The sequence below is a fragment of the Pseudomonas sp. TSO6 genome (assembly GCF_056098905.1).
The window spans coordinates 1-45,111 of sequence record NZ_JBLZWV010000009.1 but is presented as its reverse complement, the minus strand read 5'-3'; the positions used below and the strand labels follow the sequence as shown (position 1 = coordinate 45,111).

Below are 45,111 nucleotides of genomic sequence, written 5' to 3'. Positions count from 1 at the left end.
GGTTGGCGCCGTCCGCAAGAGCAACACTTTCCTGTGGGAGCGGGCAAGCCCGCGAAGGAGCGCACAGCGGCCCCAAGTCTCAATGGAATGCAAATGTCCCAACTCTCTGCCGACTGGCGCCACCGCCCTACCCACCACAAGGTCTGGGCGCTGGCTGCGCCGATGATCCTGTCCAACATCTCCGTGCCGCTGGTGGCGCTGGTCGACAGCACGGTCATCGGCCACCTCCCCCACGCCCATCAATTGGGTGCCGTGGCCGTGGGCGCCACGTTGTTCACCTTCATGGTCGGCCTGATGGGCTTCCTGCGCATGGGCTCCACCGGTTTCGCCGCCCAGGCCGCCGGCCGTGGCGATGGCGCGGCGTTGCGCCAGGTGCTGGTGCAAGGGCTGTTGCTGGCGGTCGCCTTCGCGGTGTTGATCGGCCTGCTGGCCCTGCCGTTCAGCCAGCTTGCACTTCATGCCATGCAACCCAGCGCAGCCTTGCAGCAGTCCACCGAAGACTTCTTCCACACCCGCCTGCTGGGTCTGCCCGCAGCACTGGCCAGCTACGCGCTGGTGGGCTGGTTTCTGGGCACCCAGAACGCTCGGGCACCGTTGGCCATCCTGCTGACCACCAACCTGTTGAACATCGTCCTGAACCTGTGGTTCGTCCTGGGGCTGGATTGGGGTGTACTGGGTTCGGCGCGGGCATCGGTGATCGCCGAGTGGAGTGCAGCCCTGCTGGGCCTGGCCCTGACCCGCCCGGCCCTGCGGGCCTACCCGGGGCAAGTGGCGTGGGCGGCGCTCAAACGCTGGCAGGCCTGGCGCCCGCTGCTGGCGGTAAACCGCGACATCTTCCTGCGTAGCCTGGCGCTGCAACTGGTGTTCCTGCTGATTACCGTGCAGGGCGCGCGCCTGGGTGAGGCCACCGTGGCGGCCAACGCCCTGCTGCTGAACGGCCTGCTGTTGACCGCCTATGCCCTCGACGGGCTGGCGCACGCGGTGGAAGCACTGTGCGGCCATGCCATTGGCGCCCGTGATCGCGACACCCTGCGCCGCTCGCTGGTGGTGGCCTGCGGCTGGTCGCTGATCACCAGCCTGGGCTTTGCCGGCTTGTTCCTGCTGGGTGGGCACTTGTTCATCGACTTGCAGACCGACATCGACAGTGTGCGGGCGGCGGCCTATCCGTATTTGCCCTACCTGGCGGTGCTGCCGTTGATTGCAGTGTGGAGTTACCTGCTGGACGGCCTGTTCATTGGCGCGACCCGGGCGCGGGAGATGCGCAATGCGATGTTGCTGTCGGTACTGATTGCACTGCCGGTGGCGGTGGCCATGAGCGGGTTCGGCAACCATGGATTGTGGTTGGCGTTTCTCGGGTTCATGGGGTTGCGGGCGGTGACGCTGGGGTGGGTGGGGTGGCGGTTGCAGCAGAAGGGTGAGTGGATTCAGTGATGTTGGGGCCGCTTTGCGGCCCATCGCGACACAAGGCCGCTCCCACAAAAGGCCTGCATACGCCGGTCAATGTGGGAGCGGCCTTGTGTCGCGAAATGAGGGCGAAGCCCTCACCTGCGGGTTCACAACCACACACAATCCCAATGCGGATACTCGCCCGCACGCCGGACAAGGCCAGCCCGAATGGGATTGGCGATGATGTAACGGGCAACCGCCCGGACATCCTCCTCACGTCTCAGAGCCCGGTCATGAAAGCTGGTCTGCCAGATATGTCGCCTGTCAGCGCCCACCTTGTACAAAGCACAACTGCTTCTGGACTTGAACCCACACATCAGCGTCCCCAGGCTCGTCGGGCCAAGCTCGATAAGCCAGTGAAGATGATCCGGCATCAAAACCCAGGCCAGAGATCGACAAGCCTTGCTCTCTTCACTGAACCGCAATTGCTGGACCACGGCCCTGGCGAATCGGAAATCCTTGAACAACGGCGTTCGGTTACGAGTGGTTGTGGTGAGCAGATAAAGGCGCCCGGATTCAGACACTCGACCGCCACGTAAACGATGGGAGCCTGGACGTTGCATGTCGTCCTCCTTTGAACATTGCATTCAAAGGTAGCGGCATTGGTGCGATGGACCAGGGCCGGATATTTACCGGTTGTGACGCTGGTGAGGGCTTTGCCCTCATATCGCGACGCAAGGCCGCTCCCACAAAAGGCAGCACAGGCTTTTGCAGGAGCGGCCCCGGCAATTACGACGACAGGTACGAAGACCGGGTCAGCCCAAGGCGCAATGCATCCAGGTACTGCGTGCGCTCGCGCGCAGTGATCTTGGCGCTGGCTACCTTGTCGCGGTAGTGGGTCATCAACTCCTCCGGCGACAGGTGCACGTAGCGCAGCATGTCTTCGATGGTGTCGTGGGTCTCGATGCCGGCGTGGTACACGCTGCCGTCGGCGTTCTGGTAGATGTTCACCGAGTCGGTGTCACCGAACAGGTTGTGCATGTCACCCAGGATTTCCTGGTAGGCACCGACCAGGAACACGCCCAGCAGATAGTCCTCGCCGTCCTTCAGCGCATGCACCGGCATGCTGGTTTCGATGCTCTGCTCGTCAACGTACTGGTTGATCTTGCCGTCCGAGTCGCAGGTCAGGTCCTGCAGTACGGCGCGGCGCAGCGGCTCTTCGTCCAGGCGGTGCAGCGGGATGATCGGCAGCACCTGGCCAATGGCCCAGGTGTCCGGCAGGCTCTGGAACACCGAGAAGTTGCAGATGTACTTGTCGGCCAGCTTGTCGTTCAGCTCGTCCAGCACCTGGCGGTGCGAGCGCTGGCGGGCTTTCAGCGAGTTATGCAGGCGGCGGCACACGGCAAAGTAGCACTGCTCGGCCAAGGCCTTCTCGCTCAGGCTGATCTTGCCATCGGCGTACTGCGCGGCCACGTCACCCATGTAGTGGGTGGCGCGCCAGTAAGTCTCGGTCACCATCTCGATGTCGGTCGGGCCAAGCAGGTCGGCCAGCCACTGCACGGTCTCGGGCAGGGCTTCCTTGTTCTCGATGGTCGGCACGTCGTCGTTGTGCTTCTCGACGTCGGTGACCTGGATCACCAGCATGGCGTGGTGCGCGGTCAGCGAGCGGCCACTCTCGGAGAAGATGTGCGGGTGCGGCAGGCCCTGCGCGTCGCAGAACTCCTTGAGCATGCCCACCACCACGCCGGCGTAGTCATCCATGTCGTAGTTGATCGAGCTGGCATTGCGCGAGTGGGTGCCGTCGTAGTCCACGCCCAGGCCACCGCCAACGTCGATGTGGTCGACCGGCAGGCCCAGCGCACGCAGTTCGCCGTAGTAACGGATGGCTTCCTTGAAACCGTGCTGGTAGTCGGCCAGGTTGGCGATCTGCGAGCCCATGTGGAAGTGCAGCAGGCGGATGCCCTGGTCCAGGCCGGCATCGCGAAAGCGCTGCACCACCGAGATCAGCTGGGCAGCAGACAACCCGAACTTGGACTTCTCACCACCGGTGTCGGCCCATTTGCTGGAGGCCAGCGACGACAGGCGCACGCGCAGGCCGACCTGCGGTTTTACCTTGAGCTCGGCGGCCTCGTCGATCACCAGAGCCACTTCCGACTCTTTCTCGATGACGATGAACACGTTGTGGCCAAGCTTCTGGCCCATCAGCGCCAGGCGAATGAACTCACGGTCCTTGTAGCCGTTGCAGACGATGGTCCCGCCCTTCGGCGCCAGCGCCAGCACGGCCAGCAGCTCGGGCTTGGAGCCGGCTTCAAGGCCGATGGAAACGTTTTGCGTGGCGATGATGTTTTCCACCACCGCTTCCTGCTGGTTGACCTTGATCGGGTACAGCGCGGTGTACTGGCTCTGGTACTCCAGGCGCGCGATATTGGCATCGAACGCACCGGTCAGCTGGCGTACGCGGTCCTGCAGAATGTCGGGGAAGCGCACCAGCAAGGGCAGCGACAGGCCGCTCTGACGCAATTCGTCAACCTGCTCGTACAGGTCGATCGGCGCGCTGTCGGGCCCGTTGGGGCGCACTTCGACGCGCCCGGCTTCATTGATGGCGAAATAACCAGCGCCCCAATGGCGGATGCCATAAACACTGCGGCTGTCGGCCACGGTCCACTGGCTACCATCGTCTTTGCGTGTGCGTCGTACGGACATTCAAGTCCCCTATAGATAAGTCGAAGACACTGCCCCGCAGGCAGCGGAGCGAGTGTAAAAGCTGTAAATGACGATTCATCCGTGCTCAGGCATAGACCCTGACCACAGGAACGAGTTTAGAAAGCGCTGGGCAAAAAATTGTGCGATGGCCTCAGCCGCCGGACTTTTTCGCCTTGAAACCCTGTTTGGTCAGCTCGCCGATCAACAGCTCGACATGGTCGCCCTGGATCTCGATAACCCCGTCCTTCAGGGCGCCGCCAGTACCGCAGCGGCGCTTGAGCGTGGTCGCCAGGTCTTTGAGCTGGTCGGGCGGCAGGGGCACCCCGGTGACGGTAGTCACGGTCTTGCCACCACGGCCTTTGCTCTCACGGCGCACACGGGCAATGCCGTCGCCCTCGGGGATGATTTGCTGCTTGCAGCTGCAGGCATCCACCGGCTGGCCACAGTCGGGGCAGTGCCGACCAGCGTCGGTGGAGTAAACGAGACCGCCAAGGGCGGAAAAGGAAGAAGCTTTCTTGGCCACTTTTGTTCCTCTGTGCTGAGGACAAAAACTGGTCGTGCCTTGGGGTTGAGGCCGACCGCGAAGCCCCACTCTGGCAGGGGCGGCGCTACTGCCGCAAGATCCTGCGACAGCCCGAAAAGGGCGCGCAGTGTAACGATAAATCCGGCTGTTGCTAAGTACAGGATTGCGGCATTTTACGAATGTTTTGCGACTACTCGCGGGCACGCCCGCTCCCACAGGTACAGCGCAGCTCTCGAACACCTCACAATCCATGTGGGAGCGGGCGTGCCCGCGAAAGGGCCAGCATTGAAAACAACTATCCCTGGCTGACTTTATATCGCTGCAACGCCGCCAATGAGTCCGGGCAATACGGTTTGCTCAGGCTCTCTTGCTCAGCCTGCTCCAAGCCAATGAACCGCGCCTCGATCACCTCTTCCGGCTGCAAGCGCAACGGCGCATCGGACACCGCTGAATACACCGCACACCACAACCGGTTGTCGGGCTGGTCGAAATAGAACCGTTCGTGAAAGCGTAACTCAACCCCTTCAATTCCCAGTTCCTCGGCCAGCTCACGCGCAGCCGAGTCAGCGTAACCCTCCCCGGCCGTCACCATGCCACCCGCCGCCACATCCCAGTACCCCGGGTACAGCGCCTTGCTCAGGGTACGCCGGTGCACACACAACTCACCGGCACTGTTGAACAGCAGAATGAAGGTGCAACGGCCGATCAGGCCACGCTCGCGCAACTCTGCGCGGGGCAATGCCCCCAGTACCTGATCGGCCTCGTCCACCCAGCTGACCAGTTCGCGGTCGGAGGCCGCCCGGTGGGCGGCCTCGTTCGGGCTGATGGCCATTCTCAACCCTGCGACAGCAACTGACGCAGGTCGATCACGGCAGCGTTGGCCCGCGAAATGTAGTTGGCCATGACCAGCGAATGGTTGGCCCACATGCCGAAGCCACTGCCGTTGAGCACCATCGGGCTCCACAGCGGCTCTTGCGAGGCCTCCAGTTCACGGATGATCTGGCGCACGCTGACCGTGGCGTTCTTCTTCGCCAGCACGTCGGCGAAGTCCACCTCGATGGCGCGCAGCAGGTGCGACAACGCCCAGGCCTGGCCGCGGGCTTCGTAGAACACGTTGTCGATCTGCAGCCATGGAGTTTCCACCAGCTCCTCGTCCACCTGCGGCGCCTGCCCGGCAACGACCGACTCGGTCTTCAGCGTGGTGTTGAGCTTGACCCGGCCAACGCTGGCCGACAGGCGCTGCGACAGCGAGCCCAGGCGAGTGGCCACGTCACCCAGCCAGTTGTTCAGGTTGTCGGCACGGGTGTAGAAAATCGCGCCCTTGTCGCCGGCAGCCAGACGGGTCTGGTAACGGCTCAGCGACTTGATGCCCTCTTCGAACTCCGACTCGCTCGACGGCAGGATCCAGCTCTTGTTGTCGAAGTTGAAGCGCGGCTCGGCCTTGGCCAGGTCGGCGTCTTCGGTGGACTGCGACTGCGAGCGGGCGAAGTCCTTGCGCAAGGCGCGGGACAGGTCGCGTACCTGGACCAGCACGCCGTATTCCCAGCTCGGCATGTTGTCCATCCACAGCCCTGGCGGGAAGCGGTCGTTGGAAATGTAGCCACCCGGCTTGTTCAGCAAGGTACCGGCCACGGTCTTGAGGGTTTCGATGGTGGTGTAGCCCACCACCATCTGCTGGCCACCGCGCTCAGCGGCAGACTGGGCATTCTGCTGTACCGGGAACAGTTCCGGCTCCTGGCTCCAGTACCAGCCCAGGCCGATGCACACCAGCAGGTACAACCCGATCAGGGTCCCCAGGGCACGGCTCCACAGGCCGCCAAGGTAGCTACGGGCGGCAGCGCCGCGGCCGTCGACACGCTCACGGGGCTCGGCTTTGGCCTCGCGGTTTTTCCAGTCCAGCATGGCTTTGTCCTTAATCAGTCACGACGGTTCTAGGGCTTTGACCACAGGCCTGCGCCAGGGTGCCACGGCAAGCCCGCATGGCAGCACTATAAAGCAGACACCACCGTACGCATAAGCGACCAATCAGTCAGCAACTGAATATTCGTTCTGGCCGCTTTGTTGATACAGGGCAGTCACGTATTTGCAAAGAGCTGCTAGCATAGAGCCATCATTGCCCCTGCACATCCCAACCTATAAGTAGCCAGGACATGAGCCAAGCAGTTGAGCCGAGCCCGCAGTGCCCCACCCAACAGGTGACGCGTAGCGGCCTGCGCAAGGACGACCCGCTCGACCCGCTGCTGCTGCCCCTGCGCAAGCCGGTGTACATCCTGCTGCAGGACCATGAGCGTGCCCAGCGCCTGGCCCAGCAACTGGAGTTCTTTGGCCTGGTGGTGCAAGCGCTGCCCAGCGCTGCGGCGTTTCTCGCCTCGATCAACGAATACCCGCCTTCGGCCATCATCATGGATGTCGACTTCACCGGTGCCGGCCAAGGCCTGCTGCTGGCCGCCAAGGTACAGCAGGGGCTGGCGCTACCTGTTCCGCTGCTGTTCTTCAGCCACCACGAAGCCGACACCCCGACCCGCCTTGCCGCCGTGCGCGCGGGTGGCCAGGACTTTCTCACCGGCAGCCTCGAGGCTTCCAGCCTGCTGGAAAAGGTCGAACTGCTGACCAACGCCACCCCGCACGACCCGCTGCGCGTGCTGATCATCGACGACTCGCGCACCCAGGCGCTGCACACCGAGCGCGTGCTGGCCACCGCCGGCATGGTCACCCGCAGCCTGACCGACCCCATCCGCACCATGGCCGAGCTTGCCGACTTCCAGCCCGACCTGATCATCCTCGACCTGTACATGCCTGCCTGCACCGGCCCGGAACTGGCCAAGGTGATCCGCCACAGCGACCGCTATGTGAGCGTGCCGATCATCTACCTGTCTGCCGAAGACGACCTGGACAAGCAGCTGGATGCGATGAGCGAAGGCGGTGATGATTTTTTGACCAAGCCGTTTCGCTCTCGCCACCTGATCACCACCGTGCGCAACCGCGCCGCCCGCGCCCGGCACCTGAAGGCGCGCATGGTGCGCGACAGCCTGACCGGGCTTTACAACCACACCCACATCCTGCAACTGCTGGAAGACTGCAGCTTCCGCGCCCGCCGCGAACAGCAGCCGTTGAGCTTTGCCATGCTCGACATCGACCATTTCAAGAAGATCAACGACCGCCACGGCCACCCCATGGGCGACCGGGTGATCAAGAGCCTTGCGCTGTTCCTCAAGCAACGCTTGCGCAAGACTGATTTCATTGGCCGTTATGGGGGTGAAGAGTTCGCCATCGTCATGCCCAATACCGCGCTGGACGCAGCGCACAAGGTGCTGGACGAAATTCGCCGGCGCTTTGCAGAAATTCTCTACCCGGCGCAGCCGCGGGATTTGCAGTGCACTTTCAGTGCCGGGGTGGTGCAGCTGGATGAGGTGCTGGATGCGCTGACCATGGCCAGTGCGGCGGACGAGGCGCTGTACCGTGCCAAGCATGCGGGGCGTAATTGCGTAGTTCGTGTGGAACCTTGAGTTATTTATAGGCTGTACCGGCTTCTTCGCAGCACAAGGCTGCTCCTACAGGGAGCACGCTGTAGGAGCAGCCTTGTGCTGCGAAGAGGCCAGAGCAGGCCACACCGATAGAGGCACTGTGCCACTTTTTTTCTGGCACCCAGCCCCTGTCGTCATCACCCGGTCACAAAATCGCAATAACTTCAGGCGCCTACCTCTCCCCTGCGCAGGAAGTTCGCGGCTATGCGCCTGAAGTGGCTGACCAATTTCAATACCCTGTTGCTGGTAACGGTGTGTCTCGCCCTGGGCGTCACCCTGTGGTGGTCGCAGCGTGCCCTGGAACGCCCCTACCAGATGATGGAGCGCTACCTGGGCCTGTCCCAGCAGTTCCAGAACCAGGCAGCACGTAATATCCAGGCTTACCTGGGCAGCGGCGATGCCCTGCGCCATGCCGCCGCCATGGAGGCCAACCAGCAATTGCAGGCCAGCCTGAGCGAGTGGCCCGCAGAACTGGCCGGCAAGCTGCGCCCCAGCCTCGACAACCTGCAGGCCTTCACTGCCAACGAACTGCTGGCCGCCGGTAAACTGGCTGGCGATCCGCAAGCCCTGCTGCTGCAGGCCGAGCGGGAAATGGGGGCCAACTTCGAACAACTGGCCGGCTACGCCCGCGACAGCGGCAGCGCCGATGCCAACCGCTACCTGTTGCCGTTGCTCGATGCCAGCGTGCACCTCGGTCGCCTGTCGCTGGCAAGGGACAAACTGATCAGCAGCGGCCGCCCGGAGCTGGCCGACGAAGTGGAGCGTGAACTGCAACTGATCCGCACCCAGGCGCAGGCCATCGACAGTTTGCCGTTGCTGGGCGTGACCCGCGCAGCCGAATCCGGTGCCGACGACTTCGCCGCCATGATGGGCCTGGAAACCCAAGCCAGCGCCCAGCAGGAAGACATTGCGGTGGGCCTGAAGCGTGAACTGCAAAGCCTGCTAAGCCGCTACCCGGCCGAACTGCAACGCACCCGCGAACAGATCGAACGCCGCGTCGCCCTTGCCGCCAGCACCCATCAGCGCCTGGAGGCGGTGCAGCAGGCCATCGCCGCGCTGGAACCCGAAGTACGCGGCGAGCATGCAAAGATCGCAGCTGAGGTGCGCATTATCCAGGGCCTGATGATCGGCTTGATACTGCTCATCGCCCTGCTGATCGACACCTTGCAGCGGCGCCTGACCCGCACCCTCACCAGCCTTGCCCCAGCCTTGTCACGTTGGGCCGAGGGCGACTTTGCCCAGGCCATCTCCCTGGGCAAGACCAACCGCGAACTGCACGACATCCAGGAGTCGCTCAACCGCCTGCGCCAGTACCTGGTGGAGCTGGTAGGCACCATCCGCCACAACGCCGAGCAGGTGGCTGGCAGCAGCCACGCCCTGGCCGGCATGAGCGCCGCCCTACACGACGGCGCCGAGCGCCAGGCCGGCGATACCGGCCAGATCCGCGATGCCTTGGGCGAGCTGGAAGCGACCATTCAGCAAGTGGCGGGCGATGCCAGCGCCGCTGCCGATGCCAGCCGCGATGCCGGGCGCGCAGTGGAACAGGGCCAGGCGGTCATTGGCCAGAGCTTGTCGGGCTTGCGCGAGCTGGTCGATGAAGTGCAAGGCAACGCCCGCATGATCGAGCAATTGGCGGAAGAATCGGCGACCATCGGCGGGGTGCTGACGGTGATCCGCTCGATTGCCGAACAGACCAACTTGCTGGCGCTGAATGCCGCGATCGAAGCCGCCCGTGCGGGTGAAATGGGCCGTGGCTTTGCCGTGGTGGCCGATGAAGTGCGCTCGCTGGCGCAGCGCACCACGGGGGCTACCGGCGAGATTCAGGCACTGATCGATCGCCTGCAGCAAGCCGCGAAAAGTTCGGTGGCGGGCATGCGTGCGCAGCTTGAGCATGCCGAGGCCACGGCCAGCCAGGCTCAGGCCGCGGATGGCGCGCTGGACGAGATTGTCTGTGCCATCCGCACCATTGCCGACACAGCGGTGCGCATTGCCGATGTCACGGCGCAGCAGAGTGGTGCGGTGAGTGAAATTCGTGACCACAGCGAGCGGATTCACGCGCTGGGCGAAGATAACCTGCAGCGCATAGGTGAAGGGCGCGAGCAAGGCGAGCAGTTGCTGAGCCTGGGCGGTGAGCTGAACCGGGCGGTGCGAGCGTTCAGAGTCTGAACGGGCAGCGCAGTCTCTGTAGGAGCGGCCTTGCGTCGCGAAAGGGCCGCAACGCGGCCCCGGCAATATCAGCTGTGATGCATAAACCTGGGGGCGCTTCGCACCCCTTTCGCGACACAAGGCCGCTCCCACAGGTACGGTGCATGCCTTGAAGATATCGCAGGCCATGTGTCGCCCCCACTGCCTGCATGGCCCCAACCCGCACCAACTCCGCTATCATGCCCGGCACGTTCCACCTCGCGAGTCCGCCATGCGCCGCCTGTTTTTCCTGCTGTTCCTGCTGCTGGCCAGCCCTGCGTTCGCCACGGGCCTGCTCGACAACCGCCCCAGCGCCACCCTCGGCGCCGCTTCGCTCGCCAACAACGCCGACTTCCTGCCGGTACACGAAGCCTTCAAGCTCAGCCTGGTCCAGGCCGATGCGCAAACCGTCAAGCTGCGCTTCGTTGCCACCGAGGGCTACTACCTCTACCGCCACCGCTTCCAGTTCCGCACCGAGCCGGCCGACATTGCCCTGGGCACCCCGAACATCCCCAAAGGCGAGGCCAAGCACGATGAATTCTTCGGCGACGTCGAGGTGTACCACGGCGTGCTCGACATCGAACTGCCGCGCACCGACCCGCGAGCCTTCACCCTGCTGGTGGGCTACCAGGGCTGTGCCGACAAAGGCCTGTGCTACCCACCGGAAACCGCTCGCCTGAGCATCGATGGCGAAGGCGGCGCCACCGCCCCCGCAACCGCCGAACACGGCTGGAACTGGAAATCGCTGCTGTTGTTCTTCCTCGCCGGGGTCGGCCTGACCTTTACCCCGTGCGTACTGCCGATGCTGCCGATCCTGTCTGGCGTAGTGCTGCGCGGCCAGGTCGGTGGCCTGCGCGGGCTGTCGCTGTCGCTGGCCTACGTGCTGCCGATGGCGGCCAGCTTCGCGGCGCTCGGCGCGCTGATGGGCCTGTTCGGCGCCGGCCTGAACCTGCAGTCGCGCCTGCAGTCGGCCTGGGTACTGGTGCCTTTCGCGCTGTTTTTCGTGCTGTTCGCCCTGGCCATGTTCGGCCTGTTCGAGCTGAAGCTGCCCCAGGCACTGAGCAACCGCCTGAACAACGTCGCCAACCATACCCGGGGTGGCTCGCTGCTGGGCGCGGCAGTGCTGGGCGTGCTCTCCAGCCTGCTGGTTTCGCCTTGTGTGTCAGCCCCCCTGGCTGGCGCCTTGCTGTATATCAGTGCCAGTGGCGATGCCCTGGGCGGCGCACTCAAGCTGTTCGCCCTGGGCCTGGGCATGGGTGCCCCCTTGTTGCTGGTGGCCACCGGTGGCGCAGCATGGCTGCCGAAAAGCGGCCCGTGGATGAACACGGTGAAAAACGCCATCGGCGTACTGCTGCTGGGCCTGGCCATCGGCTTGCTCATCCGCGTGCTGCCGGGGCCGGTGACATTGCTGCTGGTCGGTTTCCTCGCCGCTGGCGTGGCCCTGTTCCTCGGCGCCCTGGAGTTCGTGGTCAAGACCGCTCGCCAACGCCTGGCCCAATTGCTTGGCCTGGCCTTGCTGGTATACGCCCTGGCCTGCTGGTACGGCGCCCTCAGCGGCCAGGGCGACCCGCTTCGCCCGCTGCCCGTTGCAACACTGGCGGCCACCGGCAGCAGCCAGGCGGCACAGGCAAATGCCTGGCAGACCATCACCACCCCCAGCGCACTGGACGCCGCACTTGCCCAGGCCAAGGCGGCCGGCCAGCCAGTGCTGCTGGACTGGTACGCCGACTGGTGCATCAGTTGCAAGGTGATCGAGCATGAAGTGCTCAATGCGCCGCTGGTGCAAACGCAGCTGGCCGGCTTCAAGCTGCTGCGTTTCGACATCACCGAGAGCAGTGCCGAGCAACGCAAGCTGCTCGACCGCTACCAGCTGTTCGGCCCACCCGCCCTGCTGTTCTTTGCCGCGAACGGCGGCGAAATTACCGCTGATCGGGTGATTGGCGAGATAAACGCCGGTGATTTTGCGCAAATTCTGACACGCGTGCGCGGCAAAGTCGGTCTATAACTTCCCGCGTGCCGGGAAAATTCCTGTAATAGGTGACCAGATTTAATTATTTGGTCACATACTTCGCGCGAATCTCGGACATCGTGCTGGCTATTGCCGGGAACTGGACACTTGCCGTCGCTTTACGGCACACTCGCCGCGCTGTGTCGAATTGCCCTACAAATCCAAGGAATCCGCAGATGGCAACGCTACTGGTGCTCCACGGCCCAAACCTCAACCTGCTCGGTACTCGCGAGCCTGGCCATTACGGCGCCGTGACCCTGGCCCAGATCAACCAGGACCTGGAGCAACGTGCCCGCGCCGCGGGCCACCATCTGCAGTACCTGCAGAGCAATGCCGAATACGAACTGATCGACCGTATTCACGCCGCACGCAACGAGGGTGTGGACTTCATCCTGATCAATCCGGCTGCTTTCACCCACACAAGCGTCGCATTACGTGACGCATTGCTTGCGGTGAGCATCCCATTCATCGAAGTGCACCTGTCCAACGTGCACAAACGCGAACCGTTCCGTCACCACTCCTACTTCTCCGATGTTGCCGTAGGGGTGATCTGCGGCCTGGGCGCCAGCGGTTATCGCCTGGCCCTGGAGTCCGCGCTGGAACAACTGGCTGCCAACGCACAGCCCAAATGATGAAAACCCTGGCCTAAGTGGGCCGGGGTTCGAGAGAAACGTTTCCGATACGTTTTTTTGTATTTCGCCCCCTGACCGAACCTTTGGGAGTTGATGATTAATGGATATCCGTAAAGTCAAGAAACTGATCGAGCTGCTGGAAGAGTCTGGCATCGACGAACTGGAGATCAAGGAAGGCGAAGAGTCGGTCCGTATCAGCCGTCACAGCAAGACTCCAGCTGCCCAGCAGTTCTACGCACCAGCACCGATGGCCGCTGCCCCTGCTGCTGCCCCGGTTGCCGCTGCTGCTCCAGTCGCCGAAGCCGCTGCCGCTGCCCCGGCCCTGAAAGGCACCGTGATCCGCTCGCCAATGGTAGGTACCTTCTACCGCAAGCCTTCGCCGACCTCGCCGAACTTCGCTGAAGTGGGCCAGTCCGTGAAGAAAGGCGACACCCTGTGCATCGTTGAAGCCATGAAGATGATGAACCACATCGAAGCCGATGTTGGCGGTGTCATCGACGCCATTCTGGTAGAAGACGGCCAGCCGGTTGAGTTCGACCAGCCGCTGTTCACCGTCGTTTGATTCGCGGAGAGCCAACGATGTCTGGGAAGCTGGAAAAAGTCCTGATCGCCAACCGCGGGGAAATTGCCCTGCGGATCCTGCGTGCCTGCAAAGAGCTGGGCATCAAGACCGTCGCCGTGCACTCCACGGCCGACCGCGAACTGATGCACCTGGGCCTGGCAGACGAGTCGGTCTGCATTGGTCCTGCTTCGTCCAAAGATTCCTACCTGCACATCCCGGCGATCATCGCTGCGGCCGAAGTGACAGGCGCTACCGCCATTCACCCGGGTTACGGGTTCCTGGCGGAAAACGCCGACTTCGCCGAGCAGGTGGAAAAGTCCGGCTTTGCCTTCATCGGCCCGAAAGCCGACACCATTCGCCTGATGGGTGACAAGGTTTCGGCCAAGGACGCGATGATCAAGTCGGGCGTACCGACCGTACCGGGCTCCGATGGCCCGCTGCCGGAAGACGAAGAAGTCGCCCTGGCGATTGCCCGTGACGTCGGCTACCCGGTGATCATCAAGGCCGCCGGTGGCGGTGGTGGTCGCGGCATGCGCGTGGTGCACAAGGAAGAGGACCTGATTTCCTCGGCCAAACTCACCCGTACCGAAGCCGGTGCTGCCTTCGGCAACCCGATGGTCTACCTGGAGAAGTTCCTGACCAACCCACGCCACGTGGAAGTGCAGGTACTGTCCGACGGCCAGGGCAACGCCATCCACCTGGGCGACCGCGACTGCTCGCTGCAGCGCCGTCACCAGAAGGTCCTGGAAGAAGCACCAGCCCCGGGTATCGATGAGAAAGCCCGTCAGGAAGTGTTCAAGCGTTGCGTCGATGCGTGCATCGAGATCGGCTACCGTGGTGCCGGTACTTTCGAGTTCCTGTACGAGAACGGCAGCTTCTACTTCATCGAGATGAACACCCGCGTGCAGGTTGAGCACCCGGTGTCGGAGATGGTTACCGGTATCGACATCGTCAAGGAGATGCTGAGCATCGCCGCTGGCAACAAGCTGTCGTACCGCCAGGAAGACGTGGTTATCCGTGGCCACTCGCTGGAGTGCCGGATCAACGCCGAAGACCCGAAGAAATTCATCCCGAGCCCAGGCAAGGTCAAGCACTTCCACGCCCCAGGCGGCAACGGCGTTCGCGTCGATTCGCACCTGTACAGCGGTTATTCGGTTCCGCCGAACTACGACTCGCTGATCGGCAAGCTGATCACCTACGGCAAGGACCGCGACGAAGCCATGGCGCGCATGCGCAATGCCCTGGACGAGATCGTCGTCGACGGCATCAAGACCAACATCCCGCTGCACCGCGACCTGGTGCGTGATGAAGGGTTCTGCAAAGGCGGCGTCAACATTCACTACCTCGAACACAAGCTGGCAAACGAGCATTGATCGAATAGTGTGATGTACCAGAACCCCGGACTTGTTCCGGGGTTTTTTATTGCCTGTCGGGGCCTCATCGCCGGCAAGCCAGCTCCCACAGGTACTGCACATGGCTTGAGGCCGATGTGGTCGGGGTGGGAGCATTGATCGAATAGTGCGATGAACCAGAACCCCGGACTTGTTCCGGGGTTTTTTATTGCCTGCCAGGGCCTCATCGCCGGCAAGCCAGCTCCCACAGGTACTGCACATGGCTTGAGGCCGATGTGGTCGGGGTGGGAGCATTGATCGAATAGTGTGATGTACCAGAACCCCGGACTTGTTCCGGGGTTTTTTATTGCCTGTCGGGGCCTCATCGCCGGCAAGCCAGCTCCCACAGGTACTGCACATGGCTTGAGGCCGATGCGATCGGGGTGGGAGCTGGCTTGCCGGCGATTGGGCTGCGGCGCAGCCCCAGGCCCCTACCCCTTCATCCGCGGCATCTCGATGCGGTGCTCGTGCACACGCCGATACAAGGTAGCCCGCGAAATACCCAACGCCCGCGCCGCATCGGCCGGCTTCCAGCGATGGCGGATCAGTGCATCCAGCAACAACTGCCGGGCCGGGCAGGACACGCCGCTTTCAGCCGAAACAACCGCATCACCGCGCACCTCTTGCGGCAAATCCTGCAACTGCACCTGCCCGCCTTCACTCACCGCACAGGCATAACGCAACACCTGCCGCAGTTGGCGCAGGTTGCCCGGCCAGCGGTAAAGCAGCAGCGACTGCAACGCAGCATCCGCCAACACCACCTCGACCGCGCACGCTTGCGCCTCCTCGGCCAGCAGTTGGTGAATCAGCCCCAAGCGATCCTCGCGCTCACGCAGCGGCGGCAGCTCGAACCGGGCATTGGCCAGACGGAAGTACAGGTCCTCGCGAAAACGGCCCTCCGCCACCATCTTCGCCAAGTCGCGGTGGGTGGCGCAGATCACCTGGATATCCACCCGCTCGCGCCGTGCTGCACCCAGCGGCGCCACTTCGCCTTCGGCCAGCACACGCAGCAGGCGGGTTTGCAGGTTCAGCGGCATGTCGCCGATTTCGTCAAGGAACAGGGTACCGCCATCGGCCTGCTGCAACAGCCCCTGCATACCTTTGCTGGAAGCCCCGGTAAAGGCCCCGGCTACATAGCCAAACAGTTCGCTCTCGATCAGGTTTTCCGGGATGGCGGCGCAGTTAAGGATGACGAATGGCCCGTCGCGGCGCTGGCTTTGCTGGTGCAGCTGGCGGGCAAACACTTCTTTGCCGGCCCCGGTTTCGCCTTGTACCAGCACCGCCAGGTTGCAGTCCTTGACCCGCGTGGCCAGCCGTAGATGCTGCTCGATGCGGGCGTCCTGCGCCTGCTGCAAGGGCTGCGCGCGCTGGCGTTGCTGCGGGGCGCTGACCCGGCCATACAGCCCGCCCAGGCCCGGCAGGCGCTGGGGGGACGATGTGTTGACGCGCCGTAGCTGGCCCATGTCGAACAGTTCGCCAATGTGCTCGGGCAAGCGCCCCAGGTGCTGCACCAGCCGTTGCCGCGCCAGGCTGTTGATGGCCTGCAAGCGGCCGTCGGCATCCCAGGCCAGCAGGTAGTCGGGCTGGCTTTCGACGTAACCCGGGGTGCCGTGGGCGCGCATTACCCAGTGGCCTTGGGCACTGTGCATGAAGAAGGCGTTTTCGATTTCACGGGCAGTCTGCTCGACCAACTGGCGGATCAGGTGCTGGCTGCGGCGGTCGTCGGGTGACTGCAAGGCCGAGACATCCACCACCCCCAGCAACTCGCCCTGCGGGTCGAACACCGGCGCCGCGGTGCAGGTCAGGCCGATGAAGGCTGCGCGGAAGTGATCGCGCTTGTGCACCGTGACCGGGGCCTTGCTGGTCAGCACCGCCGCCACACCGCAGGTGCCCTCCTCGCCCTCCGACCAGCAGGTGCCCAGGTACAGCCCGGCCTTGCGGCAGTCATTGCGGATGGCCGATTCGACCCGGTAATCGATGGTGCGCCCCTGGGCATCGGTCAGCAGCACGCAGTAGTCGGCGCCGCGCACCCGCTCGTGCAGGCGTGCCACGGCATCGCTGGCGATGCGCAGAAACAGCTCGGCGCGTTCGCGGCATTCGTTGAGCAGGCTTTGGGACAGGATGCGCGGCCCCTGCTGGGACCCGGGGTCGAGGCGGTACAGCTCCATGGAACGGCGCCATGAATCGAGGATCAGCGCTGGCACCGGCGCCTGTGGCAGGCGGTCGGCGTTCTTCAGCACCCGGCTGACGCAGTCGACATGGGCTCGGGAGTTCGCGGCAAGCATTCAGGCCCTCCGGTTCTCGTTGCTGTTTTTATCGTTGTCCGGCCATTAAGCGCTTCCACGCATGCCCCGACAAGCACTGTGTGATTACCGGCCGGCTTGAGACGCTGCGTCTCAGCGTCTCGCCAACCCAGGCCCAGCGCTGGCACCCGGCGTCTCGCCAGCAGCGCAATGAGCATCTGCCTGAGCGCAACAAAACCGCTCTGGCGCGGCCATTTCAGCCACGCCACGAAAAGCTGGCACCGCGCTTGCTCCTGCCCTTGCAAACAAAAATACGAGGTGCGCCATGCCGCTACCCGCCCCGACCGTCGGGATCATTGCCAACCCTGCCTCTGGCCGCGACCTGCGCCGCCTGACCGCCAATGCCGGGCTCTATTCGAGCACCGACAAGGCCTCGGCGATCCAGCGCCTGCTGGCGGCCTTCGGTGCCACTGGCATCGGCCAGGTGCTGCTGCCCAGCGACATGACCGGCATAGCCGCCGCCGTGCTCAAGGCCAGCCAGGGCCCCGGCGCCCGTGAGCAACACTGGCCGGCCATCGAAATACTCGACCTGCCGCTGACCCAGACCGTTGCCGATACCCGCCTGGCCACCCGGCGCATGGTCGAGCGTGGCGTGGCGATGATCGCCGTGCTCGGTGGCGACGGCACCCACAAGGCAGTCGCTGCCGAGGCCGGTGACGTACCGCTGCTGACGCTGTCCACCGGCACCAACAATGCCTTCCCCGAACTGCGCGAAGCCACCAGTGCCGGCCTGGCCGGCGGCCTGCTCGCCAGCGGCCAGGTACCGGCCAGCATCGGCCTGCGCCGCAACAAGCGCCTGCTGGTGAAGGTGCCCGAGCAACAGCTTGCCGAATGGGCCCTGGTGGAAGTGGCGGTATCGCCCCAGCGCTTCATCGGTGCCCGTGCACTCAGCCGCAGCGAAGACTTGAGCGAAGTCTTTGCCTGCTTCGCCGAGCCCCATGCCATTGGCCTGTCAGCCTTGTGCGGGCTGTGGTGCCCGGTGTCGCGCCAGGACCCGCACGGCGCCTGGGTACGCCTGAACCCCGCTGCCGAACAGGCGCTGCTCGCCCCCTTGGCGCCCGGCCTGCTGCAAGGCTGCGGCATCACCGCCAGCGGCCCGCTGACGCCCGGCGTCGCCCATCGCCTGAGCCTGGCCAGCGGCACCCTGGCCCTGGACGGCGAGCGCGAAATCGAATTCGCCGAGCACGACACACCCACCATCACCCTCGACCACCAAGGCCCGCTGAGCGTGGATGTCGAGGCCGTCCTGGCGCATGCCGCCCGCCATCACCTGCTGGCCGTCCCGCGCGGCCACCGGTTGCACCCTGCAAACCCGCGTTGAGACAACCCTGGAGAACAACAAGATGTCCAATCAACTCAGTACCGAACAACTGCTGCATGCCTATGAAGTGATGCGCACCATCCGCGCCTTCGAAGAACGCCTGCACGTGGAATTCGCCACTGGCGAGATCCCCGGCTTCGTCCACCTGTATGCCGGCGAAGAAGCCTCAGCCGCCGGGGTAATGGCCCACCTGCGCGACAGCGACTGCATCGCCTCGACCCACCGCGGCCATGGCCACTGCATCGCCAAGGGGGTGGATGTGTACGGCATGATGGCCGAGATCTATGGCAAGAAAACCGGCGTGTGCGGCGGCAAAGGCGGCTCGATGCACATTGCCGACCTGGAAAAAGGCATGCTCGGCGCCAACGGCATCGTCGGGGCCGGTGCACCGCTGGTGGCCGGGGCGGCATTGGCGGCCAAACTCAAGGGCCGTGATGACGTGTCGGTGGCGTTCTTCGGCGATGGCGCTTCCAACGAAGGCGCCGTGTTCGAGGCCATGAACATGGCGTCGATCATGAACCTGCCGTGCATCTTCGTGGCCGAGAACAACGGCTACGCCGAGGCCACAGCCTCCAACTGGTCCGTCGCCTGCGACCACATTGCCGACCGCGCAGCCGGCTTCGGCATGCCGGGCGTGACCATCGACGGCTTCGACTTCTTTGCCGTGTACGAGGCCGCCGGCGCCGCCATCGAGCGCGCCCGTGCCGGGCAAGGGCCGTCACTGATCGAGGTCAAGCTCAGCCGCTACTACGGGCACTTCGAAGGCGATGCGCAAACCTACCGCGCGCCGGATGAAGTGAAGAACCTGCGCGAATCCCGCGACTGCCTGATGCAGTTCCGCAACAAGACCACCCGCGCCGGCCTGCTCACTGCCGAGCAACTGGACGCCATCGACGCGCGCATCGAGGACCTGATCGAAGACGCCGTGCGCCGCGCCAAGTCCGATCCCAAGCCACAACCCACCGACCTGCTCACCGACGTCTACGTCAGCTACCCCTGAGCCGCGGATTACAAGAACAACAGGAGAACCACCATGGCAAGAAAAATCAGCTACCAGCAGGCCATCAACGAAGCCCTGGCCCAGGAAATGCGCCGCGACAGCACGGTGTTCATCATTGGTGAAGACGTCGCCGGCGGTGCCGGTGCACCCGGCGAGGAGGACGCCTGGGGTGGCGTGCTGGGCGTGACCAAGGGCCTGTATCACCAGTTCCCCGGCCGGGTGCTGGACGCTCCATTGTCGGAAATCGGCTACGTCGGCGCTGCCGTCGGTGCCGCCACCCAGGGCCTGCGCCCGGTGTGCGAACTGATGTTCGTGGACTTCGCCGGCTGCTGCCTGGACCAGATCCTCAACCAGGCCGCCAAATTCCGCTACATGTTCGGCGGCAAGGCGGTCACCCCGCTGGTGATGCGCACCATGTACGGCGCCGGCCTGCGTGCGGCCGCCCAGCACTCGCAGATGCTCACCTCGCTGTGGACGCACATCCCCGGCCTGAAGGTGGTGTGCCCTTCTTCCCCTTACGATGCCAAGGGCTTGCTGATACAGGCGATCCGCGACAACGACCCGGTGATCTTCTGTGAGCACAAGCTGCTGTACAGCATGCAGGGCGAGGTGCCGGAAGAGGTGTACACCGTGCCGTTCGGTGAGGCCAACTTCCTGCGTGATGGCGACGATGTGACCCTGGTCACCTATGGCCGCATGGTCCATGTAGCACTTGAAGCCGCCAACAACCTGGCCCGCCAGGGCATCGACTGCGAAGTGCTGGACCTGCGCACCACCAGCCCGCTGGACGAAGACAGCATTCTTGAAAGTGTGGAAAAAACCGGTCGCCTGGTGGTGATCGACGAAGCCAACCCGCGCTGCTCGATGGCCACCGACATCAGCGCGCTGGTGGCGCAGAAGGCCTTCGGCGCACTCAAGGGCCCGATCGAGATGGTCACTGCACCGCACACCCCGGTGCCGTTCTCCGACGCTCTGGAAGACCTGTACATCCCTGACGCGGCGAAGATCGAAGCAGCCGTGCGCAAGGTGATCGAAGCCGCAAGGAGTGCCGCATGAGCCAGATCCATACCCTGACCATGCCCAAGTGGGGCCTGTCGATGACCGAAGGCCGGGTGGATACCTGGCTCAAGCAGGAAGGTGACGAAATCAACAAGGGTGACGAGGTGCTGGACGTCGAGACCGACAAGATCAGCAGCAGCGTCGAAGCCCCGTTCAGTGGCGTGTTGCGCCGCCAGGTGGCCAAGCCGGATGAAACCCTGCCAGTGGGCGCGTTGCTGGCCGTGGTGGTGGAAGGCGAAGCCGAAGAAGCCGAAATCGATGCGCTGGTGCAGCGCTTCCAGGCCGAGTTCGTCGCCGAGGGGGGCGCCGATCAGGCCCAGGGGCCGGCCCCACAGAAGGCAGAGGTTGGCGGCCGCCTGCTGCGCTGGTTCGAGCTGGGGGAAGGCGGCACGCCGCTGGTGCTGGTGCACGGTTTTGGCGGCGACCTCAACAACTGGCTGTTCAACCACCCGGCATTGGCCGCTGAACGCCGGGTGATCGCCCTCGACCTGCCGGGGCACGGCGAGTCGGCCAAGGCCCTGCAGCGGGGCGACCTTGATGAACTGAGCGAAACCGTGCTGGCCCTGCTCGACCACCTGGACATCGCCAAGGCCCACCTGGCGGGCCATTCCATGGGCGGCGCGGTAAGCCTCAACGTGGCACGCCTGGCGCCGCAGCGGGTGGCCAGCCTCAGCCTGGTCGCCAGTGCCGGCCTGGGCGAAACGATCAACGGGCAGTACCTGCAAGGCTTCGTCGCCGCCGCCAACCGCAACGCCCTCAAACCGCAGATGGTGCAACTGTTCGCCGACCCGGCGCTGGTCACCCGGCAAATGCTGGAGGACATGCTCAAGTTCAAGCGCCTGGAAGGTGTTGATGACGCCTTGCGCCAGCTGGCATCAGCCATTGCCGACGCCGACCGCCAGCGCCACGACCTGCGCGGGGTGCTGGGGCAGCATCCGGCACTGGTGGTGTGGGGCGGCAAGGACGCGATCATCCCGGCCAGCCATGCCAAAGGCCTGGAGGCAGAAGTACTGGTGCTGCCCGAGGCTGGGCATATGGTGCAGATGGAGGCGGCTGAAGAGGTGAACCGCAGGATGGTGGAGTTTTTGCGGGGGCATTGAAGGGGGGAGGTGCATGACTTGGGGTGGCGTTGAGACATAGATGTGCATGCCTCGTTTTTTTCAGCGCCTGTAATATCGAGCGCCGCCCGCGCGGCGCATCGCCGGCAAGCCAGCTCCCACATCTGTTTCGGGCCAGTCGCTCCTGTGAAGTCACCGCTGTCCGCCTTGTTTGTTCCTTTCAGAATCGAAGGTTGCGCCGCTGGCCTTCAGCAATTTCCAGTCATGCACCCAAGGGTGCGCGCGCCAAAGGCACAGGAGAGACTGGCCCGAAACAAATGTGGGAGCTGGCTTGCCGGCGATGCGCCGCGCGGGCGGCGCTCGATCTCACAGGCGATGAACAACCCAAGGCATGCGCCTGTCTGCCCACCCTCGATCCCCCGACATGCACCTCGCAGCCATCTCGCCGCACCGGCCTGTTGTCTCATCTGCTTATGCCCTATCTGTCTCGGCCCCTTATTCTGCGTCATACTCGGCAGACCTATTGCCCGGTCCTCGCCATGCGTCCACTGCTCCCCATTACCCTGGTCCTGCTGCTCGCCGCCTGTGGCGATGGCGAATCGCTGCTTGCGCCGGACGCACGCCTGCCCGACGGGGGGCGTTACCGGGGGCAGGTGGTTGATGGCCTGCTGCAGGGCGAGGGCCGTATCGACTACCCCAACGGCAGCTGGTACGCCGGCGGCTTCAAGGACGGCCAGTGGCATGGCCAGGGCGAATGGCATGGCCAGAACGGCGAGGTGTACCGTGGCCAGTTCGCCGAGGGGCTGTTCCAGGGGCTGGGCGACCTGACCACGCCGGGCAGCCACTATGGCGGCACCTTCAAGCACGGCCGCCGCGACGGCGAAGGCACGCTCAAGCAAGCCGACCAGACCTACCGCGGCCAGTTCAAGGACGACCTGTACGATGGCGCAGGCGAGCTGGAACTGGCCGACGGCAGCCGCTACCAGGGCCTGTTCGCCAAGGGCAAGCCCAACGGCGCCGGGGTGCGCAGCGATGCCAGCGGCAACCAGTTCAGTGGCCGCTTCGTCAACGGCCAGCTGCAAGGTAGCGGCACGTACGACAGCGTCGACGGCGAGCAGTACATCGGTGAGTTCAAGGACAATCGCCTGGAAGGCCGGGGCCGCTACGAAAACGCCGATGGCGATGTATGGATCGGCGAATTCAAGGACGGCGCGCTGATGGGTGAAGGCGAACTGCTGGGCAGTGACGGCAGCCACTACAAGGGCGAATTCGTCGACTGGCGCCTGTCGGGCCGGGGCAGCCTGCAACTGGCCGACGGCAGCATCTACGTCGGCGGTTTCCTGAACGATGCCTACCATGGCCATGGCCAGCTGACCTTGCCAAGCGGCCAGGTCGAAGGTGGCACCTGGGCCAACGGTGTGCGCGTACGCGACCAGAAAGGCAAGCTGCTGCCCGACCCACTGGATCTGGCCCTGCTCAACCAGGGCCGGCTGCTTGAAGAGGCGCTGGCCCGGGTACCGCGCTCAGCGCCGCCCATCCAGCTGTACAGCCTGGTGGTGGCCGGCGATGGCCAGCAAAGCGTTTTCCTGCGCGAAGCCGACTACGTCAGCAACATGCTCAAGGTGCGCTTTGGCGCCCGCGGCCAGGTGACCCTGGTCAACCACCGTGACCACATGGCCACCCGCCCCATGGCCACCCGCGAGAACCTCACCCGCGCCGCCAGTACCCTGGCCGAACGCAGCGGCCCCGAAGACCTGGTGTTCATCTACCTCACCAGCCATGGCAGCCAGGACCATCAGTTGGTGCTCGACCAGCCGCGCCTGCAACTGGCCGACCTTTCTGCCGACGAACTGGCCACTGCCCTGGCGCCATTGAAGGACCGCGACAAGGTAATCGTCATCTCGGCTTGCTATTCAGGGGGCTACATCGCCCCGCTCAAGGACGATCGCACGGTGATCATGACCGCCGCCCGGGCCGACCGCGTATCCTTCGGGTGCTCGGAAGAAGCCGACTTCACCTACTTTGGCGATGCGTTGTTCGCAGAAGCACTGAACCAGACCGACGACCTGAAACAGGCGTTTGAACTGGCACGCTCCAGCGTTGCCGAAAGAGAACAAAGGGAAGGCTTCGAGGCCTCGGAGCCGCAGCTGTGGGCACCGCCAGCAGTACTGGAACACTGGCAGCACCTGCGCCGGCAACAGGCCGAAGAAGCATTGCGTAACGCCGCACAGGCCAAGGTGGGGGCACAGGCAAAAACACCTGGCAGCCACTAGACTTGTGTGTAACAAGGGAGAGACATCATGTATTTGACGCCTCAGCATGTCCTGCTTGCCGGTGCTACCGGCCTGACCGGTGAACACCTGCTGGACCGCCTGCTCAACGAACCCACCATCACCCGCGTACTGGCGCCTACCCGCCGGCCGCTGGCCGAGCACCCGCACCTGGAAAACCCGGTGGGCGACCCGGCGGTATTCCTTCCACAGCTGGCCGGGCGGGTCGATATCGCTTACTGCTGCCTGGGCACCACACTGAAGCAGGCCGGCTCCGAATCGGCCTTCCGCGCAGTGGACCTGGACATGGTAGTGGCATTCAGCAAGCGTGCCCGGGAGATGGGCGCGCGGCATCTGCTGGTAGTCAGTGCGCTGGGGGCCGACCCGAAATCGTCGATTTTCTACAACCGGGTCAAGGGCGAGATGGAAGAGGCGCTCAAGGCCCAGGACTGGCCGCAACTGACCATCGTGCGGCCGTCGTTGCTGCTGGGAGAGCGGATCGAGCCACGGCTGGCAGAACAACTGGTTTCGCCGTTTTCCAGGTTGATACCTGGCAAGTACCGGGGGATTGAGGCGTGTACCTTGGCTCGGGCCTTGTGGCGGTTGGCGCTGGAGGAAGAAGACGGGGTGCGGATTGTGGAGTCGGATGAGCTTCGCAAGTTGGGCAAGATATAAGCTTTTCCTGAAAGGGCCTCTTCGCGGGCACGCCCGCTCCCACAGGTACTGTGATCAACTGAGGACCACACAATCCTGTGGGAGCGGGCTAGCCCGCGAAATGGCCATCACAGGCCGCCGGTGGCCTGGAAGCCGACACCGGCCGCAGTCAGCAATGACAACGGCAACAACAGGGTATCCAGCAACATGCTGCCGGGGAGGTCCAGGCCTGGATAGGCCGGTGCATCAGCCCCGTAATGATCGCGTGGGCAGCACCCGCCATTGATCACGTACAAATCCAGCCGGGTACCGGCATACACCACCGGCGCCCCTGGTTTTGCAGCATCCAGCGTGCGCACCGTGGCGCAGCCACCCAGCATCACCAGCGCCGCCACACCCAACAGCGCTCGCTTCAATCATCCACCCCGAAGTGGTGCTCGCCCCAACGCGGCAACATGTCCTGGGGAATGGCCAGCAGGTTGAGAATGCGCGCCACGACAAAGTCGACCAGGTCGTCGATGGTCTGCGGCTGGTGATAGAAGCCGGGCGCCGCCGGCAGGATCACCGCGCCCATTTGCGACAGCTTGAGCATGTTCTCCAGGTGGATGGTGGAGAACGGCGCTTCGCGCGGTACCAGGATCAGCTGGCGCCGCTCCTTGAGGGTAACGTCGGCAGCGCGTTCGATCAGGTTGTTGCAAGCACCCGTGGCAATCGCCGAGAGGGTGCCGGTGGAACAGGGCACCACCACCATCGCCGCCGGGGCGCCGGAGCCGGAGGCTACCGGCGACATCCAGTCTTCCTTGCCGTACACACGGATCTGCCCATCGGCGGCGCCGGTGTATTCGGTGAGGAATGCCTGCATCGCCTGGGGCTTGGCCGGCAGCACCACGTCGGTCTCGGTGGCCATCACCAGTTGCGCGGCCTTGGAGATCAGGAAATGCACCTCACGGTCCTCGCGCACCAGGCAATCGAGCAGGCGCAGGCCATACTGGGCGCCCGAGGCGCCCGTCATGGCCAGGGTGATGCGTTCCGGCCCGCTCACTTCAGGGCCTCGGCCAACTTGCCGTGCAGGCCGCCAAAGCCGCCGTTGCTCATGATCACCACATGGGTGCCCGGGCGTACCTGGCCTTTGACCCGCTCGATGATCGCGTCGAGGCTGTCGGCTACCACGCTCGGTACCTTGCACTTCGCCGCAGTGGCAGCCAGGTCCCAGCCGAGGTTGGCCGGGGCGTACCAGATCACCTGGTCGGCGTCGTTGACGCTTTCCGGCAAACCGTCACGGTGGGCGCCGAGCTTCATCGAATTGGAGCGTGGCTCGATAACGGCAATCACCGGCGCCTCGCCTACGCGCTTGCGCAGGCCGTCGAGGGTAGTGGCGATGGCGGTCGGGTGGTGGGCGAAGTCATCGTAGATGGTCACGCCCTGTACTTCGGCAACCTTCTCCATGCGCCGCTTGACGCTCTTGAAGGCGCTCAGGCCTTCGATACCCATGGCCGGCACCACGCCAACATGGCGGGCCGCTGCCAAGGTAGCCAGGGCGTTGGCGACGTTGTGCTGGCCTGTCAGTGCCCAGTCCACCACGCCCTGCGCCTCGCCCTCGAACAGCACTTCGAAACGCGAGCCGTCGGGGCTGAGCAGGCGCGCCTGCCACTGGCCACCTTCGCCGGTCGTCTGCACCGGGGTCCAGCAGCCCATGCCGATCACCCGCTCCAGCGCTTGCTCGGTGGTGGGGTGAATGACCAGGCCTTCGCCGGGGATGGTGCGCACCAGGTGGTGGAACTGCCGCTCGATCGAGGCCAGGTCAGGGAAGATGTCCGCATGATCGAACTCAAGGTTGTTGAGGATCGCGGTACGTGGGTGGTAGTGGACAAACTTAGAGCGCTTGTCGAAGAAGGCGCTGTCGTACTCGTCGGCTTCGACCACGAAGAACGGCGTGTCGCCCAGGCGCGCCGACACCGAGAAATTCTGCGGCACACCGCCAATCAGGAAGCCCGGGCTCATGCCGGCATGTTCCAGCACCCAGGCCAGCATGCTGCTGGTGGTGGTCTTGCCATGGGTGCCGGCAACGGCCAGTACCCAGCGGCCTTGCAGCACATGGTCAGCCAGCCATTGCGGGCCGGACACATAAGGCAGGCCCTTGTTCAGCACGTACTCCACCGCCGGGTTGCCACGCGACATGGCATTGCCGATGACCACAAGGTCTGGCGCCGGGTCCAGCTGGGCTGGGTCATAGCCTTGGGTCAACTCGATGCCCTGGGCTTCGAGCTGGGTGCTCATCGGGGGATAGACGTTGGCGTCCGAGCCGGTGACGCGGTGGCCAAGTTCCTTGGCCAGCACCGCCAGCGAACCCATGAAAGTGCCGCAAATACCGAGAATGTGAATATGCATGGTCGACCTCGCAAAACATCGAGGCAGGGTAGCCCAGGGCGCGACAAATCGCACCCGCTGTTTCGCTCAGTCAGCCCTGGTGATGCCGTGTTTGCGCAGTTTTCGATACAAGGTATTGCGGCTGATGCCCAAGTGCTCGGCGACGCGGGTCAGGTGCCAGTGTTTTGCCTCCAGGGTCGCCAGCAGCGCATGGCGCTCGGCCTCTTTCAACGCTGCCGGCCCAATCGCCGGCAAGCCAGCTCCCACAGGCGCAGCGTCAGCTTCGAAAGCCCTGGTTACCCTGGAGGTGCAACTGCCTTCTAGCGCCTGTTCTGGCCCTGTCGCCGGCAAGCCGGATCCCCTTGGATTTACAAATGGCTTGAAGCCAGTGTGATCGGGGTGGGAGCTGGCTTGCCGGCGATCGAGGGCAAAGCCCTCGCGGACGACGGCGGGGAGATCCGAGAACATGATTCGGGCATCTTCGCAAAGCGCTACCAATGTACGCAGCACATTGCGCATCTGCCGCACGTTCCCCGGCCAGGTGAAGTCCAGCAGCGCCTGGCGCGCACTGGGCTCCAGCTCGACCGGATGCCCCTGCGCCTCCTGACGCAGCAGGAAGTCCAGCAACTGCGCCTTGTCACTGCGATCGCGCACCGCCGGCAACGCCACCTCCAGGCCATTCAGGCGGTAATACAGGTCCTCGCGGAAACTGCCCTGCTCCACCCGCTCCAGCAGGTCGCGGTGGGTAGCACTGACAATGCGCACGTCAACCGCCTGCGGTTCACCCCCGATCGGCACCACCTGGCGCTCTTCCAGCACCCGCAGCAGGCGGGTTTGCAGGGCCAGCGGCATGTCGCCTATCTCGTCCAGTAGCAAAGTCCCGCCGTCAGCCTGCAACAGCTTGCCGCGCATGCCTTCCTTGCGTGCGCCGGTAAAGCTGCCACCGCGGTAACCGAACAGCTCGCTTTCAATCAGGCTCTCCGGGATCGAGGCGCAGTTGATGGCGACAAACGGCTTGCCGCGCCGCTCGCTGGCCTGGTGCACGGCCTGGGCGAACGCCTCCTTGCCACAACCGGTTTCGCCGCGCAGCAACAACGGTACGTCACGCTCGAACACCCGCACGCAGCGGCGAAAATCGTTTTGCAACGCCGGGTCGAGCAGGCAGATGGCCGGTTCCACCTCGCGAACGGGCTGCCGGTAGGCGGTGGGCACCGACCATACCGGCGTACGGGCCTGGCCACGCAGGCTGGCGAACACCTGGCGGCCGTCCAGGGTGTGTAGCGGCCATACCGTGCTGCCAGCGGGCATGGCGCGGTTGAACAATTCGTCGTGGCTGCAGGCGAAGAAGCGCTGCATGGGTTTGCCCAGCACGCCACCGCGCACGGTACCCAGCAGGTTCAGCGCGCTCTGGTTGGCCGCGCAGATGCGCCCGTCACCGTCGAAGGCCAGCAGCCCTTCACTGAACAGGCCGACCGACTCGGCCTGCAGGTGGAAACGCAGCAGCCACTGCTGCTCGAAATGGCGCAGGAAATAGCAGCTTTCGATCATCTTCGCCGAAAGGTTGACCAACGCCATGGTGTGGAACTGGCTCTGGCGCGAAACATCGGGCCGGGCCGACGATACGTCAAGCACCGCCAGCAGTTCGCCATGCGGGTCGAACACCGGGCTCGCCGAACAGGTCAGGCCGGTATGGCGGCCACGAAAGTGCTCGTTCTGGTGGATGGTCAGGGCCTGGCGCTCGACCAGGCAGGTGCCGATGCCGTTGGTGCCCTCGCGCGCTTCGCTCCAGTCGGCGCCCAGCCACAGCCCGGCACGCTCGAAGCTGCGCCGCTCGGTGGGCGCGCTGACGCAGTTGAGGATTACCCCGCGGGCGTCGGTCAGCAGTACCGCGTGGCCGGCCCCGGAAAGCTGCTGGTGCAGGCTGTTCATTTCAGGGTCGGCAATTTGCAGCACCTGGCGCAGCCGCTCGCGGCTTTCCAGCAGGCGCCCGTGCTCAAGCACCACCGGGGCCGCGATCACAGCAGGGTCGAGGTGGTAGTCCTCCAGGCAACGCAGCCAGGAGCGGGCGATGGACGGGTCACTGCCGCCCTCCCCGGCGCCACCATGGGCAACGGTATGGACTTGCTGGGCATGGCGACTGAAATGATTGCTCTGCATTGTTGTAGTTCTCTGCAGATAGAGAGTCACATCAGCATCCTCCACCCGGGAAGGCTTTGCAATGCAGCCTGCCGTGACGTGTCGCAAATGGCACAAAGTGTCACCCTCGCGTGTACCGGCGCTGGCACAACGGCCGCTCACCGGGGCCGGGCAACTGACCCAAATCATTGATTTGCCTGGGGTGCCCAACGCTGGCCCAACCTTTGCTCTACGCTTCTCAACTCCTCAACAAACATAACAGCCAGGAGACACACCATGCGTTACGCACATCCCGGTACCGACGGCGCGAAGGTTTCCTTCAAGAACCGCTACGGCAACTACATCGGTGGCGAGTTCGTAGCTCCGGTCAAGGGGCAGTACTTCGAGAATACGTCCCCGGTGAATGGCAAACTCATCGCCGAATTCCCCCGTTCCACTGCCGAAGACATCGATAAAGCGCTCGACGCTGCCCATGCCGCTGCCGACGCCTGGGGCCGCACTTCAGTGCAGGACCGCTCCAACGTGCTGTTGAAGATTGCCGACCGCATCGAGCAGAACCTTGAACTGCTGGCCATCACCGAAACCTGGGACAACGGCAAACCTGTCCGCGAAACCCTCAACGCCGACATTCCGCTGGCCGTCGATCACTTCCGCTACTTCGCCGGCTGCATCCGCGCCCAGGAGGGCGGCGCTGCCGAGATCAATGAAGGCACCGTGGCTTATCACATCCACGAGCCGCTGGGCGTCGTCGGGCAGATCATTCCGTGGAACTTCCCGATCCTGATGGCGGCCTGGAAGCTGGCGCCTGCGCTGGCCGCCGGTAACTGCGTGGTGCTCAAGCCTGCCGAGCAGACACCACTGGGCATCACCGTGCTGCTGGAAGTGATCGGCGACCTGCTGCCACCTGGCGTACTCAACGTGGTGCAAGGCTACGGCCGCGAAGCCGGTGAAGCCCTGGCCACCAGCAAGCGTATCGCCAAGATCGCCTTCACCGGGTCTACCCCGGTGGGCTCGCACATCATGAAATGCGCGGCCGAAAACATCATCCCGTCCACCGTCGAGCTGGGCGGCAAGTCGCCGAACGTGTACTTCGAAGACATCATGCAGGCCGAGCCAAGCTTCATCGAGAAGGCTGCCGAGGGCATGGTGCTGGCGTTCTTCAACCAGGGCGAGGTGTGCACCTGCCCGTCGCGTGCCCTGGTACAGGAGTCGATCTACCCGCAGTTCATGGAAGTGGTGATGAAGAAGGTGCTGCAGATCAAGCGCGGCGACCCGCTGGACACCGACACCATGGTCGGCGCCCAGGCTTCGCAGCAGCAGTTCGAGAAGATTCTCTCCTACCTGCAGATCGCCCAGGAAGAAGGCGCCGAGCTGCTGACCGGCGGCAAGGTCGAGAAACTGGAAGGCTCGCTGGCCACCGGTTACTACATCCAGCCGACCCTGCTCAAGGGCAACAACAAGATGCGCGTGTTCCAGGAAGAAATCTTTGGCCCGGTGGTCAGCGTCACCACCTTCAAGGACGAAGCCGAAGCACTGGCGATTGCCAACGACACCGAGTTCGGCCTGGGTGCCGGCGTGTGGACCCGTGACATCAACCGTGCCTACCGCATGGGCCGCGGGATCAAGGCCGGGCGTGTGTGGACCAACTGCTACCACCTGTACCCGGCGCATGCGGCGTTTGGCGGGTACAAGAAGTCCGGCGTCGGCCGTGAGACCCACAAGATGATGCTGGATCACTATCAGCAGACCAAGAACCTGCTGGTGAGCTACGACATCAACCCGTTGGGCTTCTTCTAAAAGTCCGGGATGGCCTCGGGGGCTGCTTTGCAGCCCATCGCGGCGCAAGGCCGCTCCTACAGGGACCGCACTGATCTCGAAAACTGTGCAGTACCTGTGGGAGCTGGCTTGCCGGCGATGAGGCCGGACCTGAATCACACAAACCCCGGGGCACCAACCGCTCTGGCTCGCTTCCTGCAGTACACATCACCATCGGCCCGAACCCTTCCGGCCACCAAGAAAAACAACAGGTGAATCTATGCCAAGCGATCATTCCGCCGGCTCGCCGGCAGGCTCTTCCGTCGACTTCGAAAAAGTCGGGTCGGACTATTTCCAGCAACGTGAACTGAAAAAAGGCGCCGCCGGCTGGGTACTGCTGGTCGGCCTGGGCGTGGCCTATGTCATCTCCGGCGACTATGCCGGCTGGAACTTCGGCCTGGCCCAGGGCGGCTGGGGCGGCATGTTCCTCGCCACCTTGCTGATGGCCACCATGTACCTGTGCATGTGCTTCTCGCTGGCCGAGCTGTCGTCGATGATCCCCACCGCAGGCGGCGGCTACGGTTTTGCCCGCAGTGCGTTCGGCCCATGGGGCGGTTTCCTGACCGGCACGGCAATCCTCATCGAATACGCCATTGCGCCCGCGGCCATCGCCGTGTTCATCGGCGCCTATTGCGAGTCACTGTTCGGCATCGGCGGCTGGGTGATCTACCTGGCGTTCTATATCGTGTTCATCGGCATCCACATCTTCGGTGTGGGTGAAGCGTTGAAACTGATGTTCATCATCACCGCCGTCGCCGCCATCGCCCTGGCGGTGTTCCTGGTGAGCATGGTGCCCCATTTTGATGCAGCCAACCTGTTCGACATCGCCAAAACGGACGCAGTAGGCGCCAGCAGCTTCCTGCCGTTCGGCTATGTCGGCGTGTGGGCGGCGATCCCTTACGCCATCTGGTTCTTCCTTGCCGTCGAAGGCGTGCCGCTGGCCGCCGAAGAAACCAAGAACCCCAAGCGTGACCTGCCACGCGGCCTGATCGGCGCCATGCTGGTACTGCTGGCCTTCGCCCTGCTGATCCTGGTGGTCGGCCCTGGCGGCGCCGGCTCCGAAGCGCTGAAGGCATCCGGCAACCCGCTGGTCGAAGCGCTGTCCAAGGCCTACGGCGGCAGCACATGGATGGGCGGCTTCGTCAACCTGGTCGGCCTGGCCGGGCTGATCGCCAGCTTCTTCTCGATCATCTACGCTTATTCCCGCCAGATCTTCGCCTTGTCCCGCGCCGGCTACCTGCCGCGCAAGCTGTCGGAAACCAACAAAAGCAAAGCCCCGGTACTGGCCCTGATCATCCCCGGCATCATCGGCTTTGCCCTGTCGCTGACCGGCCAGGGCGACTTGCTGATCCTGGTAGCGGTGTTCGGCGCTACGCTGTCCTATGTGCTGATGATGGCCGCGCACATCACCCTGCGCATCCGCCGGCCGAAGATGGAGCGCCCGTACCGCACCCCCGGTGGCATCTTCACTTCGGGCGTGGCGCTGGTGCTGGCGTGCATCGCCGTGGTTGCCGGCTTCCTGGTCGACCCACGGGTGGTGATTGGCGCCGCAGTGATTTATGCGGTATTGATTGCCTACTTTGCTTTCTACAGCCGCCACCACCTGGTCGCGGGCACGCCGGAAGAGGAATTCGCCGCCATCCAGCAGGCCGAAGAGGCCTTGCACTGATTGCCGCCACCCGCCGCGGGGCAACCCGCGGCTCTGGAGATTCTGTATGGCAAGTTTCGTACACACGGTAGGCCACCTGGTCTACCGCTTCGACAGCCTCAAGGACGTAATGGCCAAGGCCAGCCCGGCCCGCTCGGGGGACTTCCTGGCAGGCGTCGCGGCCAGCAATGACGGCGAGCGTGTCGCTGCGCAGATGGCGCTGGCCAATATCCCGCTGACCCATTTCCTCAATGAAGCCCTGATCCCTTACGAAGCCGATGAAGTCACCCGGCTGATCATCGACACACACGATGCCCAGGCCTTCGCCCCGGTCAGCCACCTGACCGTGGGCGGCCTGCGCGACTGGCTGCTGAGCGAAGAGGCCAATGAAGACAGCCTGCGCGCCCTGGCGCCAGGGCTGACGCCGGAAATGGCTGCGGCCGTGTCGAAGATCATGCGCGTGCAGGACCTGGTGCTGGTGGCGCAGAAGATTCGCGTGGTCACCCGGTTCCGCGGCACCATGGGCTTGCGCGGGCGCTTGTCTACGCGCTTGCAGCCCAACCACCCGACCGACGAGCCGGCGGGTATCGCCGCCAGCATTCTTGACGGCCTGCTGTACGGCAACGGGGACGCGATGATCGGCATCAACCCGGCCACCGACAGCATCGCCTCGATCTGTGCCCTGCTGGAAATGCTCGACGCCATCATCCAGCGCTACGACATCCCCACCCAGGCCTGCGTGCTGACCCATGTCACCACCTCGATCGAGGCGATCAACCGTGGCGTGCCGCTGGACCTGGTGTTCCAGTCCATTGCCGGCACCGAGGCGGCCAACGCCGGGTTTGGCATCAACCTGAACGTGTTGCAGGAGGGTTACGAAGCGGGCCTGTCGCTGAAACGCGGCACCCTCGGGCAAAACCTGATGTATTTCGAAACCGGCCAGGGCAGCGCACTGTCGGCCAACGCCCACCATGGCGTCGACCAGCAAACCTGCGAGACCCGCGCTTATGCCGTGGCCCGCCACTTCAAGCCGTTTCTGGTCAACACCGTGGTCGGTTTCATCGGCCCGGAGTACTTGTACAACGGCAAGCAGATCATCCGCGCGGGCCTGGAAGACCACTTCTGCGGCAAGCTGCTGGGCGTGCCGATGGGCTGCGACATCTGCTACACCAACCACGCCGAAGCCGACCAGGACGATATGGATACCCTGCTGACCCTGCTGGGGGTGGCCGGGATCAACTTCATCATGGGCATCCCCGGCTCCGACGACATCATGCTCAACTACCAGACCACCTCGTTCCACGACGCGCTGTACGCGCGCCAGACCCTGGGCCTGAAGCCCGGGCCGGAATTCGAGGCATGGCTGGCCCGCACCGGCATCTTCACCCAGGCCGATGGCCGGGTGCGCTTTGGTGACAACCTGCCACCGGCCTTCCGCAAGGCCTTGGCACAGCTTGCATAGGGATGACCATGGACCATCGCACACCTACCCCCGACAACCCTTGGCTGGCCCTGCGCAACCTGACCCCGGCGCGCATCGCCCTGGGCCGTGCCGGCACCAGCTTGCCGACCGGGGCGCAGCTGGACTTCCAGTTCGCCCATGCCCAGGCCCGCGATGCCGTGCACCTGGCCTTCGACCATGCCGGCCTGGCTACCCAGCTGGGTGACCGCGGGCGCGAAAGCCTGGTGCTGCATAGCGCTGCCAGTGACCGCCACCAGTACCTGCAACGCCCGGACCTGGGCCGGCGCCTGAACGAAGAGTCGATTGCCACCCTGCGCCAGCATGCCCAGGCCAACCCCGGCGGCGTCGACCTGGCCATTGTGGTCGCCGATGGCCTGTCGGCGCTGGCCGTGCACCGCCACACCTTGCCGTTCCTGGCCCGTTTCGAGGAACAGGCCGCCGCTGACGGCTGGACCAGCGCCCCGGTGGTGTTGGTGGAGCAAGGCCGCGTGGCGGTGGCTGACGAGGTCGGCGAACTGCTGGGCGCACGGATGACAGTGATGCTGATCGGCGAGCGCCCGGGGCTGAGTTCCCCCGACAGCCTTGGCCTGTATTTCACCTACGGGCCAAAAGTCGGCCTGACCGATGCCTACCGCAACTGCATCTCCAACATCCGCCTGGAGGGGTTGAGCTATGGCATGGCGGCGCACCGCCTGCTGTACCTGATGCGCGAAGCCTGCCGTCGGCAGCTTTCCGGAGTGAATCTCAAGGACGAAGCCGAGGTCCATAGCCTGGAAAGTGAGCACACTGGTAACCAGAAAGGCAACTTCCTGCTCGGCAAAGAGTAAACAACATGTCACGGAAGGCGGATTGCACTTGTGACGCGCATTGGGCAGCATGCCCTTGAAAGCCGCTGGCATTCCGCTGTTTCCCTAAATGGACTCTGAGGGCCGCACATGCGCATCATCAAGGCAACCCTGGAACACCTCGACCTGCTCACGCCATTGTTCGTCAAATACCGTGAGTTCTATGGGCAGCTCCCCTACCCCGACAGCTCGCGCAGCTTCCTGGAAAAGCGCCTGAAGCGGGATGAATCAGTGATCTACCTGGCACTTCCCGATGATGATGACGGCAAGTTGATGGGCTTTTGCCAGCTTTACCCGAGCTTCTCGTCGCTGTCGCTCAAGCGCGTGTGGATTCTCAACGACATCTACGTGGCCGAAGACTCGCGGCGCATGCTGGTGGCCGACCACCTGATGCGTGAAGCGAAGAAAATGGCCAAAGAGACCAACGCCGTGCGCATGCGGGTGTCGACCAGCGCGAACAATGAGGTAGCGCACAAGACCTACGAATCCATCGGGTTTCGTGAAGATACCGAGTTCAAGAGTTACATCCTGCCCATCAGCCAGGATTGACCCTCATGCCTGCCCCGGCCTCATCGCCGGCAAGCCAGCTCCCACAGGTCAACTACTGCGCTGAGCTCGTGGTCAACCTGTGGGAGCTGGCTTGCCGGCGATGAGGCCGGTACAGTCGATACAACTATCCAGGCCTTTCACCGTAACCCCCCGCTACAAACTCCCCGGGCATGATCCTCACTTCGCCGTATAATGCCCCACCTGTCATGTGTGAAAATTTACCCATCCCCAGGTAACCCAGCCTACGCCCAAGAACACAGGTGCTGTACATGGATTTCAACCCGTTGGACCTTATCCTGCATCTCGATGCCTACCTCGATCTGCTGGTCACCAATTACGGTCCCTGGATCTACGCCATCCTTTTCACCGTGATCTTTTGCGAAACCGGGCTGGTGGTAATGCCCTTCCTGCCGGGCGACTCGCTGCTGTTCATCGCCGGCGCCGTAGCGGCGGGTGGCGGTATGGACCCGGTGCTGCTGGCTGGCCTGCTGATGGCTGCCGCAATCCTGGGCGACAGCACCAACTACGTGATCGGCCGAACAGCCGGCGAGCGGTTGTTCAACAACCCCAACTCGAAAATATTCCGCCGCGACTACCTGCAGCGCACCCATGAGTTTTATGAACGCCATGGCGGAAAGACCGTGACGCTGGCGCGCTTCCTGCCCATCCTGCGCACCTTCGCACCGTTCGTCGCCGGCATCGCCCACATGCATTACCCACGTTTCCTGGGTTTCAGCGTTGCCGGTTCAATCCTGTGGGTCGGCGGCCTGGTCACCCTGGGCTACTTCTTCGGCAACGTGCCATTCATCAAGCAGCACCTGTCGCTGATGGTGGTGGGCATCATCATCCTGTCGCTGGTGCCGATGATCCTCGGCCTGTTGCGCGGCCGCCTGGGCCGTGCGGCCAAGGCTCACTGAACACTTAGAGAACAGCAGGCATGTGGTCGTTCAGCGCCTGGCGGCGCAAGCGCGCACTGGCGCGCTACCCCATCGAGCCAAAGCAGTGGAAGGCCGTGCGCGAGCGCCTGCCCATGCTGGACGGCATCAGCGACGACGAAGACCACTGGCTGCGCGAAGCCTGCATCCTGTTCCTGCTCGACAAGCACCTCACCTGCCTGCCAGGTGTCGAACCCGACGACGAGCAGCGCCTGTTGCTGGCCGCCCAGGCGCAGTTGCCGCTGCTGCACCTGGGCGAGCTGAACTGGTACCAGGGCTTCCACGAAATCATCCTGTACCCCGACGACTTCAAGAGCCCCCAGCGCCACCGCGATGCCAGTGGCGTGGAGCACGTGTGGGACGGCGAGCACAGCGGCGAGGCCTGGCAACAGGGGCCGATCATCCTGGCCTGGAACGGCGTGCTGGCCAGCGGTGGCTGGGAGGCCTACAACCTGGTCATCCATGAGCTGGCGCACAAGCTCGACATGCTCAATGGCGATGCCAACGGCCTGCCGCCGCTGCACAGCGGCATGCCGGTGGATGAGTGGGCAACGGCCATGCAGCAGGCCTACGACGACCTCAACCGCCAGCTGGACAACAACCCCGACGCCGAAACCGCCATCGACCCGTATGCCGCGGAAAACCCGGCGGAGTTCTTTGCTGTCACCAGCGAATACTTCTTTAGTGCCCCCGACCTGCTGCATCAGGCTTATCCACGGGTCTACCACCAGTTGTCGCAGTTCTACCGGCAAGACCCGCTGGCGCGGCTGCTTCGGCTGCAGGCCGAACACCCCGAGTACCGCGAAAGCCACGCCTGACGGGGCCGCACATCCGGCCAGGCGTGGCATGCCCCGGCAGAATGTGCCTATAATCGCCGCCACTTTTTTGGTCAAACACGGGGGCACTGCCCAATGAGCTACAGCAAGATTCCGGCGGGCAAAGACCTGCCGAACGACATCTACGTCGCCATCGAAATCCCGGCCAACCACGCGCCGATCAAATACGAGATCGACAAGGACAGCGACACCCTGTTCGTCGACCGTTTCATGGCTACCCCGATGTTCTACCCAGCCAACTACGGCTTCATCCCGAACACCCTGGCTGACGACGGTGATCCGCTGGACGTGCTGGTGGTTACCCCTTACCCGGTAGCGCCAGGCTCGGTTATCCGCGCCCGTCCGGTTGGCATCCTGAACATGACCGACGACGGCGGCGGTGATGCCAAGGTCATCGCTGTTCCTCACGACAAGCTGTCGCAGCTGTACGTCGACGTGAAGGAATACACCGACCTGCCAGCCCTGCTGATCCAGCAGATCGAGCACTTCTTTGCCAACTACAAAGATCTCGAGAAGGGCAAGTGGGTCAAGATCGAAGGCTGGGATGGCGCTGACGCCGCCCGTGCTGCGATCACCAAATCGGTTGCTGCCTACAAAGGCTGATACCGGTTGTAAAAAAACCCGCTCCGGCGGGTTTTTTTTTGCCCGAAGGGGCGACAGCACCTTAATTCGGTAAAAAGTCCTACGCAGTCCTACACCAACGCCCTACAAGCAGGCACTTTTCGTACAAATTCCGTCAACAAGCGGTTCATTTCCTTGCGGGTACCCCGTCGCTACACTCGCCCCCATGAACACTTCCGGCGACCGCCTCAAAGCCCTTCTCCACGAATGTGGCCTGTCCGCTTCTGATTTCGCCGCTCAGCGCAGCGTCACACCGCAGCACGTCAACAACTGGTTCAACCGCGGCGTACCCCTGGCCCGCCTGGACGAAATGGCCGACCTGTTCTGTGTGCATCGGCGCTGGCTACGCACGGGCGAAGGGCCCAAACACCCAAACCCGATCCAGCGCAACCACCTGCCACGCCAGGCACCGGCCAACCCGCCCAGCCCACTGTCGGCACACCGTGCCCGGGAGCTGAGGGTGCCTTTTTACGAACTGCGAAACGGCCTGCTTGCGCCGGTGGCCAGCAAACACCTGCGCTTGCCGGCAAAAGCGCTGAAAGGGTTGGGTGTGCACGCCCATCACGCCATCTGCCTGGCCATGCCCGCCAGCAACATGGTTCCGCTTATTCCGCTGGAGGCCATCCTGGCCGTGGACCTGGGCATGACCCAAATAATAGAGGGCGAAACCTATGCCCTGCTGCACAATGGCGTGCTCAGGGTAAACAACCTCAGCCTCGGCCCGCAGGGCACGCTGTACCTGCACAGCCATGACCGTCGCAATTACGCCGTCGAACGCTACACCTGCGCCCAGCGCCAGGCGCAGGGCCTGGAGATCATCGGTTGGGTATTCCACTGGTCGCATTTCCGCCAGCAGCGGCCCGGCTGAAACAACCTGTGCCATTTTTTGCTGGGCATCCTGCGCGTGCCCTTGTATGCTACGCCGCACATTAAGCCCCGACCGGCGCGAGCCGCGGTCCAGAGGGCTCGGCGATATCCCACACGGGCATCTGCCATCTCTTTCAGGCCCTTGATGGCCACACAGTTAAGGCGATTGCGGCTTACCATAAATTAGTCGGAAGCGTCCCCGAGAAGCCGGCCACAAGCCGGCTTTTTAATGCCCGCAAAAATGTCGGGGCGCTGGCGAAACCCTCTGCGCCAACGCCCTCTGCGGCCCTCAGAACCGCGTCACTACCCCCACCCGCAGCGTGCGCCCCGGCGCCGGCATGAAGCTTTGCGCCAGCGGGTCCAGATAGTAGCGATCGGTCAGGTTCTGCAGCGAGGCATTCACCTCGGTGTTCTCGAGCAGCTTGTACTTGAGGAACAGATCGAACAGCGCAACCGAGCGGTATTCCACTTGCGGCGTGGTGGCACCGGACTGCCAGGGCTTGTCGAGGGTATTGGTCGGCCCGGAGGTGTAGGTCACCCGTCCACCCACGGTCAACGCCTCGTCGAAGAAGCGCACGCCGCTTGTCAGGTTGGCTGAAAACCGTGGCGGGTTCTGAGTGTTGGTATAAGAGCCCATGAAACTGCCCGGCGTACAGTTGGGTGTGTTCTCGGTCTTCTGATACGGGTTGGCCGTGGCGCGAAGTTTGCCGGCAAAGTCCGCGTCGCAGGTCTCGGTCTTGAGGTAGTAGGTGGCCGAGAGGTCGGAGAACACACGGCCGGCATCGTAGTGCGATTGCAGCTCAAGGCCGCGGGTGCTGAAGCTGTCGGTGTTGCTGAAGGTCATCAGGCCCCAAAGCCCCGGGCTTGGATCGTAGTAACGGGTGATGTAGTTCTTTATCACGTTGTCGAAGTAGGCGAGCTTGAGCGCGGCCGAATCGTGCTCGGTAAACAGGTTGTCGCGCAGCGCACTGACGCCGATCTCCCAGCTCTGCGAGCGTTCGGGCTTCAGGCTTTTACCGGGGGCGACTTGCTGGGTACCCTGGCTGGTCTCGAACAAAGACGGCAGGCGCAGGCCCTGGGTGTAGGTGACATAGAAGAACGTGTCGGGCACCAGCTCGACGTTGATGCCGAATGCCGGCGAGAAGCCGCCGCCACTGCTGCTGCCCTGCGGGCTATGGTCGTAGCCTGTGACCACGCTGCTGATGCCTTCGGTGCCGACCTCCACGCTGGTCGCGCCGAAGTCGTTGAAACGCACGCCATTGAACGGCTCGTTGCTGTTGCCGAAGACGATGCCGTTGTTCAGCCTGGGGTCGGTGGCATCGGTGTACTGGCCGTTCTGGTCGGGGAACCAGGTCATGCTGCCCCAGCCTTTCGGGCCACTCGCCGAGATGTATCGTACCTCGCGGTCCTGACGCCGGGCGGTGGCCAGCACGGTGTTATCCCTGGTGTGGAAGTGGCTGTAACGGCCACCGCCCCACAGGGTCAGTTGCTCGATCGGCTGATACTCGAGCTTGCCGTTGAAGCTGAACTCCTGCCGGGAGGCATCGCGCAGGGTGCGGTTGGCATCGATGTCATGCTGGGTGATAAGCACACTTTTCTGCGGCTGCAGGTCTTCGAGCTGGAAAGCGCCGCCCAGGTCGAGCTTGAAGTCGCCATGGGTCGTCTCGAACCGGGAGACGTTGTTCAGGTCGCCACCAATACGGCGGTTGTCCTGGCGGGTCCAGCTGCGGTCAGAACGAAACAACTGCGAAGCAGGCGCCGTCCAGGCCGAGCTCAAGGTGCTGGTTTTGGCGTCTGTCATCCACAGGTTGCTGGTCAGGTCGACCCAGGGGTTACCGGCAGGCAGGTAGTGGTAGCGCGCCGTGTAGGTGTCGATCTTCACCTCGCCCAAGGGGTACTGGTAGATACCCGCGGTGCCGAAACGGTAGATGTCGGAAGGCATGATCTCGGCAGTGCGACCGTCGTAGCGGCGATAGCCCAGGTCCAGCGTATGGTCGTCGGCTATCCGCCAGGTTGCCTTCAGCAGGTACGAGTCGGTTTTCGATGAAGAGTTGAGCACTTCTTCGCCGGCGTTATAAGTCATTGCAACGCTCGGCTGCTCGCGGCCGTCTTCGTCATGGATGCGATAGCGGTCCTGGCCTTTCTTGCCGGAAAAGTAGTTGCCCTGGTTACGGTGTGCATACGCCGCCACTACGTCCAGCCGCTCTGTGGTGAAGGCAAAGGCAGCGCTGCCAGACTCAGCCTCGGAGCCAAACAGGCTGCCCCGGCTGTCGCGTGGCGGCGCGGTCAGGCTTTCATCCCTGGAACTGGCGCTGCGGTGAGCGGGGGCTACGCCGTTGTCCCAGAAATCGCCCTTGAGGCGCACACCGACCTGGTTGCCGTCCACCAGAATGTCCTGCACACCGATCGTCTGCATCTCCACCGTGCCGCCTATCGCCCCGGACTTGGTCGACGGCCCTTTGTTCACGGTCAGACTGCTGATCAGGTCGGGATCGATATAGCTACGCTGCTGGGTACCGCCATAACCTCGATAGACATCCAGGGCCTGCTCAGAACCATCGACCTTGACCGCCACCCGGCTCTGGCCCTGGATGCCGCGGATGTTGACGTCCAGGGCACCGCCATTGCGGGTGTCACCAACCTGCACGCCAGGGATACCGTTGAGCAGGTCGCCCGCAGACACCCGGCCGAAGCGGTCGATCTGCTCGCTGGTCAGGTGCACTGACGAACGTGGCGCTCTGTAGGTTTCCACCTCTGGGCCCTGCGCGGCGGCCTCGACCATCGTCGGCGACAACTCTGCTGCTGCACGGGCAGCGATGCCCTGCGCCATCAACACGTAGGTGCCGGTAGCACTTGGCACCAGCCGCAAACCGGTATTGGCGAGCAACCGCTGCATGCCCTCGCTGACCGTATACCGCCCTTTCAAGGCGGGCGCCGTTCGCCCGCGAATCAGGTCAGGCTCGTACGACAGCAGCAGCCCGGCCTGGCTGCTGAAGCTGCCGAGGGCTGCCCCCAACGGGCCTTGGGCAATGTTGTAGTCACGCAGCGTGGCGTCGTCCAGGCGGGTAGCCGTGAGCGCAGCCTTGTGGGCATCCTCGGCCAAAACCGCGCTGCTGTGCAGCAGGCCTGAAGCGCAGCAACTGGTCAGCGTGCAACGCAGCACAAAGGTGATGGGCGACAGGCAAGGCCGAGGGCGCGGAGCAGGTGAAGGACAACGTACTGGGAGCATGCTTTTCTCGCTCGTGGGGTTCGCGCCCACCACTGGCAGCGGGCTGTTACCTCCTCTGTCGCACGAGATCGAAAAAAGGATATGAATGGCTAGGAAGCGTCCGAATTTACCGAACTGGCCTTGTGACTTGAGCAATTCTAGTGATAATGGTTTGCATTTGCGACAGTCCATGTATCAATTCAATCGACGATGAATGCACCCTTCTCCCCGCCGAACAATACCGAGCCGTGCAGTATCGAAACGCTGTACATCGAGAATCACGCCTGGCTGCGTAACTGGCTTGCCTACCGGCTGAGGTCCTGGGGGCGCGGGGTGGCCGACGATCTGGCCCAGGATACGTTCCTGCGTGTGCTGGCCAGCCGCGAGGGCGCGCGGGTCGAGCCGATTCGTCAACCCCGCGCCTACCTGACGCGCATCGCGAACTGCGTGCTGGTGAGCTGGCGGCGCCGGCAGTCGCTGGAGCAGGCGTGGCTCGAAGCGCTGCTGTTGCTGCCAGAGCCCGAGTATCCGTCGCCTGAGCTGCAATGTGTGATCCTCGAAACCCTGCATGAGATCGACGCAGTTCTGCACAAGCTGCGACCGCGTGCAAGGCAGGCATTCCTGATGGCGACACTGGATGGCATGAAGCAGAAGGACATCGCCGTGGCCTTGAACATAGCGCTGCCGACCGTGAAGAAGTACATCCACGAGGGCTACTTGGCCTGCCTGACGCAGATGCCCGATGACTAACGGTACTGCAACGCCCGACGATGCCATCGCGCAGCATGTGCTTGCCCAGGCAGCCTCGTGGCTGATGCTGATGCAGGAAGGGCCGCTGCTGCCTGCCCAGCAGCTCGAACTGGAACGTTGGCGGCTTGCCAGTGATGAGCACGAACGTGCATGGAAAAGGGCTCAGCGCCTGCTTTCACGCCTGGGCAGCCTGCCGCCCACGCTGGCCAGGCACACCCTGCAACGCCCCCCGGGCAGGCGCGCGGTACTGCGCGGGCTGGTTCTGCTGATGGGTGCTGCACCGCTTGGCTGGTGGGGCTGGCGCTCGCAGGCCGGGCGTTTTACCAGTGATTACCAGACGGCTGTGGGCGAGCGCACACGCGCGCGGCTGGCCGACGGCACGCAGATCATCCTCAATACCGACAGTGCCCTGCAGCTGCTTTTCGATAGCGCGCAACGGCTGCTGCATCTACGCCGTGGCGAGGTGTACATCGTGACCGCTGCCGACCCACGGCCGCTGATGGTGCAGACCGTGCATGGGCAGTTGCTTGCACTGGGCACGCGGTTCAGCGTGCACCAGCTGGCCGATGAAACCTTGCTCGAGGTGTACGAAGGCGCCGTGCAGGTACGCCCCGAAAGCACCAGCGTGGCGGCAGGCGAGAACATCATCCGCGCCGGGCAGCAGGTGCGATTCACCCGGGAGCATCTGGGCCTTGTCGGGGAGGTGCGTGAAACCAGCCTGGCGTGGCAACGCGGCTTGCTGGTGGCCGATGACATGCCATTGCAACAGTGGGCGCAGGCATTGATGCGCTACGCCGACCAGCGCCTGGAGTGCGACCCCGCGTTGAGCGAACTGCGGGTGTCTGGCACCTTCCCGGTCGATGATCTGCCGCTGGCGTTGGCCATGCTGGCCCAGACCTATGGGCTGCAGATTCGCCAGGGTGGTGGGCGCCTGGTTATCAGTCGGTGATAGGGGCGCCCGTCGTCAGTCATTTGGGGCGCGCGGGTTGGCAGAGGGCGTCAAACTGCTCTTCAGGAATTCCTCGCGCACCTGATGCATCTGCAAGTGTGTTTTCCCCGTCGCATAATCCAACCCCGCAAGCCCCATTTCCAGCGCCAGCTCGGGATGCCGGGCAGCATGACGAATACGGTCTGCCAGGCTGGACGGGTTTCCGGTTTCGAACGTGAGCGTGTTGAGCTTGCTGGTTATGTCCAGGACCCCGGATGTGTCAGAACCGATGACGGGAACGCCCTGGCTGAATGCGTCAAAAATGATTCGGGGTTGTTCCTGTTTCAATGTCGGCACCAACAGCCAGTCATGCTGGGCAATGATGCTGAAAAAGTCTTTGCCGTAATCAACTGCGTTCAAGAACCTCACCTCGATGCCGCCATGTTTTTCAGCTGCAAAGCGTAGGCAGTGCTCTTTCAAATCACCCTCGCCCATAATGGTGACGGTGATATCAATGCTTTCGGCTTCCAGTTGCTCAATGGCTTCAAGGACCACCAGAACACCTTTATCCAGGACAAGGCGTGATGGGTAAAGCACGTTGAGTGTACGGTTGCGTCTGGCTTCGAATCTTTTTCTGACGGCCTCGGGCGCTGCCATGTATTTTTTATCGAGCCAGCTGGCAGGGTTGATCAACGTGTGACTGTTATTACTCCCAAGAAAATATTCCTTGTAAAAGGATTGCGTGAATATCCTGGCATTCGCCAGCTTCAGGCAGCACTTCAATAACAGGGTGTGCACGTGGTGCTCGATGATTGCTCTGAGGGTTCGCGCCTGCCCCTGAGCCAACATCCAGAATGAAGACTCTATGACAATCACCCATTGGAAGCGGAACAACGGCTTGAGCGGCAATAGGTAAAAGGACAAGGGGAATGCCCAACCGGCCCCGTCAGAATGAACGATCCGGGCATGCTTGCAGGCATTGATGACGGTTATGAAATTCGGGAAAAAGTTCTTTAATACTGACGCAAGCCCATAGTCTTTGCGCAACCCATAAAGCCATTTAACATCCAGATGGCTAATGCTTTGCAGCCCGTCGACGTTGCCGCCTCTCTCGACAGGGCAGCACATGCCGAAGTTTTCTATGTAGGTGAGATGAAGTTCTATATCTTTGACCCACAAGGGGTCTGTAAACAAACCACCTTGCTCGTCTACGACAACAGGAATTCGGGTGAACAGCATGTATGGGTCTTCAATCATATTCCCCTCACAGGGATGCCAGGACACTACCTTTTAAATTGTTTACATGGGGCTTACTCCTCAATACCAGCCGTCCATCTCAACAACGTTGTAGCGTCCTTGCAGACCTCCTGCTTATGCAGCAAGCGCTCCGTTCGGAGTTCACTCTAGTGCGCCTTCACAGATTGCACACGCGGTGTGGCAACAATTTCTCATGATTCAGAACCGGTGCAGCCCCCCTTGTAGGAGCGGCCTTGTGTCGCGATGGGGCGCAAAGCGGCCCCGACAATATCTGCGATGAAGCTGAAATTGCCGGGGGCGCTTCGCGCC

The 45,111-nt window shown here is 63.5% G+C and carries 36 protein-coding genes; 24 read left to right on the top strand and 12 right to left on the bottom strand.

What is annotated here, in order from left to right; translation table 11 throughout:
* Positions 1 to 93: 93 nt before the first annotated feature.
* A complete protein-coding gene (locus ACN6NG_RS02850; protein ID WP_353457344.1) occupies positions 94 to 1,431 on the top strand; it encodes an MATE family efflux transporter in 1,338 nt (445 codons plus the stop codon).
* A gap of 122 nt (positions 1,432 to 1,553) precedes the next feature.
* Here ACN6NG_RS02850 and ACN6NG_RS02845 read toward each other — a convergent pair whose 3' ends face one another.
* The 5 genes from ACN6NG_RS02845 to ACN6NG_RS02825 form a co-directional block, all read right to left on the bottom strand.
* Positions 1,554 to 2,009, bottom strand: coding sequence for an REP-associated tyrosine transposase (locus ACN6NG_RS02845; protein WP_353457343.1), 456 nt, complete (start codon positions 2,007 to 2,009; stop codon positions 1,554 to 1,556).
* A 166-nt stretch (positions 2,010 to 2,175) separates the two neighbouring features.
* Complete coding sequence (speA, locus tag ACN6NG_RS02840) at positions 2,176 to 4,089, bottom strand: arginine decarboxylase (RefSeq protein ID WP_016497862.1); 1,914 nt, start codon at positions 4,087 to 4,089, stop codon at positions 2,176 to 2,178.
* Between the two features lie 151 nt (positions 4,090 to 4,240).
* Positions 4,241 to 4,612 carry a translation initiation factor Sui1 gene (locus ACN6NG_RS02835; RefSeq protein WP_016497861.1) on the bottom strand — a complete coding sequence of 124 codons (372 nt, stop codon included), beginning with the start codon at positions 4,610 to 4,612 and terminating at the stop codon, positions 4,241 to 4,243.
* A gap of 295 nt (positions 4,613 to 4,907) precedes the next feature.
* Positions 4,908 to 5,444 carry an NUDIX hydrolase gene (locus ACN6NG_RS02830; protein ID WP_016497860.1) on the bottom strand — a complete coding sequence of 179 codons (537 nt, stop codon included), beginning with the start codon at positions 5,442 to 5,444 and terminating at the stop codon, positions 4,908 to 4,910.
* A 2-nt stretch (positions 5,445 to 5,446) separates the two neighbouring features.
* On the bottom strand, positions 5,447 to 6,514 hold the full coding sequence (locus tag ACN6NG_RS02825; protein WP_016497859.1) for a DUF2333 family protein: 1,068 nt from the start codon (positions 6,512 to 6,514) through the stop codon (positions 5,447 to 5,449).
* A gap of 248 nt (positions 6,515 to 6,762) precedes the next feature.
* Here ACN6NG_RS02825 and ACN6NG_RS02820 point away from each other — a divergent pair, with 248 nt between their 5' ends.
* From ACN6NG_RS02820 to accC, 6 genes are all read left to right on the top strand, one after another.
* Positions 6,763 to 8,118, top strand: coding sequence for a diguanylate cyclase (locus ACN6NG_RS02820; RefSeq protein WP_353457342.1), 1,356 nt, complete (start codon positions 6,763 to 6,765; stop codon positions 8,116 to 8,118).
* A 222-nt stretch (positions 8,119 to 8,340) separates the two neighbouring features.
* Positions 8,341 to 10,302: a methyl-accepting chemotaxis protein gene (locus tag ACN6NG_RS02815; protein WP_474312888.1), complete on the top strand. Its 1,962-nt coding sequence runs from the start codon at positions 8,341 to 8,343 to the stop codon at positions 10,300 to 10,302.
* 250 nt (positions 10,303 to 10,552) lie between these two features.
* Positions 10,553 to 12,325, top strand: coding sequence for a protein-disulfide reductase DsbD (locus ACN6NG_RS02810; protein WP_474312887.1), 1,773 nt, complete (start codon positions 10,553 to 10,555; stop codon positions 12,323 to 12,325).
* Between the two features lie 179 nt (positions 12,326 to 12,504).
* Positions 12,505 to 12,960 carry a type II 3-dehydroquinate dehydratase gene (gene aroQ / locus ACN6NG_RS02805; RefSeq protein ID WP_003255330.1) on the top strand — a complete coding sequence of 152 codons (456 nt, stop codon included), beginning with the start codon at positions 12,505 to 12,507 and terminating at the stop codon, positions 12,958 to 12,960.
* A gap of 100 nt (positions 12,961 to 13,060) precedes the next feature.
* Entirely contained in the window at positions 13,061 to 13,522 is a 462-nt protein-coding gene (gene accB, locus ACN6NG_RS02800) for an acetyl-CoA carboxylase biotin carboxyl carrier protein (protein WP_016497855.1), read from the top strand.
* Positions 13,523 to 13,539: 17 nt separating this feature from the next.
* Positions 13,540 to 14,895, top strand: a complete 1,356-nt coding sequence (gene accC / locus ACN6NG_RS02795) for an acetyl-CoA carboxylase biotin carboxylase subunit (protein ID WP_063424052.1) — start codon at positions 13,540 to 13,542, stop codon at positions 14,893 to 14,895.
* Positions 14,896 to 15,344: 449 nt separating this feature from the next.
* Here the strand turns inward: accC and ACN6NG_RS02790 are convergent, their stop codons facing one another.
* On the bottom strand, positions 15,345 to 17,198 hold the full coding sequence (locus ACN6NG_RS02790) for a sigma-54-dependent Fis family transcriptional regulator (RefSeq protein WP_474312885.1): 1,854 nt from the start codon (positions 17,196 to 17,198) through the stop codon (positions 15,345 to 15,347).
* Positions 17,199 to 17,481: 283 nt separating this feature from the next.
* Here ACN6NG_RS02790 and ACN6NG_RS02785 point away from each other — a divergent pair, with 283 nt between their 5' ends.
* The 6 genes from ACN6NG_RS02785 (at position 17,482) to ACN6NG_RS02760 (ending at position 24,599) form a co-directional block, all read left to right on the top strand.
* On the top strand, positions 17,482 to 18,537 hold the full coding sequence (locus ACN6NG_RS02785) for an ATP-NAD kinase family protein (RefSeq protein WP_063424050.1): 1,056 nt from the start codon (positions 17,482 to 17,484) through the stop codon (positions 18,535 to 18,537).
* 22 nt (positions 18,538 to 18,559) lie between these two features.
* Positions 18,560 to 19,537: a thiamine pyrophosphate-dependent dehydrogenase E1 component subunit alpha gene (locus tag ACN6NG_RS02780; RefSeq protein ID WP_063424076.1), complete on the top strand. Its 978-nt coding sequence runs from the start codon at positions 18,560 to 18,562 to the stop codon at positions 19,535 to 19,537.
* Positions 19,538 to 19,570: 33 nt separating this feature from the next.
* A complete protein-coding gene (locus ACN6NG_RS02775; RefSeq protein WP_016497851.1) occupies positions 19,571 to 20,593 on the top strand; it encodes an alpha-ketoacid dehydrogenase subunit beta in 1,023 nt (340 codons plus the stop codon).
* The gene (locus tag ACN6NG_RS02770) at positions 20,590 to 21,696 is read left to right on the top strand and encodes an acetoin dehydrogenase dihydrolipoyllysine-residue acetyltransferase subunit (RefSeq protein ID WP_474312884.1); all 1,107 of its coding nucleotides are present in this window, start codon (positions 20,590 to 20,592) and stop codon (positions 21,694 to 21,696) included. The genes ACN6NG_RS02775 and ACN6NG_RS02770 overlap by 4 nt, the downstream gene beginning before the upstream one ends.
* A 497-nt stretch (positions 21,697 to 22,193) precedes the next feature.
* The gene (locus ACN6NG_RS02765; RefSeq protein ID WP_474312883.1) at positions 22,194 to 23,927 is read left to right on the top strand and encodes a C13 family peptidase; all 1,734 of its coding nucleotides are present in this window, start codon (positions 22,194 to 22,196) and stop codon (positions 23,925 to 23,927) included.
* Positions 23,928 to 23,954: 27 nt separating this feature from the next.
* Positions 23,955 to 24,599: an oxidoreductase gene (locus tag ACN6NG_RS02760; protein WP_016497847.1), complete on the top strand. Its 645-nt coding sequence runs from the start codon at positions 23,955 to 23,957 to the stop codon at positions 24,597 to 24,599.
* A gap of 107 nt (positions 24,600 to 24,706) precedes the next feature.
* On the opposite strand, the gene ACN6NG_RS02755 is transcribed toward ACN6NG_RS02760, so the two are convergent.
* The 4 genes from ACN6NG_RS02755 to ACN6NG_RS02740 form a co-directional block, all read right to left on the bottom strand.
* A complete protein-coding gene (locus tag ACN6NG_RS02755; protein ID WP_019472371.1) occupies positions 24,707 to 24,994 on the bottom strand; it encodes a YceK/YidQ family lipoprotein in 288 nt (95 codons plus the stop codon).
* Positions 24,991 to 25,620 carry a flavin prenyltransferase UbiX gene (gene ubiX / locus ACN6NG_RS02750; RefSeq protein WP_019472370.1) on the bottom strand — a complete coding sequence of 210 codons (630 nt, stop codon included), beginning with the start codon at positions 25,618 to 25,620 and terminating at the stop codon, positions 24,991 to 24,993. Before ubiX ends, ACN6NG_RS02755 begins: the two co-directional genes overlap by 4 nt.
* Positions 25,617 to 26,966 carry a UDP-N-acetylmuramate:L-alanyl-gamma-D-glutamyl-meso-diaminopimelate ligase gene (mpl, locus tag ACN6NG_RS02745; protein ID WP_353456914.1) on the bottom strand — a complete coding sequence of 450 codons (1,350 nt, stop codon included), beginning with the start codon at positions 26,964 to 26,966 and terminating at the stop codon, positions 25,617 to 25,619. The genes ubiX and mpl overlap by 4 nt, the downstream gene beginning before the upstream one ends.
* 66 nt (positions 26,967 to 27,032) lie before the next feature.
* Positions 27,033 to 29,102, bottom strand: coding sequence for a sigma-54-dependent Fis family transcriptional regulator (locus ACN6NG_RS02740; protein ID WP_474312882.1), 2,070 nt, complete (start codon positions 29,100 to 29,102; stop codon positions 27,033 to 27,035).
* Between the two features lie 255 nt (positions 29,103 to 29,357).
* On the opposite strand from ACN6NG_RS02740, the gene exaC reads away from it, so the two are divergent.
* The 9 genes from exaC to ACN6NG_RS02695 all read left to right on the top strand — a co-directional run bounded on the left by exaC (position 29,358) and on the right by ACN6NG_RS02695 (position 38,660).
* Complete coding sequence (gene exaC, locus ACN6NG_RS02735; RefSeq protein WP_016497842.1) at positions 29,358 to 30,878, top strand: acetaldehyde dehydrogenase ExaC; 1,521 nt, start codon at positions 29,358 to 29,360, stop codon at positions 30,876 to 30,878.
* A 238-nt stretch (positions 30,879 to 31,116) separates the two neighbouring features.
* Positions 31,117 to 32,565, top strand: a complete 1,449-nt coding sequence (eat, locus tag ACN6NG_RS02730) for an ethanolamine permease (protein ID WP_049277561.1) — start codon at positions 31,117 to 31,119, stop codon at positions 32,563 to 32,565.
* Between the two features lie 46 nt (positions 32,566 to 32,611).
* Entirely contained in the window at positions 32,612 to 34,006 is a 1,395-nt protein-coding gene (locus ACN6NG_RS02725) for an ethanolamine ammonia-lyase subunit EutB (RefSeq protein WP_474312881.1), read from the top strand.
* A gap of 8 nt (positions 34,007 to 34,014) precedes the next feature.
* Positions 34,015 to 34,833: an ethanolamine ammonia-lyase subunit EutC gene (eutC, locus tag ACN6NG_RS02720; RefSeq protein ID WP_063424075.1), complete on the top strand. Its 819-nt coding sequence runs from the start codon at positions 34,015 to 34,017 to the stop codon at positions 34,831 to 34,833.
* Positions 34,834 to 34,941: 108 nt separating this feature from the next.
* Complete coding sequence (locus ACN6NG_RS02715) at positions 34,942 to 35,400, top strand: GNAT family N-acetyltransferase (RefSeq protein ID WP_016497838.1); 459 nt, start codon at positions 34,942 to 34,944, stop codon at positions 35,398 to 35,400.
* A 269-nt stretch (positions 35,401 to 35,669) separates the two neighbouring features.
* Positions 35,670 to 36,317, top strand: a complete 648-nt coding sequence (locus ACN6NG_RS02710) for a DedA family protein (RefSeq protein WP_041167541.1) — start codon at positions 35,670 to 35,672, stop codon at positions 36,315 to 36,317.
* Positions 36,318 to 36,337: 20 nt separating this feature from the next.
* A complete protein-coding gene (locus ACN6NG_RS02705) occupies positions 36,338 to 37,153 on the top strand; it encodes a M90 family metallopeptidase (RefSeq protein ID WP_063424043.1) in 816 nt (271 codons plus the stop codon).
* Between the two features lie 93 nt (positions 37,154 to 37,246).
* Positions 37,247 to 37,774 (top strand): inorganic diphosphatase, encoded by a 528-nt coding sequence (ppa, locus tag ACN6NG_RS02700; protein WP_016497835.1) that lies wholly within the window; start codon positions 37,247 to 37,249, stop codon positions 37,772 to 37,774.
* A gap of 184 nt (positions 37,775 to 37,958) precedes the next feature.
* Entirely contained in the window at positions 37,959 to 38,660 is a 702-nt protein-coding gene (locus tag ACN6NG_RS02695; protein ID WP_063424042.1) for a LexA family transcriptional regulator, read from the top strand.
* A gap of 288 nt (positions 38,661 to 38,948) precedes the next feature.
* On the opposite strand, the gene ACN6NG_RS02690 is transcribed toward ACN6NG_RS02695, so the two are convergent.
* Positions 38,949 to 41,888, bottom strand: a complete 2,940-nt coding sequence (locus ACN6NG_RS02690; RefSeq protein WP_474312879.1) for a TonB-dependent receptor — start codon at positions 41,886 to 41,888, stop codon at positions 38,949 to 38,951.
* Between the two features lie 189 nt (positions 41,889 to 42,077).
* Between ACN6NG_RS02690 and ACN6NG_RS02685 the strand changes: the two genes are divergently transcribed.
* Positions 42,078 to 42,617 carry a sigma-70 family RNA polymerase sigma factor gene (locus ACN6NG_RS02685; protein ID WP_474312878.1) on the top strand — a complete coding sequence of 180 codons (540 nt, stop codon included), beginning with the start codon at positions 42,078 to 42,080 and terminating at the stop codon, positions 42,615 to 42,617.
* Positions 42,610 to 43,566, top strand: coding sequence for a FecR domain-containing protein (locus tag ACN6NG_RS02680; RefSeq protein ID WP_474312877.1), 957 nt, complete (start codon positions 42,610 to 42,612; stop codon positions 43,564 to 43,566). Before ACN6NG_RS02685 ends, ACN6NG_RS02680 begins: the two co-directional genes overlap by 8 nt.
* 15 nt (positions 43,567 to 43,581) lie before the next feature.
* Here ACN6NG_RS02680 and ACN6NG_RS02675 read toward each other — a convergent pair whose 3' ends face one another.
* Positions 43,582 to 44,802, bottom strand: coding sequence for a glycosyltransferase family 4 protein (locus ACN6NG_RS02675; RefSeq protein ID WP_474312875.1), 1,221 nt, complete (start codon positions 44,800 to 44,802; stop codon positions 43,582 to 43,584).
* Between the last annotated feature and the right edge of the window lie 309 nt (positions 44,803 to 45,111).

Bases quoted from the DNA above. Each gene is read 5' to 3' on its own strand.
- ACN6NG_RS02850 (WP_353457344.1), top strand. From the start codon at position 94: ATGTCCCAACTCTCTGCCGACTGGCGCCACCGCCCTACCCACCACAAG.
- ACN6NG_RS02845 (WP_353457343.1), bottom strand. From the start codon at position 2,009: ATGCAACGTCCAGGCTCCCATCGTTTACGTGGCGGTCGAGTGTCTGAA.
- speA (WP_016497862.1), bottom strand. From the start codon at position 4,089: ATGTCCGTACGACGCACACGCAAAGACGATGGTAGCCAGTGGACCGTG.
- ACN6NG_RS02830 (WP_016497860.1), bottom strand. From the start codon at position 5,444: ATGGCCATCAGCCCGAACGAGGCCGCCCACCGGGCGGCCTCCGACCGC.
- ACN6NG_RS02825 (WP_016497859.1), bottom strand. From the start codon at position 6,514: ATGCTGGACTGGAAAAACCGCGAGGCCAAAGCCGAGCCCCGTGAGCGT.
- ACN6NG_RS02820 (WP_353457342.1), top strand. From the start codon at position 6,763: ATGAGCCAAGCAGTTGAGCCGAGCCCGCAGTGCCCCACCCAACAGGTG.
- ACN6NG_RS02815 (WP_474312888.1), top strand. From the start codon at position 8,341: ATGCGCCTGAAGTGGCTGACCAATTTCAATACCCTGTTGCTGGTAACG.
- ACN6NG_RS02810 (WP_474312887.1), top strand. From the start codon at position 10,553: ATGCGCCGCCTGTTTTTCCTGCTGTTCCTGCTGCTGGCCAGCCCTGCG.
- aroQ (WP_003255330.1), top strand. From the start codon at position 12,505: ATGGCAACGCTACTGGTGCTCCACGGCCCAAACCTCAACCTGCTCGGT.
- accB (WP_016497855.1), top strand. From the start codon at position 13,061: ATGGATATCCGTAAAGTCAAGAAACTGATCGAGCTGCTGGAAGAGTCT.
- accC (WP_063424052.1), top strand. From the start codon at position 13,540: ATGTCTGGGAAGCTGGAAAAAGTCCTGATCGCCAACCGCGGGGAAATT.
- ACN6NG_RS02790 (WP_474312885.1), bottom strand. From the start codon at position 17,198: ATGCTTGCCGCGAACTCCCGAGCCCATGTCGACTGCGTCAGCCGGGTG.
- ACN6NG_RS02785 (WP_063424050.1), top strand. From the start codon at position 17,482: ATGCCGCTACCCGCCCCGACCGTCGGGATCATTGCCAACCCTGCCTCT.
- ACN6NG_RS02780 (WP_063424076.1), top strand. From the start codon at position 18,560: ATGTCCAATCAACTCAGTACCGAACAACTGCTGCATGCCTATGAAGTG.
- ACN6NG_RS02775 (WP_016497851.1), top strand. From the start codon at position 19,571: ATGGCAAGAAAAATCAGCTACCAGCAGGCCATCAACGAAGCCCTGGCC.
- ACN6NG_RS02770 (WP_474312884.1), top strand. From the start codon at position 20,590: ATGAGCCAGATCCATACCCTGACCATGCCCAAGTGGGGCCTGTCGATG.
- ACN6NG_RS02765 (WP_474312883.1), top strand. From the start codon at position 22,194: ATGCGTCCACTGCTCCCCATTACCCTGGTCCTGCTGCTCGCCGCCTGT.
- ACN6NG_RS02760 (WP_016497847.1), top strand. From the start codon at position 23,955: ATGTATTTGACGCCTCAGCATGTCCTGCTTGCCGGTGCTACCGGCCTG.
- mpl (WP_353456914.1), bottom strand. From the start codon at position 26,966: ATGCATATTCACATTCTCGGTATTTGCGGCACTTTCATGGGTTCGCTG.
- ACN6NG_RS02740 (WP_474312882.1), bottom strand. From the start codon at position 29,102: ATGCAGAGCAATCATTTCAGTCGCCATGCCCAGCAAGTCCATACCGTT.
- exaC (WP_016497842.1), top strand. From the start codon at position 29,358: ATGCGTTACGCACATCCCGGTACCGACGGCGCGAAGGTTTCCTTCAAG.
- eat (WP_049277561.1), top strand. From the start codon at position 31,117: ATGCCAAGCGATCATTCCGCCGGCTCGCCGGCAGGCTCTTCCGTCGAC.
- ACN6NG_RS02725 (WP_474312881.1), top strand. From the start codon at position 32,612: ATGGCAAGTTTCGTACACACGGTAGGCCACCTGGTCTACCGCTTCGAC.
- eutC (WP_063424075.1), top strand. From the start codon at position 34,015: ATGGACCATCGCACACCTACCCCCGACAACCCTTGGCTGGCCCTGCGC.
- ACN6NG_RS02715 (WP_016497838.1), top strand. From the start codon at position 34,942: ATGCGCATCATCAAGGCAACCCTGGAACACCTCGACCTGCTCACGCCA.
- ACN6NG_RS02710 (WP_041167541.1), top strand. From the start codon at position 35,670: ATGGATTTCAACCCGTTGGACCTTATCCTGCATCTCGATGCCTACCTC.
- ACN6NG_RS02705 (WP_063424043.1), top strand. From the start codon at position 36,338: ATGTGGTCGTTCAGCGCCTGGCGGCGCAAGCGCGCACTGGCGCGCTAC.
- ppa (WP_016497835.1), top strand. From the start codon at position 37,247: ATGAGCTACAGCAAGATTCCGGCGGGCAAAGACCTGCCGAACGACATC.
- ACN6NG_RS02695 (WP_063424042.1), top strand. From the start codon at position 37,959: ATGAACACTTCCGGCGACCGCCTCAAAGCCCTTCTCCACGAATGTGGC.
- ACN6NG_RS02690 (WP_474312879.1), bottom strand. From the start codon at position 41,888: ATGCTCCCAGTACGTTGTCCTTCACCTGCTCCGCGCCCTCGGCCTTGC.
- ACN6NG_RS02685 (WP_474312878.1), top strand. From the start codon at position 42,078: ATGAATGCACCCTTCTCCCCGCCGAACAATACCGAGCCGTGCAGTATC.
- ACN6NG_RS02680 (WP_474312877.1), top strand. From the start codon at position 42,610: ATGACTAACGGTACTGCAACGCCCGACGATGCCATCGCGCAGCATGTG.
- ACN6NG_RS02675 (WP_474312875.1), bottom strand. From the start codon at position 44,802: ATGATTGAAGACCCATACATGCTGTTCACCCGAATTCCTGTTGTCGTA.